This window comes from Teredinibacter waterburyi (genome assembly GCF_001922985.1).
In the GTDB taxonomy this organism is placed as follows: domain Bacteria; phylum Pseudomonadota; class Gammaproteobacteria; order Pseudomonadales; family Cellvibrionaceae; genus Teredinibacter; species Teredinibacter waterburyi.
On sequence record NZ_MRUH01000169.1, the window covers coordinates 1 to 57671 of the forward strand.

The 57671-nt window shown below is 49.4% G+C and carries 49 protein-coding genes (1 of these 49 running past the window's edge); 27 read left to right on the forward strand and 22 right to left on the reverse strand.

Features of this window, described 5'->3' with window-relative positions; translation table 11 throughout:
- Nucleotides 1-694: FHA domain-containing protein (locus IDZ20_RS15495; protein ID WP_188152366.1), on the reverse strand; the 694-nt coding region annotated here is incomplete at its 3' end.
- Between the two features lie 240 nt (nucleotides 695-934).
- Here IDZ20_RS15495 and IDZ20_RS15500 point away from each other — a divergent pair.
- Nucleotides 935-3511, forward strand: a complete 2577-nt coding sequence (locus IDZ20_RS15500; protein ID WP_188152367.1) for an efflux RND transporter permease subunit — start codon at nucleotides 935-937, stop codon at nucleotides 3509-3511.
- On the opposite strand, the gene IDZ20_RS15505 is transcribed toward IDZ20_RS15500, so the two are convergent.
- From IDZ20_RS15505 to IDZ20_RS15535, 7 genes are all read right to left on the reverse strand, one after another.
- Nucleotides 3498-3890, reverse strand: coding sequence for a VanZ family protein (locus IDZ20_RS15505; RefSeq protein ID WP_188152368.1), 393 nt, complete (start codon nucleotides 3888-3890; stop codon nucleotides 3498-3500). The two genes, IDZ20_RS15500 and IDZ20_RS15505, sit on opposite strands and share 14 nt — an antisense overlap.
- A gap of 41 nt (nucleotides 3891-3931) precedes the next feature.
- Nucleotides 3932-5344 carry an ATP-binding protein gene (locus IDZ20_RS15510; protein ID WP_188152369.1) on the reverse strand — a complete coding sequence of 471 codons (1413 nt, stop codon included), beginning with the start codon at nucleotides 5342-5344 and terminating at the stop codon, nucleotides 3932-3934.
- A gap of 75 nt (nucleotides 5345-5419) precedes the next feature.
- Nucleotides 5420-6499 carry a hybrid sensor histidine kinase/response regulator gene (locus IDZ20_RS15515; RefSeq protein WP_188152370.1) on the reverse strand — a complete coding sequence of 360 codons (1080 nt, stop codon included), beginning with the start codon at nucleotides 6497-6499 and terminating at the stop codon, nucleotides 5420-5422.
- Between the two features lie 18 nt (nucleotides 6500-6517).
- Nucleotides 6518-6934: a response regulator gene (locus tag IDZ20_RS15520; protein WP_188152371.1), complete on the reverse strand. Its 417-nt coding sequence runs from the start codon at nucleotides 6932-6934 to the stop codon at nucleotides 6518-6520.
- Between the two features lie 6 nt (nucleotides 6935-6940).
- On the reverse strand, nucleotides 6941-9121 hold the full coding sequence (locus IDZ20_RS15525; protein ID WP_188152372.1) for an ATP-binding protein: 2181 nt from the start codon (nucleotides 9119-9121) through the stop codon (nucleotides 6941-6943).
- Nucleotides 9122-9197: 76 nt separating this feature from the next.
- The gene (locus IDZ20_RS15530; protein WP_188152373.1) at nucleotides 9198-9890 is read right to left on the reverse strand and encodes a response regulator transcription factor; all 693 of its coding nucleotides are present in this window, start codon (nucleotides 9888-9890) and stop codon (nucleotides 9198-9200) included.
- A 3-nt stretch (nucleotides 9891-9893) separates the two neighbouring features.
- Nucleotides 9894-10223: a PepSY domain-containing protein gene (locus tag IDZ20_RS15535; RefSeq protein WP_245792364.1), complete on the reverse strand. Its 330-nt coding sequence runs from the start codon at nucleotides 10221-10223 to the stop codon at nucleotides 9894-9896.
- 438 nt (nucleotides 10224-10661) lie between these two features.
- On the opposite strand from IDZ20_RS15535, the gene IDZ20_RS15540 reads away from it, so the two are divergent.
- The gene (locus IDZ20_RS15540; RefSeq protein ID WP_188152374.1) at nucleotides 10662-13514 is read left to right on the forward strand and encodes an ExeM/NucH family extracellular endonuclease; all 2853 of its coding nucleotides are present in this window, start codon (nucleotides 10662-10664) and stop codon (nucleotides 13512-13514) included.
- Nucleotides 13515-13617: 103 nt separating this feature from the next.
- Here the strand turns inward: IDZ20_RS15540 and IDZ20_RS15545 are convergent, their stop codons facing one another.
- Nucleotides 13618-14283, reverse strand: a complete 666-nt coding sequence (locus tag IDZ20_RS15545) for an HAD family hydrolase (RefSeq protein WP_188152375.1) — start codon at nucleotides 14281-14283, stop codon at nucleotides 13618-13620.
- A 176-nt stretch (nucleotides 14284-14459) separates the two neighbouring features.
- On the opposite strand from IDZ20_RS15545, the gene IDZ20_RS15550 reads away from it, so the two are divergent.
- From IDZ20_RS15550 to IDZ20_RS15625, 16 genes are all read left to right on the forward strand, one after another.
- On the forward strand, nucleotides 14460-15329 hold the full coding sequence (locus tag IDZ20_RS15550) for an ATP-dependent zinc protease family protein (RefSeq protein WP_223144991.1): 870 nt from the start codon (nucleotides 14460-14462) through the stop codon (nucleotides 15327-15329).
- Between the two features lie 187 nt (nucleotides 15330-15516).
- Nucleotides 15517-17055 (forward strand): inactive transglutaminase family protein, encoded by a 1539-nt coding sequence (locus IDZ20_RS15555; RefSeq protein ID WP_245792365.1) that lies wholly within the window; start codon nucleotides 15517-15519, stop codon nucleotides 17053-17055.
- A 61-nt stretch (nucleotides 17056-17116) separates the two neighbouring features.
- On the forward strand, nucleotides 17117-18121 hold the full coding sequence (locus IDZ20_RS15560; protein ID WP_281250583.1) for an alpha-L-glutamate ligase-like protein: 1005 nt from the start codon (nucleotides 17117-17119) through the stop codon (nucleotides 18119-18121).
- Nucleotides 18122-18187: 66 nt separating this feature from the next.
- Nucleotides 18188-19486, forward strand: coding sequence for a glutamate-5-semialdehyde dehydrogenase (locus IDZ20_RS15565; RefSeq protein ID WP_188152376.1), 1299 nt, complete (start codon nucleotides 18188-18190; stop codon nucleotides 19484-19486).
- Nucleotides 19464-20243, forward strand: coding sequence for a nicotinate-nucleotide adenylyltransferase (gene nadD, locus IDZ20_RS15570; protein WP_188152377.1), 780 nt, complete (start codon nucleotides 19464-19466; stop codon nucleotides 20241-20243). The genes IDZ20_RS15565 and nadD overlap by 23 nt, the downstream gene beginning before the upstream one ends.
- 34 nt (nucleotides 20244-20277) lie before the next feature.
- A complete protein-coding gene (rsfS, locus tag IDZ20_RS15575) occupies nucleotides 20278-20622 on the forward strand; it encodes a ribosome silencing factor (protein ID WP_188152378.1) in 345 nt (114 codons plus the stop codon).
- 79 nt (nucleotides 20623-20701) lie between these two features.
- On the forward strand, nucleotides 20702-21178 hold the full coding sequence (gene rlmH / locus IDZ20_RS15580) for a 23S rRNA (pseudouridine(1915)-N(3))-methyltransferase RlmH (protein WP_188152379.1): 477 nt from the start codon (nucleotides 20702-20704) through the stop codon (nucleotides 21176-21178).
- 46 nt (nucleotides 21179-21224) lie between these two features.
- Entirely contained in the window at nucleotides 21225-23090 is a 1866-nt protein-coding gene (gene mrdA / locus IDZ20_RS15585) for a penicillin-binding protein 2 (protein ID WP_188152380.1), read from the forward strand.
- Nucleotides 23087-24241: a rod shape-determining protein RodA gene (gene rodA, locus IDZ20_RS15590; RefSeq protein ID WP_188152381.1), complete on the forward strand. Its 1155-nt coding sequence runs from the start codon at nucleotides 23087-23089 to the stop codon at nucleotides 24239-24241. The genes mrdA and rodA overlap by 4 nt, the downstream gene beginning before the upstream one ends.
- Before the next feature lie 42 nt (nucleotides 24242-24283).
- Complete coding sequence (gene mltB, locus IDZ20_RS15595) at nucleotides 24284-25390, forward strand: lytic murein transglycosylase B (protein ID WP_188152382.1); 1107 nt, start codon at nucleotides 24284-24286, stop codon at nucleotides 25388-25390.
- A gap of 24 nt (nucleotides 25391-25414) precedes the next feature.
- Nucleotides 25415-26347 (forward strand): septal ring lytic transglycosylase RlpA family protein, encoded by a 933-nt coding sequence (locus IDZ20_RS15600; protein ID WP_245792366.1) that lies wholly within the window; start codon nucleotides 25415-25417, stop codon nucleotides 26345-26347.
- Between the two features lie 109 nt (nucleotides 26348-26456).
- Nucleotides 26457-27665, forward strand: a complete 1209-nt coding sequence (locus IDZ20_RS15605) for a D-alanyl-D-alanine carboxypeptidase family protein (RefSeq protein ID WP_188152383.1) — start codon at nucleotides 26457-26459, stop codon at nucleotides 27663-27665.
- A 50-nt stretch (nucleotides 27666-27715) separates the two neighbouring features.
- Complete coding sequence (locus IDZ20_RS15610; RefSeq protein ID WP_188152384.1) at nucleotides 27716-27991, forward strand: YbeD family protein; 276 nt, start codon at nucleotides 27716-27718, stop codon at nucleotides 27989-27991.
- 72 nt (nucleotides 27992-28063) lie between these two features.
- Nucleotides 28064-28714, forward strand: coding sequence for a lipoyl(octanoyl) transferase LipB (gene lipB, locus IDZ20_RS15615; RefSeq protein ID WP_188152488.1), 651 nt, complete (start codon nucleotides 28064-28066; stop codon nucleotides 28712-28714).
- A 16-nt stretch (nucleotides 28715-28730) separates the two neighbouring features.
- Nucleotides 28731-29708: a lipoyl synthase gene (lipA, locus tag IDZ20_RS15620; RefSeq protein WP_188152385.1), complete on the forward strand. Its 978-nt coding sequence runs from the start codon at nucleotides 28731-28733 to the stop codon at nucleotides 29706-29708.
- Nucleotides 29709-29715: 7 nt separating this feature from the next.
- On the forward strand, nucleotides 29716-30228 hold the full coding sequence (locus IDZ20_RS15625) for a GNAT family N-acetyltransferase (protein ID WP_188152386.1): 513 nt from the start codon (nucleotides 29716-29718) through the stop codon (nucleotides 30226-30228).
- Between the two features lie 111 nt (nucleotides 30229-30339).
- On the opposite strand, the gene IDZ20_RS15630 is transcribed toward IDZ20_RS15625, so the two are convergent.
- Nucleotides 30340-31017 (reverse strand): class I SAM-dependent methyltransferase, encoded by a 678-nt coding sequence (locus IDZ20_RS15630; protein ID WP_245792367.1) that lies wholly within the window; start codon nucleotides 31015-31017, stop codon nucleotides 30340-30342.
- 227 nt (nucleotides 31018-31244) lie between these two features.
- Between IDZ20_RS15630 and rimO the strand changes: the two genes are divergently transcribed.
- From rimO to IDZ20_RS15660, 6 genes are all read left to right on the forward strand, one after another.
- Nucleotides 31245-32567 (forward strand): 30S ribosomal protein S12 methylthiotransferase RimO, encoded by a 1323-nt coding sequence (gene rimO / locus IDZ20_RS15635; protein ID WP_188152387.1) that lies wholly within the window; start codon nucleotides 31245-31247, stop codon nucleotides 32565-32567.
- Nucleotides 32568-32705: 138 nt separating this feature from the next.
- The gene (locus IDZ20_RS15640; protein ID WP_188152388.1) at nucleotides 32706-34544 is read left to right on the forward strand and encodes a putative bifunctional diguanylate cyclase/phosphodiesterase; all 1839 of its coding nucleotides are present in this window, start codon (nucleotides 32706-32708) and stop codon (nucleotides 34542-34544) included.
- Between the two features lie 205 nt (nucleotides 34545-34749).
- A complete protein-coding gene (gene pfkA, locus IDZ20_RS15645; RefSeq protein WP_188152389.1) occupies nucleotides 34750-35712 on the forward strand; it encodes a 6-phosphofructokinase in 963 nt (320 codons plus the stop codon).
- Between the two features lie 27 nt (nucleotides 35713-35739).
- Nucleotides 35740-36828: a zinc transporter ZntB gene (locus IDZ20_RS15650; RefSeq protein WP_188152390.1), complete on the forward strand. Its 1089-nt coding sequence runs from the start codon at nucleotides 35740-35742 to the stop codon at nucleotides 36826-36828.
- Between the two features lie 2 nt (nucleotides 36829-36830).
- Nucleotides 36831-37235: a DUF6488 family protein gene (locus IDZ20_RS15655; protein ID WP_188152391.1), complete on the forward strand. Its 405-nt coding sequence runs from the start codon at nucleotides 36831-36833 to the stop codon at nucleotides 37233-37235.
- Complete coding sequence (locus tag IDZ20_RS15660) at nucleotides 37228-37623, forward strand: nucleotide pyrophosphohydrolase (protein WP_188152392.1); 396 nt, start codon at nucleotides 37228-37230, stop codon at nucleotides 37621-37623. The genes IDZ20_RS15655 and IDZ20_RS15660 overlap by 8 nt, the downstream gene beginning before the upstream one ends.
- A gap of 28 nt (nucleotides 37624-37651) precedes the next feature.
- Here IDZ20_RS15660 and IDZ20_RS15665 read toward each other — a convergent pair whose 3' ends face one another.
- Both IDZ20_RS15665 and IDZ20_RS15670 read right to left on the reverse strand, forming a co-directional pair.
- Nucleotides 37652-38485, reverse strand: a complete 834-nt coding sequence (locus tag IDZ20_RS15665; protein WP_188152393.1) for a 23S rRNA (adenine(2030)-N(6))-methyltransferase RlmJ — start codon at nucleotides 38483-38485, stop codon at nucleotides 37652-37654.
- Between the two features lie 61 nt (nucleotides 38486-38546).
- Nucleotides 38547-39512 (reverse strand): substrate-binding periplasmic protein, encoded by a 966-nt coding sequence (locus IDZ20_RS15670; RefSeq protein WP_188152394.1) that lies wholly within the window; start codon nucleotides 39510-39512, stop codon nucleotides 38547-38549.
- 222 nt (nucleotides 39513-39734) lie between these two features.
- Between IDZ20_RS15670 and IDZ20_RS15675 the strand changes: the two genes are divergently transcribed.
- On the forward strand, nucleotides 39735-40613 hold the full coding sequence (locus tag IDZ20_RS15675; protein WP_223144992.1) for a TolB family protein: 879 nt from the start codon (nucleotides 39735-39737) through the stop codon (nucleotides 40611-40613).
- A 56-nt stretch (nucleotides 40614-40669) separates the two neighbouring features.
- Here IDZ20_RS15675 and IDZ20_RS15680 read toward each other — a convergent pair whose 3' ends face one another.
- From IDZ20_RS15680 to IDZ20_RS15705, 6 genes are all read right to left on the reverse strand, one after another.
- A complete protein-coding gene (locus tag IDZ20_RS15680; RefSeq protein ID WP_188152396.1) occupies nucleotides 40670-41959 on the reverse strand; it encodes a GGDEF domain-containing protein in 1290 nt (429 codons plus the stop codon).
- Between the two features lie 65 nt (nucleotides 41960-42024).
- Nucleotides 42025-43326 carry a GGDEF domain-containing protein gene (locus IDZ20_RS15685; protein ID WP_188152397.1) on the reverse strand — a complete coding sequence of 434 codons (1302 nt, stop codon included), beginning with the start codon at nucleotides 43324-43326 and terminating at the stop codon, nucleotides 42025-42027.
- Nucleotides 43327-43775: 449 nt separating this feature from the next.
- The gene (locus tag IDZ20_RS15690) at nucleotides 43776-44171 is read right to left on the reverse strand and encodes a hypothetical protein (RefSeq protein WP_188152398.1); all 396 of its coding nucleotides are present in this window, start codon (nucleotides 44169-44171) and stop codon (nucleotides 43776-43778) included.
- Between the two features lie 107 nt (nucleotides 44172-44278).
- Nucleotides 44279-44425 (reverse strand): hypothetical protein, encoded by a 147-nt coding sequence (locus IDZ20_RS15695; protein ID WP_188152399.1) that lies wholly within the window; start codon nucleotides 44423-44425, stop codon nucleotides 44279-44281.
- Entirely contained in the window at nucleotides 44412-45830 is a 1419-nt protein-coding gene (locus IDZ20_RS15700; protein ID WP_223144993.1) for a sigma-54-dependent transcriptional regulator, read from the reverse strand. The genes IDZ20_RS15695 and IDZ20_RS15700 overlap by 14 nt, the downstream gene beginning before the upstream one ends.
- Before the next feature lie 393 nt (nucleotides 45831-46223).
- Nucleotides 46224-49289, reverse strand: a complete 3066-nt coding sequence (locus tag IDZ20_RS15705; RefSeq protein ID WP_188152401.1) for a PAS domain S-box protein — start codon at nucleotides 49287-49289, stop codon at nucleotides 46224-46226.
- 293 nt (nucleotides 49290-49582) lie between these two features.
- On the opposite strand from IDZ20_RS15705, the gene IDZ20_RS15710 reads away from it, so the two are divergent.
- Nucleotides 49583-50407, forward strand: coding sequence for a mechanosensitive ion channel family protein (locus IDZ20_RS15710; protein WP_188152402.1), 825 nt, complete (start codon nucleotides 49583-49585; stop codon nucleotides 50405-50407).
- Between the two features lie 31 nt (nucleotides 50408-50438).
- Here IDZ20_RS15710 and IDZ20_RS15715 read toward each other — a convergent pair whose 3' ends face one another.
- The gene (locus tag IDZ20_RS15715; RefSeq protein ID WP_188152403.1) at nucleotides 50439-52274 is read right to left on the reverse strand and encodes a putative bifunctional diguanylate cyclase/phosphodiesterase; all 1836 of its coding nucleotides are present in this window, start codon (nucleotides 52272-52274) and stop codon (nucleotides 50439-50441) included.
- Between the two features lie 127 nt (nucleotides 52275-52401).
- Between IDZ20_RS15715 and IDZ20_RS15720 the strand changes: the two genes are divergently transcribed.
- The gene (locus IDZ20_RS15720; protein ID WP_188152404.1) at nucleotides 52402-54525 is read left to right on the forward strand and encodes an alpha/beta hydrolase family protein; all 2124 of its coding nucleotides are present in this window, start codon (nucleotides 52402-52404) and stop codon (nucleotides 54523-54525) included.
- Nucleotides 54526-54555: 30 nt separating this feature from the next.
- On the opposite strand, the gene IDZ20_RS15725 is transcribed toward IDZ20_RS15720, so the two are convergent.
- The 3 genes in view from IDZ20_RS15725 to IDZ20_RS15735 are tightly spaced (at most 11 nt apart) and all read right to left on the reverse strand, a layout consistent with a single transcriptional unit that may run on beyond the window.
- A complete protein-coding gene (locus IDZ20_RS15725) occupies nucleotides 54556-55509 on the reverse strand; it encodes a GGDEF domain-containing response regulator (RefSeq protein WP_188152405.1) in 954 nt (317 codons plus the stop codon).
- An 11-nt stretch (nucleotides 55510-55520) separates the two neighbouring features.
- Complete coding sequence (locus IDZ20_RS15730; protein ID WP_188152406.1) at nucleotides 55521-55967, reverse strand: response regulator; 447 nt, start codon at nucleotides 55965-55967, stop codon at nucleotides 55521-55523.
- 3 nt (nucleotides 55968-55970) lie between these two features.
- A protein-coding gene (locus IDZ20_RS15735; protein WP_188152407.1) for a PAS domain S-box protein crosses the window boundary here: on the reverse strand, nucleotides 55971-57671 show its 3' portion. The gene runs 969 nt beyond the window's last position; the window shows 1701 of its 2670 coding nt (coding positions 970-2670); its start codon lies off the right edge, out of view — the gene reads right to left on this strand; its stop codon occupies nucleotides 55971-55973.

Genomic DNA, 57671 nt, shown 5'->3' on the forward strand with positions numbered 1-57671 from the left:
CAACTTCAGCGCTCGCGTTGTAGTTGGACTGGGCCTCGGCAGTGGGCACCGCCTTTGGGTGTTTACTGGAGCCGTTTGGCAGTTTTATACCTGGCCCAAAAATACGGAAACTGTAAACATCCAGACGAATGCGATCACCAGCAACGACTTCCGCGCGACTGATGCGCTCGTCGTTTACAAAAGTACCGTTCGCGGACTTACAATCTTCCAGTATCAGTAGATCGCCCTGTAGGCTCAAGGTCGCATGTTCACGCGAGAGGTGGGTGCCGGGGAAAACAATATCGCACTGTTTGCCGCGGCCAATGCTTAATGTGCTGTTATTATCGAAGATTAATGGAAATTCTTGCCCTGTTAACCAACTTGAATCGGCGATAAGTGCCCAGTATTGATTGTTGTCGGTTTGCGTCTCAGCAATGGGGTCAACTATTTCAAGCTCTACCGAGCCCAAGCGAATATGATCGCCGTAGGAAATTTGTTTGCTGGTAATGCGCTGATTATTGATATAACTGCCGCTCTCAGAACCGAGATCGCGCAGATGGTAATTGTCGCCGTCGCGGAAGATCTTGGCATGATGAGGCGCAATGTCGGGCTCGTCGAGCACTAGATGATTATCGCTCGCCTGTCCAATGGCGTAGGCGCGCTCCATAATCCAAAACGGATCTTTGCGCGGATGCTTGTAACGAATTTTTAACATATTGCTATTATGAGGCTCGCAAAGTCGCCAGTATAATGCGCGGGCACCAAAATCGTAATACGACAAGTGGCTAAAAGTGTGGCATGGAGCCGAAATTCGGCAATCTTTATTGAATTTGCTGCTGCAATTAGCAAAGGCCTCATTCTAAGGTCTTAGTGTAAGGCCCGAGCAGTTAATCTTACTGCTTAGGTTTTACGGCTTACCAGATATGTATACTCTTCTAAGGACGACTACCAGATTATGTTCAGCCGACTGTTTGATTCCTACCTCTCCCTCATAACGCGTTACCCCAAAAGCACCCTTATATTTCTCGGGCTTATTACCGCAGTTTTAGCTGCGGGCTTACCCAACTTTAAGCTGGATGCCTCTGCCGATTCGCTTACCTTGGAAAACGATACCGATTTAGACTTTTTTCGAGAAGTCACCAAGGAGTTCCAAAGTGGCGATTTTCTGGTTGTAACCTTTAAGCCGAGCGGAGAGTTATTTAGCGACGAGTCACTAATATTGTTAGATCAGTTGCGCGGAGAACTAGCGGCTGTGGAAGGTGTAGTGGGGGTCAACAGCATCTTGGATGTGCCCTTGATTTACAGCCCGTTACAGTCACTAACGGAAATGGTCAAAGAGCCGCGTAACTTGCGAACTCTTGGGGTTGATTACCAGCTTGCGCGCAAAGAGTTCTTAACCAGTCCAGTGTACAAGGACTTTATCCTCAGTCCCGACGGTCAGGTCACTGCACTGCAGTTAAACCTTGCCGTAGACGAAACGTTTTTAGCCTTGGTTAAACAGCGCGATGAGCTGCGGGAACGGTATAAAACAGGCGAGTTAAGTGAGGCGCAGGCCACTGAGTTAGAACGCGTATCAGCTGAATTGCTTAGCCATCGCACGGCTGCCGATGAGCGATCACGAGCGCGCGTTGCAAAGATACGTACGATTGTTGCCAGCTATAAAGATCGCGCAGAAATATTTGTAGGCGGTTTGACAATGATTACCGCAGACATGATCAGCTTTATTAAAAGTGATCTGGTGGTGTTTGGCTCCGCCGTAGTGCTGTTCATGATCTTGGTGCTGGCAATCATTTTCCGTTCGATAAAGTTTGTTGTTATTCCTATGCTTTGCTGTGTAATGGCTGTGGTCATGATGTTGGGTTACGTAAGCTGGGTGGATTGGCGGTTAACCGTTATCTCGTCAAATTTCGTCGCTTTGCTATTAATTATTTCACTGGCGATCATTATTCATTTGGTTGTGCGTTACCGAGAGTTCGTCGAGCAGCAGCCGAACTGGACTCAGCGCGAGTTGGTCATAGCGACTGCTCAGTTTATGGCTCGCCCCTGTCTCTACACCGTGCTTACCTCGGTCGTCGCCTTTGCCTCGCTGGTAGTGAGTGATATTCGCCCGGTAATCGACTTTGGTTGGTTAATGACCGCGGGCTTACTGTTGGCATTATTTTTAGCCTTCACCATCCTGCCCGCCGCGTTGATGTTGTTTAAGCGCGATGTTATTAGTGCATCCGTAGTGACGCATGCAAATGGCGCTAGCCGCCACCCGCTAACCTATTACTTCTCTCGCTTTGTCGAGCGTCGCGGTAGTCTCGTGCTGATTGTGGCTTTAATTATCGCCTTAGCTAGCGCTTGGGGTATTACGCGGTTGCAAGTTGAAAACCGATTTATCGACTACTTCCACAAGGATACGGAAATCTATCAGGGCTTAGCTGTTATCGATTCCGACCTTGGTGGTACCACCTCAATGGATATTATTATCGATCCGCCCAAGGTAAATAAGCCGGCCGTTGCAAATAATCCAGAGGTGAAGTTTAGCGATGACGAATTTGGCGGTGACCCCTTCGCCGCTGCGGCGTCTGCAGCTGACGATGAGTTTTCCGGTGAGTTCGGTGATGACTTTGATGCAGGCTTTGGCGATGCGGGCACGAAAGCGCAGCAATCGAAAGGCAGCTACTGGATGACGGTAAGTGGTCTGCGACAAATTGAGGCGGTACATGATTATTTAGATTCACTGCCGGAAGTCGGCAAGGTGCAATCCTTGGCGATCTTGTACAAGGTTGGTAAGGATATCAACGGCAGCCTAAATGACTTCGAGCTGGCGATTATGCAGCGAGCGTTACCAGACGTGGTGAAGTCGGCTTTGGTAAGCCCTTATCTTTCTGAACAGAATGATCGCGCGCGAATTAGTTTAAGAATTCACGATGGCTACCCAGGTTTACAGCGTGCCGAATTGGTGAGGCGTATTCAAAAGCATCTTCAGGACGAGTCACTACTCGCCCCTGACAGCTACCGTTTTTCGGGCCTGTTAATACTCTATAACAACATGCTGCAAAGTTTGTTTAATTCACAGATTGTAACTTTAGGCACAGTGCTAATCGGCATTTTGATTATGTTTATGGTGCTGTTTCAGTCGATCAAACTTGCCTTTGTAGCGATTATCCCCACGGTTGTTGCGGCCAGTTCGATTTTGGGCTTTATGGGAATCTTTGGTTTACCACTCGATATGATGACTATTACGGTAGCAGCCATTACGGTTGGTATAGGTGTCGATAACACCATTCACTATGTGCATCGTTTCCGTCGGGAAATGGAACAGGATAAGGACTATATTGCGAGTATGTATCGCGCTCATGAATCTATAGGTCGCGCGATGTTCTATACATCCGTAATTATTATTTTTGGCTTCGCGATAATGGTGTTGTCGGCGTTTATTCCCACCATCTATTTTGGTTTGTTAACCGGCTTGGCGATGTTTACGGCATTGCTGGGTGCGCTGTTACTGTTACCGAAATTGCTGCTCTGGTTTAAGCCTTTTTAAATACGCTTGGCAGCAGGCGTTGTACGCCGCTGCATAATAGCCAGCCGAATAGTATTCCGGTTACATTGGTGGCGGCGTCGAATAAGTTCGGGTCGCGACCGACAATAAAACCTTGCGCAGCTTCAATGCTAAGCGAAAAGCATAGCGCCACTATGAACAGCACCTTCGGTTTTAAATAATCGTAAAAAGCAAACCACAGCGAACTAAACAATAAAATATTTCCGACAAAATGCAGTATCACCGCGGAGATGTGAAACTGCATTGCGTCTGGATTAGGGCTTAGCGCCTCGTGAATAAAAATGCCAATAGCGAGTAAACATTGGCTACGCCGAAGCAGTACTACGGGCACGCTGTGCCAAAGGTTAAGGGCTTGTATCATTGCGGGTGAATAGTCTCAGTAAATAGATAGGACGAGTTAAATTAAATGGGAATGGAGATGCAAAATTTTGCGCCGCCCAAACCGCTGTCGAGCACTTCTAACGAACCGCCATAGCTGGCAAGCATGTCTAATGTTATTGCCAAACCAATGCCTTGCCCTTGAGTACTGGTGTCCGCACGGGCGCCGCGCGTTAGTATTTCTTTCTTTTCGAGGCTGCCAATTCCCGAGCCGTTATCTTCCACGAAAATCATCAACGCGTCGCTGGTTTTGTAGGCGCTAATACCAATTGTGTTGCGGCCGTATTTAAACGCATTTTCGATAATGTTGCCGAGCATCTCAAGTGCGTCGCCTTCATCTCCGGGAAACATTAACTGTTCACTAATATCAACATCGACGGTAAATTGCTTTTCTCTATATACCTTTGTTAGTGCTGATGTTAAACGCCGAACCACCTCCTGCAGCGATACCGATGTCAGCGAAGTGTGAGTGGTTCGCAGCGTGGCGCGTTGTAATTGATGCTGAATAATGGAAGACATGCGAGAAATTTGTTCATCGATTAATCGGTCTCGCTCATGCGTTGTGGCCCTGCTGGTCGTTGCGGGATCGCTGTGCTCGCGATTGGCTAGGGTTGCGCGCATAACGGCTAGAGGTGTCTTTAAACTGTGGGCGAGATCAGCCATGGTGTTTTTGTAACGCTCGCGCTGAGCTTGTTCACTTTCGAGAAGGCTGTTTAGATTGTGAGTGACGGGCGAAATCTCGGAAGGGTAGTTTCCGTCTAGACGTTTTTTATTGCCCTGTTGGAAAATACTAAGATCTGTAGCAAGACGTTTAAGTGGGTATAGCCCCCAAAATGTAATGAGTAACTGCGCAAGAATAAGTAATAGCGCGAGGCCGCCAAGCCAAAATGCTAAAGCTTTCCGATAAGCTAAGAGTTCCGTTTCGGTCTCACTGGCGTCGTGGAAGATTACAAAGCGAAATGCCTGATCGCCAGTTTCTAGTTCCCATACAGAATCAAATCTGAGTTGGTAAAATCGGTTTTTTTCGAGCGCTACCTCGGTGAATAATTCTGGTTCATTTTGTGGTTCTAAACTCGCTAGTAGAGCTGCGTCGCTAATCGAACTTTGCGTGCGTATTTGGTTTAGCTGGCTGGGACTGGAATCACTATGCCACACGATGTTGTGGTCGGCGTCCGCTACAAAAGCGAACAACCCAGACTGTGGAGTATTGAATCGAGGCTCGGGCAGTGCTGATGGCAGTGTTAATTCGTTGCCTTGCGGTTCTGAAGCGCCGAGTAAAAGGTATAGTTGTCCTCGCAAGCTTTGTTGTTCGGCTTTCTCCAAACTAAACAGGTACGCCTTGTCCAGCGAGTAGGCGCTGAAGCCTAATAGTAGTGGTAAAACAATTAACGACAAGAGGGTAATGCGAGCCGTAAGCGAATTTAGCGACTTGGCCATAATAATAGACAACCTATTGATTGTGGCGTGGAGCGAACGGTGGCTGGCGGTTCGATGAATACTTTTGGCGTATCACTAATTTAAACTCCCTGCTTGGCTAGATAGTGTAAATATAAATCGTGTCCCCTCACCCTCAGTGCTTTGCACGTCAATTTTTCCGCCGTGGTTAGCGACTATGCGTTTCGCAGTGCTTAGGCCAAGCCCCGATCCCTTGTATTCTTTTTCTGTATGTAAACGCTGAAAGGGTAAAAATATTTTTTGTAAGTATTCTTGGTCAATACCAATGCCGTTGTCACTGATGGTGATTTGGAAAGCATCGTCGATTTCTTCACAGTCGATATCAATTCGTGGATTGTTGTTGTTGTACTTTACGCCATTTTCAATAATGTTCTGAAATAAGATGAACAGCTGGGCGCGATCGCCGTACACGGTTGGTAGAGTCCCGCTGTGAACAGTAACGGTTTTGCTGTTATCGAACTGTAACTGCTTTACGACATCAGTGCTGAGCTGATTGAGATCGACGCTACTTTTAGTAGCGGTGGTCATATCTGCGCGCAGGTGTTCGTATAGTCCGTCTATCAATTGTTCGATAACAATATGCTTAGCGTCGATTAGCCTAAAGATATTAAGTTCGGATTCGTTAAGCTCTAGGTGATCAGTCAGTTCGGATTTTAATAATTCTATTAGATGTTTTAGATTTCTTAACGGGCTTTTAAAGTCGTGGGATAGGCTTCTACAAAATGCTTCTAGGTCGTCGTTCTTTACTTCCATTTGCACTTGGTTTTTTTTGCGTTCAATAGCGTAGGTGCAGACGCGGTTCAGAAATGCCGGTGTTAGTTCATCTTTAGGTAGATAATCCTGCATACCTTTGTGAATTAAACTGCGCGCAAGGTCTTCATCACCGAGCGAGGTTAGCACCACAATTGGTGTGTCGGTTATTAGCGCTTCAAGTTTAGATATGGTGTCAGCGATAGGTGAATCGGGTAACTGTAAGTCGCATAACGCAATATCAAAGTGGTGTTTTTGAAGGTTAGTTATTCCGTCGTGTAATAGTGTTGAGTGGGTGATAGTGTAGCCTGTTTCAAAACCTTGCTGACACAGGTCTTGAATTAGTTCAGCGTGATCGAGGTTGTCCTCTACGAGAAGTATATTCATGATTGGGTTCTGATTTCCTTACCAGGGGGAGAGTGATAGCGAACACAAGTAGGATGCCATTGTTGTCGAATCAATTGGTTTGGTTATGAATTGTGTGGCTCCTAGCGCTAAACAGACCCGCTTTTCATAGTCGGTGCAGGACGTCGTTAGTATCATCACCGGAACATGTTGTAATGAAGGGCTAGATTTTAATTTTTTTAAAGTATTAACGCCATTCAGTCTCGGCATTTTCAAGTCCAACAGAATTAAGTCGGGGAGATCTTGCGGGTCGGCATCGCTTAATTTTTCGAGTAAGGCCGCGCCGTCAATTAAGTGGGTGATTTTGTGTTGGGGGCTGCAATCGTATAACGCATCGGCAATAAGTTCGGCGTGATCGAGGTTGTCTTCGGCGATCATTATTGAGAGGCTGTCTGTAGGCTTTAGATTGGTTTGCATGGGCTATTAGTCTGTTTCGTTAGCGTTGATACTGCCGAGTTTTTTAGTTGTGGCCTCAGGGAAATATAAGGTAAAAACACTTCCCTCGTCTAGTTTTGAGGATAGGGTTACCTTCCCTTGGTGTTTATCCATAATGGTTTTAACAATGGCTAGACCTACTCCGGAGCCACCGCTGTGCTCTAGTTTTTCAAATAATTTAAAGATTGTTTCGTGATTCTGTTTGTCGATTCCCTTGCCGTTGTCTTGCACCTGAATACAGGTGTAACCCTGGGTAAGCTGGTAGCTGATATTGATGATCGGTTGGCGATCATCTGCACGGTAATGAATGGCGTTGCTAATGAGGTTTTGTAAGCATTGTTGTAGTAGGGTTTCATTGCTGTGAACCGAGCAGGTGCCATTGGTCAATTGAATCTTAGCAGCGCTCATATTTATATCGCTTTCGATGGATCGCAACACCTTGTTAACGCTGCTTTGCAAATCACATTTGGCGTATTGAATATCGCTGCGGGCTATTCTAGATAGTCGCAGAAGCTCCTCCAGCAACTTATTCATCTGATCGACATTAGAGATTATTCGATTCAGCCGGTGGCGACTCTTTTCGCTCACGTTATCTTTTTCTTCTTCCTCTAAGCGTAATGAAAACCCCTTAATCGTAACGAGCGGCGCTTTTAAATCGTGCGAAATAGTGTAGATAAACTGTTCTAACTCGCGGTTTTTTGAGGTTAGCTGTTTGTTAAGATTTAACATGGCTTTGTGCAGTCGTTGCTGATCGCTAATATCACGAACAATTGCGGCAACGCCGGCGAGATTATCGTTGCCTAGTAATATGGGGGATAGGGTCACCGAGATAAAAGGAGCGTTGTCGTTAATGCGGCGTGCGTTTATTTCAAATTGTGGTTTTGTATGTTCTGTTAACACTGACTTGAAGTATTGCATTGCCGTAGGCTGGTAGCTGTCCTCAAATATTGTTGTTAATAGTGGCTTGCCGAGCGCATAGGTTTTGTCTTGCCCGAACAGTTTTTCAGCATGGGGGTTCCAGTCGGTAATTGTGCCGTCTCGATCGGTCGTGATAATTGCATCGCCAGAACCTTGGATCAGCGCCTGTAGGTCGCCTTTCAGGCGTTGTTCAATAAGTGTTTTATTACTTAAAAGCCAGCTTAGGGTAAGTAATAGGAAGCAGACAATATAAGAGATGATTGCAATTGACGCCGCCGATAGCTGGCGGTTAAATATTGTTGAGTTTATATCGGCGATATCTTTGGTAGTGACAAGATGAAAAAATCGTTGTTGAGTTCCGCTGCCGGATGGGATTTTATTCATCGCAAACAAAAAGTGTTGTTTCGTTTTGGCGTCGATAAAAATATGATTACTGGTTGGTGTGCTGTTTTCGTTGCTGCTAGGTTGCCAGCGAGAAATATCGCCGTACTCGAATTTAAACGGCAGTTTTGGGTCTGGATGAATAAGATATCGACCAGCTTGATCGCTAAGAATGAGCGAGGTACTTTTTTCTAAATTTGAGTTCAGGCTGTCGAGTAACGCTTTTGCGTTGAAGTTAATAATAATAATTCCGAAGGGTTGTCGTTCGCTCTCATAAATGGCAGTTGCGACTCGGTAAGTTGGCCATGGTGGTTGCTCGATTTCGCCGAACTCTCGATTAAGATTAATATCAGAAACGTATACTTGCTGTTCGCCTAGCGCTAGGGTTTCGCGTATATAGGGGCGGCTCCCTTTTTCTTGTAGTTCCGCCGCGGGTACTATCACAATATTGGCGGCCTCGCGTTGCACGCGTATCAGCTCGAGACCGTCATTGGCAGCGGCTATATATCGAATTTGAGCGATGGCGGGGTTGGCGAGCAGGTAGGCCTTGAAGATAACTTGGAGTCGCTCCAGCCATTGGGCCCTGCTTGTCCCGTCGTAGGGGTCGACGCCGTTGTTTTTAGTTGCTCTTACAATGCCCTGTATCGGGGGGGTCGCCGCTAAAAAGCGCACGTGATGTTCGCTGGAGCTGAGTTCGCGTTTTAATATATCGCTACGCAACTGCGCTTGGTTGGCGAGCAGTGAATTGTTTTCCGCGTAGACATTTTTTTCGATTTGCCAATTTAACGCCAATTGTGCCGCGCCAACGCCAATTGTAAGCGCGAGCAGCAATATAAAATAAGCGCGTTTACTTATGAAGAATGTTGGCATTATCGACTTCGCTCCTTGCGAAAGGCCGGTTAGTGAGTGGCACTTGTGTTACCAATCCCGCATTAAAGATTGTGCGTTAGCTGGGTAGTGTTTCATTGACCGTAAGGGCAAACCTATAGCCCAGCCCGCGCACTGTGCGAATTGGACTAAGGCTCCCGTCTGGGTCTAGCTTTTTGCGCAGCCTGCCGATAAAAACTTCAATGACATTGCTGTCGCGTTCATAGTCCTGATTGTAGAGGTGTTCGGTAAGGACAGTTTTGGATATAGCCTCGCCGGCATGGAGTACGAGGTACTCCAAGGTGTTGTACTCAAAGCTAGTTAACTCTACTTCCGTATCGTTTAGTGATACCCGCTTGCTACTGGTATCAATTGCGATTGGTCCGAATCGTAGTTGTGGCGTTGAGTGACCGGCCGAGCGTCGAATGAGGGCGTTTACGCGCGCGCGCAGTTCTTCGCTGTGAAAAGGTTTGACTAGATAGTCGTCGGCACCCGCTTCGAGGCCGTTGACCTTATCTTGCCAGTGTCCGCGTGCGGTAAGGACGAGCACCGGATATTTTCGATTGGCGGCTCTCAGCCGTTTAATCACTTCGATACCGTCAATGCCGGGTAGGCCGATATCGATAATCGCAAGATCATAATCGAATTCGGTTGCGTAATAACTGCCCTCTATACCGTCGGCGGCACTGTCGAGAACAAATTTTTGAGCGCTAAAAAAATCGATTAGTTGCTGGCGAATGGCGGTTTCATCTTCAACGATTAATAGTTTCACGGCTTAACCTCCTGCAGATCTAGCCGACGCCGCCGGTATTTTTACAATCTTCACCTTGCCCGATTGCTGTAAAAGCTTAACCCGATAAACACCACCAGCTTCGCTCACATTAAGCACCTTGCCGCCATACTTTTGTTGTGCAATGGCTGCTGCGCGCGCTTTGCTTGTAGCGCCACTATCGTTTTGCGCTAGCTGCATCACGGCTTGTGAGGCGGCAGCGGTTACAGGTGCAACGACACTTATGCCCACAAAGGCAAGGCAAATGAATAGGGGGAGGTGTGCAAATGTTTTTAAATTCATGGTCATAATCAATTCGCAGTTTGAGTTCGCCATTCTAATCGGAACCGGACGCTTGCGGTATCGGTTAACCTTCCCCGGCATTGCAAGGTGTGTGGCCCCTTTGTCAGTTGGTGTTCTGAGGGTTTAGATACTGAGCGTTCGCGGCAATATCGAACTTAGTGTGTGTTGATGCGCTAAAGAATACAACGGCTTGGCTGAACGGCATCTGAATTATAGCTTTAATGCAGTGGTTGAGCCGGAATTAGGATTAAGCCATTACGGCGAACTAGCTTAGTAAACACTGGGAGTATGCTGCCTATCGCGATTTAATGACATCTAGATGAATTATTTAGGTGACTTTTATGTCGCTTTTTTTAAATTTGATGGCATTAACGAGAACGTCTTATTAGTGTCAAACTCTATCCCTAGGCTCTCGCCACAGGAGTTGTTCTCAGTCCGAATGGCGATAATTAGATAATTGGAGAGCCTTAGATGTTCAAATTACTGTCTGCGCGCTACCTGCTGGCCGCGTTATGCACAACCGTCACACCCTTCAGCCTGTTAGCTGCAGCGCAGGCGGATATTAGTATTAGCGAGATTCACTACGATAACGATGGCACTGATACCGGCGAGGCTATAGAGCTAAGTGGGCCAGTCGGCGCAGAACTAAGCGGTTGGAGCTTGGTGCTCTATAACGGCTCTGCTAGCCAGCGTGCGCCCTACAATACCTTTGCGATAAGTGGTGAACTCAGCGCGGTTGAGGGCTGTGAGCGTGGCTATTTTACACTTAGCTTGCCTGCGAACGGTTTGCAAAATGGCGCGCCAGACGGTATTGCATTACTGGACGACAGTGCAAATGTAGTTCAGTTTTTAAGTTATGAGGGTGCCTTTGAGGCGCTGGATGGCCCCGCTGTTGGTTTGCTGAGTGAAGACATTGGTGTGTCGGAAAGCAGTACTACGCCGGTTGGCTATTCATTGCAGTTTGATTATTTAAATCAGGTTTGGCTGCCGCCGGCTGAAAGTAATTTTGGTCGTTGTGAGGCTGGTGTCATTCTTGAGCCGACACCAACTCTGACACCCAGGCCCAGTACCGAGCCAAGTCCAGAGCCAGCACCTGAACGGGTAAAGATTCATCAGATCCAAGGCGCTGGCGCGGAAGTAACACGCAGCGATGAAGTGATTGTTGAGGCGATTGTGGTTGGCGTCTACCAAGGTAGCGATCAATTGCGCGGCTTCTTTATTCAGGAGGAGGATGCCGATAGCGATAGCAATGCTCAGACCTCCGAAGGTATTTTCGTGTACTGCGGCAGTTGCACGGTCGCGGTCAGTGTTGGCGATCAGGTTCGTGTTACTGGTGCGGCGTCGGACTACTACGGCATGAGCCAATTGAATCCGGCCAGCGCGGATGCGGTTGTGATTCTCAGTTCCAACAATCCACTACCTAGTCCGGCGCAAATTAGCTTGCCGGTGGCGGTAACCTCCCAGAGCTTAGATCAGGCTCAAGCAGAAATTGATTCCTTCTACGAAGCTTATGAAGGTATGTTGGTTAGCATAAGCAGTGAGCTGTTTGCGACTGAGTACTACCAGTTGGGTCGCTACGGCGAAGTCGTTTTGGCCGCGGGTGACCGTTTTCGTCAGTTTACCGATGTGGCGGAGCCAGATGCCGACGCTTGGATCGCGCATCAAATTCAGATGGCGACGGCGAGAATAGTACTCGATGACGGCAGTAGCACTCAGAATCCGATACAGGTCCTCAACCCTTTGCCAGGGTTGAGCGGTGAGAACGGCCTGCGCGGTGGGGCTTCGGTGGTTGGTCTTACCGGGCCTTTGCATTACGCCTACGATAAGTGGCGTATTCAGCCGGTCCCAGGTGTGTACGACTACCGTTTTAATGACAACAACCCTCGTACAGAAGCGCCATTGCAAGGTTTGGGGAACTTGCGCATTGCCAGTTTTAATGTACTGAACTATTTCACCACCTTGGATGATGGTGTTGCGCAATGCGGGCCAGAGGCCAATATGGATTGTCGCGGCGCGAATTCAGTTGCTGAGTTGCAGCGTCAGCAGGATAAGATTGTTGCGGCACTGTGTGCGTTAGATGCGGATGTTGTCGGTCTGATGGAACTGGAAAACCCTGCTTTGGGCGCCGAAGTAACGCCGGTAGAGACCTTAGTTGATGCGCTTAACCGCGGTTGTACAACATCTAGTTCCGATGCTTACCAAGCGCTGGTCACCGGTAGCCTTGGCAGCGATGCGATCAGCGTCGGGATTATCTATCGCCCAACGACGGTTGCCAAAATAGGGACTACTGCTGTTCTCGATGACTTAGAATTTACTGACCCTCTGTCTAGTGGCGAAGCTAAAAATCGTGCGGCGTTGGCGCAAAGTTTTCAACATCTAGCGAGCGGGGAAAACTTTACTGTGGCAGTAAACCATCTTAAGTCTAAGGGTTCTTCCTGCGGCACTGGAGATGATGATGTGAGCACGGGTCAAGGGAATTGTAACTCTACACGTACCGCCGCTGCCGAGCGTGAAGTGGCGTGGCTGGCCAGTCATCCAACCGCTATCGATACACCTTATCAATTGGTTATTGGCGATCTAAACGCCTACCGTAAAGAAGCCCCAATTAACGCCTTCAAGAACGCGGGTTACCGGGATTTAATTGATCAGTTTATCGGTGCCGAAGCCTACGGTTATGTGTTCGATGGTCAGCTCGGCTATCTCGATCACGCGCTGGCGAGCGAGGCCTTGGCGGGGCGTGTGGTCGCGGTTGCCGACTGGCATATCAATGCTGATGAGATCAATTTACTCGACTACAACAGCGAATATAAGCCGGATAATTATCTTTCAGATCCTGCTAGCTCTACCGATCTCTATAAGGCCGATGCTTATCGTTCGTCTGATCACGACCCTGTCATTATTGCGCTAGATTTTTCTGCGGTCGTTGGCGTACCTAGCTGCATGGGCCGTGAGGCCACTATTTATGTAGAGGCAGAAAATGGTCATATTGTAGGTGGTCCGCTGAACGGACAGCTATACCGTGGCACCTTGATCGGCAGCCAGCATGACGATGTTATGGTTGGCACTCCCGCTAGGGATCTGATTGTTAGCCTCGCTGGCGATGATTTAGTTTGTGCCGGTGCGGGCAGGGATGTGCTGTTGGGTGGTAATGGACGTGATCAACTCAATGGCGGCGACGGACGTGATCGTTTGTTCGGTGGTCGTGGGAAGGATATTTGCGTAGCGGGGGAGCAGTTATTTGGATGTGAAGCTGATGTTTGGCCGGATAGGCATGAGAAACCGCGTCATTCGCAGCCTAGCAAACATAGCAAGGGTGAATCCTAACGGTTATAAATACCCAGTCGACGGATAATGGCCAGCTGGGTCTGCGCCGACTGGGTATCGCCCATTCTGGTCTAAATTGCTTCACCAAAGGGCCGCTGCGAGTTTAGTCGTAGGGCCCTTTTTTTGTGAGGGCTATAACCACCGCTTCACGTAAGCTACTTGCGGAGTATGTGGCGCGAGAAAGATCTTGCAGCGCAGAAAAGTCATTTGCGATCACGATGACTTCCATGCCTGCGGCGAGCGCTGATTCGACGCCGGTGCGACTGTCTTCAATCGCGATGCAATCTTTGGCTTTGAGTTTAAGCATTTGCGCGCACTGCAAATAGACATCGGGCGCTGGTTTGCCGGATTTGACGTCATCGCGAGTCGAGATTGCGCCGAAATAGGATCGCAATTGATGGCTGTCGAGCGAGGAATCAATCTCTACGCGGCCTGCGCCAGTGGCGATTCCCATTTTCATGCCGGCGGAGTAGCTTAGCGCTACTGCTTCATGAGTGTCGGGGTAGAGCGGAAAGGCGGTATTATCCAGATGGGCGCGGGCAGCGGCTAATTTGGTGGCGGTTAGCTCGGCGGCGGATATCGCAAGATCAAAGTCCTTTACCATGCGTTCGGCATTTTTATCTGTAGGTACACCGGCGTGATGGCGAATATAATCATCGCGATTGAGTTCTGTGGAATAAGAGCGTAAAACATCGCGCCAGATCTCAAAGTGAACGCGTTCTGAGTCGACTAGCGTGCCATCGTGGTCAAATATAATGCCCTTAATCACAGGTAACTCCTTCCGCGTGTGGTTTTACTCATTAATTGTTAACTAGCTTGGTATCATAGCGCGCCTTAAGCCGCGCCATTATTAGGGATGCCGCACCTAAGTGATATGTAAATTAACGGCAGAGTTGAAGCAGAATTAACGTTATTAAACCGAAGGGTAACAGAACGGACGGGAATATGGGGTCAAGGTTCGATTGGGGTGGTAGTACAGAGGTGTACAGATATTTTTGTTTGAAGGTTGTGTTGATTTGTGGGTTGCTGGTGGCCAGTGGCTGTACTTTTAGCAACCAAAAAAATACCGATGCGGCGCTACAGGAAAAAGCCGAGCAGTTAGCTCGTCACAGCGATCTTTTGCTCGAACAGGCCGAGCAGCTAGACTCTCTACAGTTTTCCCAGCAAGCGCTCACGGAGCAGTTAGAGTTAATGCAGCTTCAAATTCAAGATGTCCATGAAGTGGTTACAGGCGAATCAGCACCGGTAACGGCTAGCGTGCCAGTGGGCTCGCCAGCGGCAATTCCCGTTGACAATACTAGTGATGTGCAGCCTAAAACAACCGACAAATTGGTTTTAGGGCGGGTTGAATGGGTGTGGTTACCTGTCGCTCAGCAACGCTACAAGGCCCGCATAGATACGGGCGCGGCGACTTCGTCGATTAGCGCGGTTGATGTGCAGAGGTTCGAGCGTGACGGCAAGCGCTGGGTGCGTTTTACGGTGCCAGGCGAAGGCGGTAGTCAAGCCTTCGAAACACCTTTACTGCACCATAAAAAAATTCGCCAGGCATCGCTCGAAGAGTTGGAGCGGCGCCCAGTTGTTGAGTTGTTGGTACAGGTTGGCGACAAGGTTGAGGGCGTCGAGTTTACCCTTACTGATCGCAATAAAATGCTTTATCCGGTACTGCTCGGCCGTAATTTTTTACAGGACTTTGCCATGGTAGATGTTTCGCTTAAATTTACGCAGTCGCGTAAGCTGCGCGATTCGCTAGCCGAGAAGGCGCAGACCACAGCGCAAAAGAAAGCACCGCAAAAAGCAGCACAAGAACCCAAGTAGCTGAATTTTCAAGTTCTTGGGTTTTCGGTTTCGGGCTTTTTCAAATTGGAATTTACTCAAATGAGGGCGTAGCCGGCAGGCTTTTCAGTGTCGCGCCCAAGTTTCCAGCGGCGCTTACTAAGTCAAAATTGCCAAGCTAATTCTTAATTCTATTCAACCGTCTATTACATCCAAAACAGGTTCAGCTGTGAGATTGTCCAAATCAAGAGCGCCCTTTTATACCTTCGTTGCCTTATTGTTAATAGCGGGTTTTGGACTCGCAGCCTACCGTCACATTGCCTTTGATGTACCTTGGCTGCCGGGTGAGAAACGTCAAATCTGGTCAATTGAGGCGAAAATTGAATACTTGGCAAAGGGCGAGCCGGTAAAGCTTTCGCTTGCAATCCCCGATACCCAAATGGGCTTCGAGCGTTTGGGGGAGCACACCGCCAGCCCTGGCTATGGGTTGGCCTTTACCGATGCCGCCGCAGATGGTTCCAGCGGTCGACGAGCGGAGTGGTCGGCGCGTTCGGTGTGGGGTAAGCAAACACTTTATTACCGTGTCGATATGTTGGTCGACCCAAATCAGCGCGTGGACCTGTCATCACCTTCTATCGCCCCGCCTAAGATGCTGCAGGGCGATGGCCCGCAAGTTACCGCCGCTTTGCAATTACTTGAAAACGCGCTCGCTCGCTCGGCCGATAACTTCACGCTCACCCGTGAGTTGATTCGCGAGTTCCGTACCGAGGCTCAAAGTGCCCAGCTGTTAGGGCAGGCCCAAACCCGCATCGATTGGCTGGTCGATTTGTTGCACCATGCGGGAGTGCCAGCGCGCAAGGTGCTGCTGCTGAACCTCGAAGATGGCCGTCGCCGGCAGTCGCTAGCGCCGGTATTGCAAGTGTTTGAAGGGGATGGCTATCAACTATTTGATCCTGCGACTGGCAAGCAGGGTCGCAAACCAAATCAAATATTGTGGGAATATCACTCCGCCGCCTTGCTGGATTTAATTGGCGGCAATCAATCGACGGTACATTTTTCGGTTATCGAACAAGAGGTTCCGGTAAATCAGGTGATCGAACGTGAAAGTGTGCGCCGTAGCAGCCTGCTGGATTTTTCAATTCACAGCCTGCCCTTGGAAGAACAAGCACTGTTTAAGGGTATTTTGTTAATTCCCGTCGGTGTGCTCGTGGTTGTTATGCTGCGAATCCTCGTCGGCTTGCGTACCTCTGGCACCTTTATGCCGGTGCTTATTGCCATGGCATTTATTCAAACTAGCCTGTTGACGGGCGTAGTCGGCTTTCTGCTTATTGTGGGGGTAGGGCTGATGATTCGCAGCTACCTTTCGCAGTTAAACCTGCTGCTTATCGCACGTATATCGGCAGTGATTATTTCGGTGATTGTATTGATCGCTGTGTTTGCAGTACTGGCTTATCAGCTGGGCTTGAGTGAAGGATTAAAAATCACCTTCTTCCCGATGATTATTCTTAGCTGGACTATAGAGCGCATGTCAATCCTGTGGGAAGAGGAAGGCCCAAAACAGGTGTTGGTACAGGGCGGCGGTTCTCTCGTAGTAGCCATGCTGGCTTATGTGGTGATGACCAACGACATAGTGCGTCACCTCACCTTTAACTTTTTGAGCTTGCAGCTGATCTTTATGGCGTTGGTATTAATGCTGGGCAGCTACAAAGGTTACCGTCTTTCCGAGATTCGTCGTTTCAAAGAGTTGTTGCCGAAGGATGGAAACTAGAGATGTTAGCTAGCAAAGCTTGCGGCCGGTGCTGGCTGGCGATGGCGAAAGGGGCTTAAGCGTGTTTAATTTTTGGCGAACACGAATAAAACCGCTTTATAGCATGGGTATTCTGGGAATGAACCGGCGTAATATTTCCTATATTAGCGCCTACAACCCACGCTATTTAATGCCTTTGGTCGACGATAAATTAAAAACCAAACAGTTGGCGCTGGAGCATGATGTACCGGTACCAGAAATGATCGGTGTGGTGGATAGCCAGCCGGCCATTAAAAATGTGGAGTTATTGCTACGCGGTCAGAAGAGTTTTTGTATAAAGCCGGCCAAGGGTTCCGGTGGCAAGGGAATTCTGGTCATTATCAGGGTCGAAGAAGGCCGCTACTATCGCAGTAATGGCCAGCCAATTGAGTTGCCCGATATTCAGCGCCATCTCTCCAATATTCTCGCGGGCTTGTTTTCCTTGGGCGGCGCGATGGATGTCGCGATTGTGGAAGGTTTGATCGTTGTCGATCCGTTTCTTGCCGAGTACTCCTACGAGGGGGTGCCCGATATACGTTTAATTGTGTTTCGCGGCGTGCCGGTGATGTCGATGATGCGGCTTTCCTGTGCTGTCTCTCAAGGTAAGGCAAATCTTCATCAGGGGGCCGTGGGTGTCGGCATCGATGTGGGGTCTGGGCGCGCGGTAAATGCGGTGCAGCGCGATCATAGGGTCAGTCATCACCCCGATACCGGTTGTGATTTGATGCGTTTAGCCGTACCTCGTTGGCAGGAATTGCTAGAGCTGGGCTGCGCCTGTTCCGATATGACAGGCCTCGGCTATCTCGGCGTCGACCTAGTGTTGGATGCCAATCAGGGCCCTGTGCTGCTGGAGCTTAACGCGCGCCCAGGCCTGTCGATTCAAATCGCTAATCATGCCGGTTTGCTGCCGCGCCTGCGCGAAATCGAAAAACTGAAAAACCCCGCTCGGATGTCGGTGCGACAACGCATCGATTTTGCTCGTCGCCACTTCTCTGCCGAACCCCTTGCTCCTGTTGCGCCGTCGGAAATAATTCCCGTTTCTACCTGACCCTGACGGGGTGGGGCGTTATAATGCCCGCAGTTTCCTTTGAATGACCCGAATTAGCAGACGAATATGCAACAGACCACAGACAATCAAGACCACGCCGCCGTCGAACTCTCTGTACATGACTACATGGTAGGGCTCGGCCGCAATGCGCGCGCGGCGTCACGTATTATGATGGCGGCGACAACCCAGCAAAAAAACGATGCGCTACTCGCTATTGGCGATGTGCTTAATGAGCAGCGTGAGGCGATTGCGATCGCCAACGCCATAGACGTTGCTAAGGGGGAGGCCAACGGGCTTGATCCGGCATTATTGGATCGTTTGGCGCTTACGCCGGAGCGTATCGACAGCATGATCGAAGGCCTGCTGCAGGTTGCGGCTTTGCGTGACCCCTGCGGTGAAATTACCGATCTGAGCTATCGACCCTCGGGCATTCAGATTGGCAAAATGCGCGTGCCCCTTGGTGTGGTAGGCATTATTTATGAGTCGCGACCCAACGTTACTATCGACGCGGCGAGCCTTTGTTTGAAATCGGGCAACGCGACGATTTTACGCGGCGGCAGCGAAGCGATTAACTCCAATCGTGCAATTGCTAAATGCATCAGCGCTGGACTTGCTAAGGCCGGATTACCCGCCACATCTGTACAGGTTGTCGAGACAACTGATCGCGCCGCTGTCGGCGAATTAATCACCATGCCGGCCTATGTCGACGTAATTGTGCCACGCGGCGGTCGCAGCTTGATTGAGCGTATCGCCAACGAGTCGAGGGTTAGCGTGATTAAACACCTAGACGGTATTTGCCACGTTTATATCGATGACAATGCTGATACCGATAAGGCCTTCGATATTGCGCTTAACAGTAAAACCCATCGCTATGGTGTTTGTAACGCAATGGAAACCTTGCTGGTAGCGGAAGCGGTTGCCGCTCAAGTGCTGCCGCCTCTGGCTGCGGCCTATGCCGAAAAAGGCGTAGAGTTGCGCGGCTGCAGTGCCACCCAAGCGCTGCTACCCGGTATAAACGCCGCCACCGAAAGTGATTGGGATACGGAGTATCTGGCACCTGTATTGTCGATAAAAATCGTTGCGGGTATGGACGAAGCTATCGATCACATCGCAGCGCACAGTTCGGGTCATACCGAATGTATTGTTACCGAAAACTACAGTAAAGCGCGCCAGTTTTTGGCTCGCGTCGATTCGAGTTCGGTAATGGTGAATGCGTCTACGCGCTTTGCCGATGGCTTTCAGTATGGCTTGGGTGCCGAAATCGGCATTTCCACAGATAAGATCCATGCGCGCGGCCCGGTCGGTTTAGAAGGGCTAACCTCGCAAAAGTGGATTGTATTGGGTGACGGACATATCCTCGCCTAAATCCGCGCCTGCTAAGGGCCAAGCCTCAGTCTCGGAGATGGCGCGGCGTCATTCGTCTGACACAAAAACACTGGTATTGTTTGGCGGCAGCTTCGACCCAGTGCACAATGGTCACCTAAGTGCTGCGCTGGATGCTCGCGCGCAGTTAAAGGCGGCTTCCGTAAGCTTGTTGCCCTGCCATTTGCCGCCGCACAAAGCGACGCTACAGGCCACTGGCGAACAGCGCTTGCAGATGCTGCGTTTGGCTATCGCAGGTACCCCTGAGCTAGTTGTAGACCCTTGGGAACTGGAGCAGGACAGTCCGTCCTACACTTTCGCGACCTTAACTCATTATCGACAGGTGTACGGTCCTGAGGCGTGTCTGATTTTTTTAATGGGTTGGGATTCATTGCAAACCATTATGAGCTGGTATCGCTGGCAGGAGCTTGAGCGCTTGGCGAACTTCGCGGTTTGGCCTCGTCCGGGCTACAGCTGTTTAAGCGGTGAAGTACAGGCATGGGTCGATCAGCGTCAAGTTGCCGCTGGCGAGTTGCAGCAGTATTGCGCGGGCAAACTTGCCTTTTTGCAGACGGCGCCAGTGGCTATTTCGTCGAGCGCGATACGTGATGGGATAGCTGTGGGTAGCGCGATAGAAAATGCCGAACTCGACGCTAATACTAGCCGTGGAGACGAAAATAATGCGCGGCTGAAGACTCTCATCCCCGCAGCGGTTTGGGACTATATTAAGCTCAACCAACTGTATTTAAACACTTTATAGTTAAACTGCCCAATAGGGCAAAATAGGTAAAACAATGACAGAAAAAACGCTTGCTGACGTCGTAAATGGTGCTTTAGAAGACCTAAAAGGACACGATATTCATGTGCTCGACGTCACCACCCTAAGTAACGTGATGGACCAGCTGGTGATCGCTACCGGTACCTCGAATCGCCATGTTAAGTCGTTGGCCAATAATGTTGTGGTCGATGCAAAAGAATCGGGGTTTCAGCCCATCGGGGTTGAAGGTATGGAAACCGGAGAATGGGTATTGGTAGATTTCGGTGATACGGTTGTTCACGTAATGTTGAAAGAGACTCGTGATTTCTACGAGTTGGAAAAGCTTTGGTCTACCGCCCCTGCTAGTCGCAGTGCAACTTGATCGTAGCGTTCTGTATTCGCTTCTATAGCCGGCCTAGTGTCGGTTAGTTCCCGCCTCGTTAGCCCGCGTCTGTTAATTCATGAAAATAGATCTTATTGCCGTTGGAACCAAGATGCCGTCCTGGGTGCAGGAGGGGTATCAAGAGTACGCCAAACGCCTACCTCGGGATTTAAGCCTAAACTTAGTGGAACTTCCGCTGGCAAATCGTTCTAAAAATACGAATGTAGATCAGGTAAAAGCTGCCGAAGGCGAGCAGATTTTATCTGTAATTGGCAGTCCGTCCGGCAATCACCGCGTTATTGCGCTCGACGTATTGGGTAAAAAGCTGAGTACCGAGTTGCTTGCCGAGAAAATGGCGAGCTGGCGCATGGACGGTGTGAACGTTAGTTTGTTGATCGGTGGGCCCGACGGTTTATCACCTAAATGCCTGAATCGCGCCGATGAAAAATGGTCGTTGTCTGGGCTTACGCTGCCGCACCCTTTGGTGCGTATTGTGTTGGCGGAGCAGCTCTACCGAGCTTGGACTATATTGCAGAATCATCCTTATCATAAATAAGAAACAACTGAATCAATCGTCAAGAAAGTGAGTCTAACCACGCAGCATGAACTGGGCCGGCAAGGATTTCCACGAGTTTAAAGACCATCACCAGGAAGCGCGAGTTTTTGGTTATAGAGTGGCGCTCGCATTTTTGTTGGTTTTAGTGATGTTCGGCTTGCTGGTAGCGCGTTACTACAAGTTGCAGGTTGTTGATCATCAAGATTACGTGACTCGCTCTGATAACAATCGGATTCAGTTGCGGCCCATCCCCCCCAACCGCGGCTTGATCTACGACAACCACGGTGAGCTGTTAGCGGACAACCGTCCTAGCTTTACTTTGTCGGTAGTAAAAGAGCGGGCGGGCGACCTCGAGAAAACTATTGCCCAGTTAAGTGAGTTGGTGAGTATTGATGAGCGCGACGTCGAAAATTTCTACAAGCGTTTACATCAACGCCGTCGTCCCTTCGAAGCCGTGCCGCTGCGCTACCGTTTGAGCGAAGAGGAAATCTCGCGCTTTTCGGTGAATGAATTTCAATTTGAAGGTGTGGAGATTGAAGCGCAGTTGATGCGTTATTACCCGCAGGCAGCATTATTCGCTCATACATTAGGCTATGTGGGTCGCATCAATGAGCATGAACTCAGCTCTTTTGACGAGGATACCTACCGCCGTTACAGCGGCACGCACAGTATTGGCAAGATCGGTTTAGAGAAGTTTTACGAGTCTATTTTGTTAGGCGAAGTGGGCAGTGAAAATATTGAAACCAATGCGCACGGTCGCGTATTGCGCACACTTAATACACGCGACCCTGAACCCGGTGCCGATCTACATCTATTTCTTGATGTGCGATTACAGCAAGTCGCTGTGAAGGAGCTTGACGGTCGTCGCGGAGCGGTGGTCGCTATTGATGTAAATACCGGTGGCGTGCTGGCGATGGTGAGCGCGCCAAGTTACGACCCGAATTTATTTGTGAGTGGAATTTCCTACGCGGATTACCGTGCGCTGAATGAGTCGCGCGATTTACCCTTGTTCAATCGTGCTATCCAGGGCCAGTATCCGCCGGGCTCGACTATTAAACCGGTGTTAGGACTGGCGGGCCTTGCGAATGGCGTGGTGAATTTTCAAACGCGAATTTCTGACCCAGGCTACTACCAGCTCGAAACCGATGAGCGTTTCTACCGAGATTGGAAAAAGGGCGGTCACGGCACCCGTGTGAATTTGCGGCAAGCTCTTATGGAATCCTGCGATGTGTATTTTTACGATATGGCCTTCCGCATGGGGGTAGATCGAATGCACGCATTTGGAATTCAGTTTGGTCTTGGCAGTAAGACGGCTATCGATATTCCAAGTGAGCGCAGTGGCATCTGGCCGTCGCGGGAATGGAAGCGCAAGACTCGCGGCATGCACTGGTTTCCCGGCGACAGTATCAATGTCAGTATTGGTCAGGGTGATGTTCTCACCACGCCGCTACAGTTGGCGGTAATGACCGCAACTATCGCTTCGCGCGGTCGTCACCTCGCCCCGCGGCTAGTGCGAAGTATTGGTGATACCGAGACAGAATTGCAGGTGGTGGACGAGGTTCAAGTTAACGACATCTATTGGGATTATGTTATCAGCGCGATGGAAGGCACTGTTCACGACCCGCGTGGAACAGCCTATCGAGTTGGCCGTGGTGCAAAGTATCGCAGCGCGGGCAAGACCGGCACCGCTCAAGTGGTGGGCATCGCGCAAGATGCTGAGTACGATTCGGACACTATGGACGAGCGCCATTGGGATCACGCCCTTTATATTGGCTTTGCACCGGTTGAAAATCCGCAAATTGCGCTCGCGGTTATCGTTGAAAATGGTGAACATGGTGGCAGCGCCGCAGGGCCTATTGCACGCAAAATGTTTGATGAATATTTAGCTCCGCCAAGTGAGGCTGTGCAATGAAAATTACCAGCCAAGACTTTGTCCGTAGATTACCAGACTCGAACGTGCAATTTGCGCGTGGCCCTGCTTGGTCGCATCGTTTGCGCGTAGATCCAATCTTGCTGCTGCTTCTTTTGGTGATCACCTGTTTTGGACTTGCCGTGCTTTATAGCGCTAGCGGGCAGAATGAGTTGATGCTGCGCCGCCAAGGGATATTTTTCATTATCGCTTACAGCGCTATGTTTATTACCGCACAGCTCGATTTGCAAATGTTGCGGCGCTGGTCGGTTTGGCTCTATTTAGTTGGCATTATCCTGCTCATTGCTGTGTTGCTTATTGGCGTTGGCGCGAAGGGCGCGAAGCGTTGGGTCAGCCTAGGTTTTATTCGTTTTCAACCCTCAGAAATTCTGAAAATAGCGGTACCGGTAATGATGGCCGCTTATTTTTCCGCGCGTCGTTTGCCGCCCTCGCTGGCGGATGTGCTGATGAGTTTGGTGATAGTGTTGACCCCTGGTGTGCTCATTTTTTTACAGCCAGACTTAGGCACGGCGATTCTAATCTCAACCTCCGGTTTGATCGTTCTGTTTATGGCGGGCTTACAGTGGCGTTACATTTTTGGCAGCTTGGCAATGGTTGGGGCGAGTATTTGGCCAATGTGGCATTTCATCATGAAGGACTACCAAAAGCAGCGGGTGTTGACGCTTTTGGACCCTGAGGCCGATAAGCTGGGTGCCGGTTGGAATATTATTCAATCGAAGACAGCGATTGGTTCTGGGGGCTTACCCGGGAAAGGGCTGTTTAACGGAACCCAATCACAATTAGATTTTCTGCCCGAGAGCCATACAGATTTCATTATTGCAGTGATGGCCGAAGAGTTGGGCTTGTACGGTGTGCTTATGTTGTTGGCGCTTTATCTATTAGTTGTCGCGCGAGGTCTTATTATTGCTTTTGCGGCACGCAATATGTTCAATCGATTGTTAGCGGCGAGTATTACGCTCACGTTTTTTGTTTATGTTTTTGTTAACGTAGGAATGGTTGCTGGAATGTTACCCGTGGTTGGAGTACCGCTTCCCTTAGTCAGTTTAGGGGGAACTTCAATTGTAACCTTGTTGACGGGGTTCGGGCTGCTAATGGCGATTGCTACAGATCCGAAAAATACCTCGGTTTCTTAGTGCGCCGTAAGTGTCGAACGTTTTCGCTACGAATGATAAATAATGACTGTTTTCCACTCGTATAAAACGAGTCTCAACGTCTTAAGTGAGGTTAGTGTGTTGTACAAAGTTGTAGAGTTCAAACGCAATAAAATAAGTGGAAGCTATTGGAAAGTCGCTATCGCGGCAGCGGCTTTGCTGGCGTCTGCCAGTGTTCGCGCTGACTATGCGAGTCATCCGGCGGCACCGGCTTTTATCGATAAGCTGGTAGCGGAACATAAGTTTAACGCCGATGAGGTGCGAGCGGCTCTTGCTGGTGCCGAGAAGAAACAATCAATTCTCGATGCCATTGCGCGTCCAGCGGAAAAGACCAAACCCTGGTTTGAGTATCGCAAAATATTTTTGGGTGCCGATCGCGTTGCTCAGGGGGTAGAGTTTTGGAATACCCACCAAGCCACCCTCGCTCGGGCCAGCAAAGAAATGGGTGTAGAAGAAGAGGTGGTCGTCGCCATTATCGGTGTGGAAACCCGTTATGGCCGTTACATGGGCAGCTATCGTGTACTCGATGCGCTGGCGACGCTGGGTTTTGACTACTCCCCGCGGGCCAAATTCTTTAGCTCAGAGCTCGAGAACTTTTTCCTGTTGGCGCGCGAGCAAAAACAAAATATCGGTGATTTAAAAGGCTCCTATGCTGGGGCAATGGGCTACGGTCAGTTTATTCCGAGCAGCTATCGCGCTTACGCGGTGGATTTTGACGGTAACGGCGTGTCGGATATTTGGAATGACCCCGTCGATGCCATCGGTAGCGTTGCAAACTATTTCAAACGCCATGGTTGGAAAAAAGGCGAGCCGGTTTTTAGCCGTGCGCTTATAGCGAAAGACTACGATCAATCCGTTTTAAACGCACGAGTTAGGCCGCACCTTACGTTGCAAGAAGCCGCTGCGATGGGGTTTACGCCTGCGGAAGGCCGTTTCAATCGTGACGAAAAGGTTGTGCCTCTGGAATATGAGGGCGAGCTTGGCAAGGAGTTCTGGTTAGGCTTTTCGAACTTCTATACTATTACTCGCTACAATCGCAGCCAGATGTATGCGCTAGCGGTGTGGCAGCTCAGCCAAGAAATTCGTTACGCATACGAGCAGCAAGCAGCGGCGGCCACAACTTCCGATTAACCCTAGGCGGGTGTTTAGTTTACGGTGAAAAAGTTCGTTACCTTGATGTATAGCTCTTTGTTTTCTGAGCGTTCGCCGCTGTTCTTTGCGGTAATTCGCGCGGCACGCTTCAGTTTGGGTGTGCTGGGTGTATGCTTGCTGGTTAGTGCCTGCGCCTCGCAAAAGCGCGTTTACAAAATGAAACACGACGCCTACCCCACGAAAGCGGTAAGCGTCGACCATATTCCCGATGCGGTACCGCGAGTCGAGCCACGAACGATTGCCGGTAATAAAAACCCCTATAAAGTCGCGGGTAAAACTTATCGAATTTTGAATAACCCCGAGGGGTATAAGAAAAAGGGCGTCGCGTCTTGGTATGGCCGAAAATTCCACGGCGAGCGCACCTCCAATGGCGAAATTTACGATATGTACGCCATGACGGCTGCCCACACCACACTGCCAATCCCAAGCTATGTCCGGGTAACAAATCTCGATAATGATCGGTCAGTGATTGTGCGAATTAATGATCGCGGGCCGTTTCACGACAATCGCCTAATCGACTTGTCCTATTCGGCGGCAAAAAAGCTCGGTTACGTTAATCACGGCACGGCGCGGGTTATGGTCGAATATATCGATCCGCATGATTATCGGGCGACGGCTACAGAGTCATCTCGCCAGACGTCTGTATCTGACGAGCCGCTCGCACCTAGTCCCGCCCATGCGGGAGGATATAGTTTACCGGCCAATACCTTTCTACAGGTTGGCGCGTTTGGTCAGCGTACCAGTGCAGAGGCACTACAGCGTCGTCTTTCGGCTCTCACCTCGTTTCCGGTGAATGTGCTCAGCCCCAAACAAGTTGGTAAGGGAAAGTGGTATCGCGTCCATATTGGGCCAATTTCCGACAACTTGGATGTGTTGTTACTGCGCGAAACCTTAGCCGCAGAGAACTTGCCCGAGCCTCATGTTGTCTACCTCTAAATCCTAGCGTCTATTCTGGCTGGCAACTCGGGTTTTAGCCTGAAAACTGCTACAATGGCCGCCTTTTGACGCGCTGGTCTTTTCTCAAAATCACAGGTTTCTGTTCTCAATGAATGTGTCTTTGTTTCAACTTTCGTTTGCTCTTCGTAAATTCTCGCGCTGTTTGGTTGCTGTTGTGGCGCTGCCATTGTTAATAGTGACGAGCATGTCGTCCTTGGCTGCGCCGGTGATTATCCCCGCTCCACCGCAGCTGGCGGCTAGCGCTTATCTGTTGATTGATGCCGACACCGGTAAGGTTTTGATCGAGCATAACGCCGATCAATCGCTACCGCCCGCTAGCCTTACTAAAATGATGACCAGCTATATAGTGTCTGAAGAGATTGATGCTGGGCGCTTAACTGAAAGCGAGTTGGTGCGGGTTAGCGACGACGCGTGGAAGCGCGGTGGTTCGGCCAGTGGTAGTTCGACCATGTTTTTGGAGGCGCGATCGGAGGTGCCGGCAATCGATATGCTGCGCGGTGTGATCGTACAGTCTGGCAACGATGCGTCTATTGCCCTGGCACAACATATTGCTGGGGGGGAAAAAGCCTTTGCCGATATTATGAATCAGCAGGCGCAGTTACTTGGCATGACCAGCACGCATTTTGTCAATGCCACCGGCTGGCCGGCGGAAGGTCACGTTACTACGGCGCGAGATTTGGCGCGTTTAGCCCGAGCAGTGATCAATGACCACCCCGAGCATTACAATATTTATTCTGAAAAATATTTTAAACACAACGGTATTAGTCAGCCAAATCGCAACAAACTTTTGTTCACCGACAGCTCTGTTGACGGGCTTAAAACAGGTCATACTGAAGCGGCTGGCTATTGTTTGGTGGCGTCTGCTAAAAAGCAGGGTATGCGATTGATTTCCGTAGTAATGGGCGCCCGTTCAGAATCATCCCGTGCGGCTGAGTCGCAAAAACTATTGTCCTACGGGTTTCGCTACTATCAAACCGTAAAACTATACAGTGCAGGAGACGAGTTAAGTCGTGTGCGTGTGTGGGGCGGTGAACCGAAGGATGTTGGCTTAACCTTGGCAGAAGACATCTGGGTTACGATTCCGCGCGGTTCTGAAGGTGATGTAGCTGCAGTGACCGAAATTGACCTAGTTATCGAGGCTCCTGTTGTGAAGGGTAAGGTACTCGGACAATTGCGTGTTAGTCAGGCTGATGAAACACTTGCCAGTGCAGACTTAATTGCGGCTGCGGACGTAGCACAAGCTGGTGTGGTGACCCGCTTTATGGATTGGATACAACAAAAGTTCGCAGCTGAATAAGCTGCTTTACGGTCTTTTAGTCTAATCTGTGTTTTCTAGAGGTATTCTGCGTGAACAATGATAACCCGCCGCCTAAAATCGAATTCCCTTGTCCCGATTACCCGATAAAGGTGTTGGGGGAGGCCACTGAGCGTTATCGCGAGATTGTGCTCAGTGTGATGGAGATTCACGCCCCGGATTTCGATATCGAAAAAATCACCATACGCGATAGCCGCAATGGAACATTTCAGTCGGTTACCGTGTTTATTACCGCTACTGGTGTTGACCAGTTGCAGGCCATCTTTGACGATTTGAAAAAGCTACCTGAAACGCGGATGGTTCTTTAACTCGTGCCGCAAGCGGATATCGAGTTGGGCAGCGTCTCGTCAGACGACACTCTAAGCATTCCTCCAGCGCCCATGAACTTACGCGTGCGCGTCTTGGGGCGGCGCAGTTACCAAACTGTTTGGCAGGAAATGCGAGACTTTACCGATCAGCGCACGGCGGCTAGCGAAGATGAGTTGTGGCTGGTCGAGCATGAGCCTGTCTATACTCAGGGGCAGGCGGGGAAACCCGAACATCTGTTAAACCCAACGAATATTCCTGTTGTTAAGTCTGACCGCGGTGGTCAAATTACCTACCACGGCCCAGGCCAGCTGGTCGCCTATCCCTTGCTGAGCTTAAAGCGACTTAAGCTCGGAGTGCGAGACTTGGTGACTTTAATCGAGGAGTCTGTGGTCATGCTATTAGCGGATTATGGCATAGCGGCAGCGGCCCGTGCGGACGCGCCCGGTGTTTATGTTCAGGATAAGAAGATTGCCTCTTTGGGGTTGCGGGTACGTAAAAGTTGTAGCTACCACGGTGTGGCGATCAATGTGGATATGGATTTAACCCCGTTTTTGGGGATTAACCCCTGTGGTTATGAAGATTTGGTGATGACGCAAATAGCCGACTATGTGGCGGAGCCGCCATTGCTAAGTGCGGTGCAACAGGCCTATGCGAAAGTGTTGGCCGATAAACTCGGTTTGCAGCTGCAAATGTGCGGCGCAAAGGTATCGACAGAGCGTTAACTGTGAGCGAAAAAAAATGACAGAAGAAGTAACCCCCGTAAAACGCACTCGCCGCATTAAGCAGGGCGAGAAATTGCGAGATGCCGATAAGGTTGAGCGTATTCCGGTAAAGGTGATCGCCACCGACGCGCTGTTGCGCAAGCCGGATTGGATCCGAATTAAAGTTACCGCTTCGCCGGAAGTCGATCGCATTAAAAAGTTATTGCGAAAGAATAAGCTATCGACCGTATGTGAAGAGGCCAACTGCCCAAACCTGAGCGAGTGTTTTAGCGGCGGCACCGCGACTTTTATGATCATGGGTGATATTTGTACGCGACGCTGTCCGTTCTGCGATGTTGGTCATGGTAAGCCCAACCCACTGGATGAACACGAAGCCAAGAACCTAGCTGGTGCTATCGCGGATATGGGTCTTAAATATGTTGTTATCACCTCGGTAGATCGTGACGACCTGCGTGACGGCGGTGCCCAACACTTTGCCGATTGTATTCGCGAATCACGTGCGCTCTCGCCAAATTTACAGGTAGAAGTCCTGACCCCAGACTTTCGCGGCCGTATGGATATTGCGCTCGATATTCTTGAGAAGGAAGCGCCCGATGTCTTCAACCATAACCTAGAAACCGTACCGCGTTTGTATCGCGAGGCGCGCCCCGGGGCAAACTACAAGTGGTCGCTAGAATTACTCAAGCAATACAAACAGCGCCGCCCCGACGTTCTGACGAAATCCGGTTTGATGGTGGGCTTGGGTGAAACCAAAGAAGAAATCTTTGCCGTGCTTAAAGATATGCGAGAGCACAATATTGATATGCTCACCATTGGCCAATATCTACAGCCATCGCGCGATCACTTACCGGTAAAACGCTATGTGGAGCCGAGTGAGTTTGACGAATACACCGAAGTCGCAAAACAGCTGGGCTTTGTGCATGCCGCCTGTGGGCCGTTGGTAAGATCGTCTTACCATGCCGATAAGCAGGCGCACGGCGAAGTGGTTAAATAACACCTCTATGAGCGCTATTGAAATACACGATTTGCGGGACTTCCCGCAGTGGCTGTCGGCAGTTGCCGAATGGCATCATCATGAATGGCTGCAAGGTTGCGGGGGGCGAGCGATTGACAGCGCCGGCGCGCTAGCCAAGCGGATCAAATTGCTACAAGAGCACACCGACGATCAACTCATTCCGCGAACCTTTCTCGCCATTGCTAAGACCGATGACGGCGAGAAGCTGCCGGTAGGTTCGGTGAGTATTGTTTACTATCATTTCACCAGTCAGAGCACTCCCGGCGAGTGGCTGACGAATCTTTATGTCGATGAACACTATCGCTGCGCGGGGGTTGGGCAGCAGTTGCTAATCCATGCAGAACAGTTTGCGGCTACGGCTGGGATCGGTTTGTTGCGCTTATACACGCGCGATCAGGATAGCTTTTATAGTAAGCGCAATTGGCGGTTCTCCCATCAGGGGAGAGTGCAGGGTTCGGTAGTTTCGGTATTTGATAAGCGCTTGGGCGGCGTTGGCTAGGCTGGTTTGGCGTTGGCTAGGCTGGTTTAAAGTACAGTACTAACTTGCCGATTGAATAAGTTGTCGCCCCAGTAGGCTGTTGCTTGTGGGGCTAGGCAGAAACGTTTTAAATCAGGCCGCCGTAGATTGTCGCGAGTAGCTTAGCACTTGCCCTTTAAACGGCTTGGTTAGATAGTCGGTGTGCTCTGGTTTTACTTGGCTATGGTCATAGCCGAGCTTAACCATGGCTTTGCTAAAACGTGCGTGGTGGCCGCGACCGGGGTCAACTAAAACCACCTCGCAGTTGGCGAGTGCATGTTGATCGATAAAGTTTGCCAACAGTTCGCTGTGCGCGCTTTCGTACAAAATATCGCTGCCAATGATTAAATCGAACTGACCCATCTTGGTAATATCGTCTTCCCACGCCGTTCGCGTAAATGGAATCGCTGGCCCGCCATTTAGCGTCACGTTGTGCGCCAAGAAGCCGGCCACTTCAGGGTGATAATCCGTAGCCGAAATATCGGCGCAGCGTTTATTCAAAACCAAGCTCGCCAAACCGATACCACAGCCCACCTCTAAGACACGCTTGCCCGCAATATCGAAATCTAGCATTAAATGCGCGAGTACTGAGCTTGAATCCCAGACAATTCCAAAGAGTGGCCAGGCGGCGTCGGAAATACCCAGGCGATCTGCTTCTCCATCCGCATCTGCAAATTGTTGGTTATCGCGCAGGGTGCGGACATGAATGTCCATGCCGGTAAATTCAATAGTCGAATAGCGGGTACGAATACCGTCGATAGGGGTGAACATAGAAAACCTTTGCTGTCTCTGGTGGACGCAGCAGGTAGGAGGGTGGAGTGGCCACGCGGGAGGCCGTATATTACAGGCTTCTTGCTTAAAAAGCGAACAGACAAGGGCGTTGGTCAAGCTGTGCAGAAGTGTGCCAAGTCGAGTGACTTGCACTGACAGGGCCATTGCAAAAGAGTAGAATCGCCCCCTTATTTGTGCCCCCCCTGTTTTATTGTTGAGATGCCATCATGACCCAGCCCAAAGTCGGCTTTGTATCCCTCGGTTGCCCGAAAGCCTTGGTAGATTCCGAACGTATCCTTACTCAGTTAAAAATTGATGGTTACCAAGTGGTACCCACTTATCACGAAGCCGATATGGTGGTTGTGAATACCTGCGGCTTTATCGATAGCGCCAAGCAGGAGTCACTCGACGCGATTAGCGAAGCTATGGCTGAAAATGGCAAGGTTATCGTTACCGGTTGTATGGGAAAGGGCAAAGATGCCGAAGTGATCAAACAGGCCTTCCCTAACGTGCTGAGCGTTACTGGCCCAGCGGCCTACGAAGAGGTGATGGGCGCTGTGCACAGCTATATTCCGCCGTCGCAGCAACACAACCCACTGATTGATTTAGTGCCGCCACAAGGCGTTAAGCTAACACCGCGCCACTACGCCTACCTGAAGATTTCGGAAGGTTGTAATCATCGCTGCTCGTTTTGCATTATTCCGGATATGCGTGGTGATCTTGTCAGTCGTCCAATTGGCAGCGTGATGGATGAAGCCAAGCGGCTTGTGGATGCCGGTACTCAAGAGCTTTTGGTGATATCCCAAGATACCAGCGCCTATGGTGTAGACGTTAAATATCAAACCGGATTTTGGCAGGGCCGCCCGCTTAAAACTCGGATGTTGGAACTCTGCGAGGCGTTGGGTGAGCTGGGAGTATGGGTTCGATTGCACTATGTATACCCCTACCCCCACGTGGATAACGTCATACCGCTAATGGCCGAAGGCAAAATCTTGCCTTATCTCGATATTCCCTTTCAGCACTCTAGTCCGCGTATTCTAAAGGCGATGCGGCGCCCGGCTCACCAAGAGAAAACCTTGGAGCGTATTCATAAGTGGCGCGAAAATTGCCCTGACCTTACCTTGAGATCGACATTTATTGTCGGTTTCCCAGGTGAGACAGATGACGATTTTGAGCACCTGTTGCAGTGGTTGCAGGAAGCCCAGCTAGATCGCGTTGGTTGCTTCCAGTATTCGCCAGTCGACGGCGCAAAAGCGAACGATTTACCCGACCATGTGCCGGAAATTGTCAAAAAAGAACGCTGGGAGCGCTTTATGGAGGCTCAGCAAGCCATTTCTGCCGCGCGATTACAGCGAAAAGTGGGGCGTGAACTGGAGGTGTTAGTCGATAGCTCTGAAGGCGAAAATGCGCTGGGTCGCAGCTACGCAGATGCTCCAGAGATTGACGGCGTGGTGATTATTGAGGGCGCTGCGGGCTTGGCACCGGGTAGCCGAGTTAAGGTGAATGTAACCGCCGCCGATGAATACGATCTTTGGGCTGAGCTGAAGTAGACGCCTTAGTCTATTCTTAGTAAAGCACGGATGGAGCGTAAAGGTATGAGCTAGAGGGCTTGCTGTTCGTGGGTGGCTGTAAACCTTGATCGTTGATCTGCCTAATATTGTTATAAGCTCAGAGAGTAGCGCTAAAGAATGAAAGATGAAGAATCGTCCAAAGCCCTCGACAACACTCTGATTACTCAGGCCTGTGCTTGGGTAAATAACGATAGCGATGCGCGCGTCTACATGGGGCTCTTACTTGAGCACATCCCGGTATTGGTGTCTGCAATCGCCGCAGATGGCAGTGTGGTATTTGCGAGTCGTCACCACTCTTTGCTTGCTGGCGTGCCGGCTGAAATTCATAACGCCCAGACCGAGCCAGATCTTTATCCCGCCTTTGTACAAACACGTTTAGCCGAGTTGCAAGATCAAGACTTAAACGGCGATGGCGAGCAGGTTTGGGAGTTAAGTGCTAAGCACAAAGATGGCACTATGCACCTGTATCGTATGCGCCGCGTGTTTATTAGCCACTATAGTGACGGTCGCGCCGAACTTAGCTCTGCATCGGCCTGTATCAATTGCGTCACATTCACCATTGGTATCGACGTTACTGAACACAAAGAGGCCGAAAATGCGCTACGTGATCACCAATCTCATATCAACTATGTAACCTTTCACGACCCACTTACCGGCCTTGCCAATCGCTCGCTGTTTTACGACAGAATGAAAAAAAGCATTTCCCGCGCGCGCCGCAGTGATACCGGCTTAGCCATTATGCTGCTGGATTTGGATCGATTTAAAAATATTAACGATAGCCTCGGCCACGACGCCGGGGATGCTTTCCTAAAGCATATCGCACGTAGTTTGACCGAAGAGTTGCGCGATACCGACACGGTTGCGCGTTTGGGCGGTGATGAATTTGTTATCGCCTTGGAAAATATCACCGAAATTGAGTCGGTACAGAAGATAGCCGAAAAACTATTGGCGAGTTTATCGCAACCGGTGAATATGCGTGGACATGAAATTGTCACCACCGCCAGTATTGGTGTGAGCGTATTTCCTGCCGATGGGGATTCCGTCGACCAGCTCCTAAAGCATGCAGATACCGCGATGTACCGCGCCAAGGCCGCGGGCAAAAATCGTTTTCAGTTTTTTGTTCAGGCCATGTCCGATAACGCGGTAAATTTTCTGTTGTTAGAAAACGACCTGCGTCGCGCCATAGAGCAAGATGAGTTGCTGCTTTTTTATCAGCCACAAATCGATCTTAACAACGGCCAAATAATTGGTGTTGAGGCGCTTGTGCGCTGGCAGCATCGCGTGCGCGGTTTGGTCTCTCCGGTTCACTTTATTCCTCTAGCGGAAGAAACTGGCCTGATAGAGCCGCTTGGGGACTGGGTGCTGCGGCATGCTTGTGAGCGTTTTCAGGCTTGGCTGGACGCGGGGCTTAACCTGGGCAAAATTTCGGTCAACCTTTCTACTCGCCAGTTCCGCCAGGAGAGTTTTGAGACCACAGTTCAGAAAATTCTCACCGAAACGGGATTGCCAGCAGAATACCTAGAGCTGGAAATAACCGAAACATCGGCAATGGAAAATGCCGCATCATCGATTGAAACCTTGAAATGTCTCAGTGATATGGGGCTTTCCTTAGCCATTGACGACTTCGGCACTGGCTATTCATCGCTCTCCTACTTGCAACGATTCCCAATTCAAAAGCTGAAAATCGATCGCAGCTTTATTGTCGATGTCGACAACGATATGCAAGAAGCGGCCATTGCTAAGTCGATTATCGACCTGGCCCACAATATGTGTTTGCAGGTTATCGCTGAGGGCGTGGAGCGGCCGTCTCAGTCAAAGTGGCTAATTGCCCGCGGTTGTGATCAAGTGCAGGGCTTTTACTACAGTAGGCCGCTCAGCGAAGAGGCGCTACTCGAGTTTGTAAACGATCCGGTTCGAGCGACTCGTTACCACGACTGTGTGCGTCTGCGATTATAAAACTTCCATAAACGCGCGCTATTCCGTGTTTTCTTTTTTTTATGGCGCTTTCCTTGGGGTAATGGCGGGGATTTTGTCTCGAAATCCTGTAAAATCAGATCCTTAAATCTTTGTTCAAAGTCTGCGCGCTAGATTCTGCCAGTAGTTGGGTTTCGTTGCTTTTGCGTATTCTCTTTTTTTATCACTTCTTCACAGGTAGTTCAAAATGATACAGCGAATAGGGGTCTTAACCAGTGGTGGTGACGCGCCAGGTATGAACGCGGCCGTGCGATCTGTTGTGCGTACTGCATTGCACCACGATATGGAAGTGTTTGGGATCTATAACGGATATCAAGGCCTCTATAACGGCGAGATTAAACTGCTGGATCGACGCTCAGTTGCGGACATGATTAATCGTGGCGGTACCTTCTTGGGTTCGGCGCGCTTCCCCGAGTTTCGCAACGAAGAGATTCGTAAAGAAGCGATTAAAAACCTACACGAGCACGGCATTGAAGCGCTTGTCGTTATCGGTGGTGACGGCTCCTATATGGGTGCTAAAAAATTAACTGAGATGGGATTTCCCTGTATCGGTCTGCCCGGCACAATCGACAATGATGTAGCGGGCACCGACTATACCATTGGCTTCTTTACCGCTTTGAATACGGTGTTGGATGCGCTCGATCGTTTGCGCGACACCTCAAGTTCACACAAACGAATTTCCGTGGTAGAGATTATGGGCCGCCATTGCGGTGACCTAACGGTCGCTTCGGCGATTGGTTGCGGGGCCGAATTTGCCATAGTGCCCGAAGAACCCTTTGATGAAGCCGTTTTTCTCGATCAGTTGCGAGACCATGTTGCACACGGTAAAAATCACGCAATAGTGTGTATTACCGAAAAAATTACCGATGTCTATAAATTGGCCGAACGTATTGAAGCGGCAACTAAGTTAGAGACGCGTGCGACGGTTCTTGGTCATATTCAGCGCGGTGGTGCTCCTACCGCCTTCGATCGCCTATTGGCAAGCCGCATGGGCGCCTATGCTGTGCGTCTATTGCGTGAAGGGCTTGGCGGCCGCTGTGTGGGGATTCAAGCGAACGAGCTAGTACACCACGATATTATCGATGCACTGGAAAATATGACACGCCCTTATAATCCTCGCCTAGTCGAGCTTTGTCACAAGCTGGCATAACGCAATTGATAGGCCGAGGAAATGGTTATGGCGTTAGGCTCGGCGGATAAGAGCGAGGCTGCGACGGGGCTTTCGCCAGTGGATTCAGCTGTGAGTTCAACAAGCTCTGCCGTCGCGCTACCGGCCCCAAGTTTGCTGTACGGTTTAATCTTGTCCGGCCCCAAGCGCGGTTCCACTATCGAGTGGTCGACCTTACAGAGCCATATCTTTGGCGATCCAAATTCCACTCTAGAGCTAGATCGTGAAACGATCTGGCTCCACATCGACTACACCCATCCAGATGCCAAGCAATGGCTAAACCGGCAGCATTGTGTAAGCCCCTTAGTGGCCGAAGCCTTGTTGCGCGAAGAGGCGCGTCCGCGAATTAGTGTTCTTGGTAATTCGCTACTGGCGTCGCTGCGCAGTATTAACTTCAGCGCAGAAGCCAACCCCGAAGACATGGTGGCACTGCGCCTATGGACTGACGCGCGCTTGATTATTACTTCGCGCCGTCGTCACGTACTTGCCGCTCAGGAAATGGCCGAGCGCATCCAGTCGGGTGAAGGGCCGGAAACGGCGTCAGGGTTTTTGGTGGCGCTGTGTGAAACTCTCATGCTGCATATGCAGGAGACGATTTCTGATATTGAAGATTATCTCGGCGATATTGAAGAGCAGGTGCTACTAAGCCCCGGCTTACAATTGCGTACCGAAGTGGCAAAGTTACGGCGTCAGGCGATTGCCTTAAGGCGTTACCTTGCACCCCAGCGCGATGCCATGCTGCAGCTGCAAAATGACAAAATAAGTTGGCTCAATAACGACGATCGCTCGCGCCTACGTGAGACTACTGATCACTTGCACCGCTATATTGAAGATCTTGATTCGGTCCGCGACCGCGCCGCCGTTACCCAGGAAGAGCTCGCGAACCGTCTCGCCGAACAACTGAACAATCGCATGTATGTGCTGTCATTAGTTGCAGCGATTTTTCTACCGCTCGGGTTTTTTACCGGTTTACTAGGTATTAATGTCGGCGGTATTCCGTTGGCAAATTCAAGTATTGGCTTTGTTGTGGTGCTGGGCCTTTTGGTCGTTGTTGTGTCGCTACAACTTTGGTTACTAAAAATAAAAAAATGGTTTTAATTATGAATACTTATCGCAACTCATTTCTGTTCACGTTGGCTCAAAGCTTTGTTGTCTGTTTTTCCGTGCTGCTGTTTGCCAATGCCGGTTATGCCCATGAAAACCACAACAAAATGCCGGTGTCTATAAAAAAGGCATTGGACATAGGTTTGTCGACAGCGCACCAATACAGCCGTGAAGATTCGCCATTCGCGCTAAAAAAGCTGCCTGTAAGTTGGGCTGCGCTGGATCAATCTGCCGTTAAAATCCATAAAAATGGCCGCGGCTACTATATTGTCTCGGTGGAAAACAAAGCCGAAGCTAAAACCTTATATGTTTTGATCGCACTTGCCGGTGACGTATTCGATGCAAACTTCAGCGGCGAATTTAAGTTGTTCCCCAAGCCTGGTTATATTCCCCATGACTGATCGGCTTGAATCTAGCAAGGATCGGCTGGCACCAGGGGAATCGATAGCAAGCGTGCAGGCCTATCTGCGCGACTTCGCCAGGCAGCGTGATTGGCAGCAATACCACAACCCTAAAAATTTGGTTATGGCGCTCAGCGTAGAGGCGTCGGAGCTACTAGAAATTTTTCAGTGGCTTAGCCCTGAGCAGGCGGAAAATCTAAATCCTCAACAGCGTGAAGCTGCCAGCCATGAAATGGCCGATGTCTTTCTGTACCTGTTGCGTTTAGCCGATCAACTGGATATCGACCTGTGGGACGCGGTCGCGCTCAAAACAAAGCTAAATGAAGCGCGCTATCCTGCCGATAAAGTTCGCGGTAGCGCGAAAAAATATTCGGATTATACCGATTAGGCCAAGTGCATGGCGCTGTTATAGCGCCTTACAGTGTATCGAGTGCACGCCAGTGACTGCCGCCGTCAGTCGCCACTAGAGGCGCTGCAAATTCTAAGAACTCGGTTACTTCTGCGGTTAACGACCAAGGCGGATTAATCACAATCATACCGCTACCTCGCATCCCTTTTGCCGCTTCATCCGCCGTTACCGAGAGCTCGTAGCATGCAATTTTCTCATGTTGTTGCTTGCGCACTGCACGGTGTAAGCGCGCCACCTGATCTGAATTTACAATCGGATACCAAATTGCGTAAACACCCGTCGAAAACTTACGTGTTAGTACCTGCAGATGATCCGCCACTTTGCTGTAGTCCTGCTTAAGCTCGTAGGAGGGGTCGATAAACACTACACCGCGTCGTTCGACAGGAGGCAGAAGTGATGCGCTTTTTTGGAAGCCATCAACGTCATAGCAGTGAGAATTCTTAAAAGCGGACATGGTTTTTTCGAGTCGAGGAAAGTCTTGTGGGTGTAGTTCACAAAGCTCCAAACGGTCGTAGGGGCGCAGTAGCTGTGCCGCCAGCCACGGCGAACCCGGGTAGCTGTAGCTATTGTTTGAACCGCATTTGGCAACTAAGTTGAGGTAGTCTTTAACTAATGCGGGTGTTTTCGGTGCATTGCGAATACGGCCAATACCGTCGTTGTATTCCTGAAGCTTCTGCGCCTCCGATGTATTTAAATCGTAGCGTCCTGCACCTGCGTGGGTATCGATATAACGCAGAGGTTTATCTTTTTGAGTGAGGTAGGACAATATTCTACACAGTGTGTAGTGCTTTAATATGTCGGCGTGGTTACCTGCATGGTAAAGGTGGCGATAGCTGAGCATTATTGATTGGTATCCTGATTGATTGGTGCGCTAGGGGTACGCGCGCGAAGATAGTGACTGTTTAATTAGCGGTGCTGGGATTTAGTGTTTGCAGGTCGTTAATGTTGAGCCATAGTTGGTTGTTCGCAAGTGGGGTTTGTTCGGAGAGCAGGGGATTGGTCAGCTTAAGCACTTTGCGCTCATGCAGTTTTGCGCGGCGAATATCGCTGCCAAAGCGATCGTAGAAAATCTCGTCGAACGAACCGTTGTTAATGGCTTTTAATAATCCCTGCTCAATAATATCTGCGAGCGCTTGATTATCTTTTGCGACAAAAAAATAGTAGGCGGCGGGGTAGTGCAGCGCTAAATGATTTTCCACCACGAGGTCGGATTCGCTGAATTGTTGCTGCTCGTTCCACACTTCTACTAAGGACCGTGGAAAATAGTCGATACGGCCGACGTCGAGCATTTTGAATAAGCCACGGCTATAGGACGAGAGTTCTAGTGCAAAATTGTTTTTATCGAGGATTTCGGCATCGGGCCAGTCGTGACCTTGCCCAGCTACCATTTTCTGCAGCCCCGCTGTTGTCTCAATAGCGGCAAAGTGAGCTTGGTTTCTGGTGTGAATAAAGAGCAGGCGCCAGCCGATTAGGCCCTTATAGATGGGGACTCGAATAGGGCGCAACATAGATTCGTGTCGCTGGTTGGTCATTAGCCAGTGTACGTCGTAGCGGCCATCAATAAGATTGCGGCTGCTGCGGCTTTCCAGAACCCAAGATGAGTTAACAGGTTGCAGCTTTAAAGGTTGGTTCATTTCCGCAAAGGCGAGCTCTAGGAGCTTAAGCTTGTAAAGGTCGTTCGGGTTGATCTCGCCAGATTCGAGCCCTGGGTAACGTACCAGCCAGCTTTGCGGTGGGACGGTACTGTTGGTTTCGATGGCTGGCTGGATACCATGCGGAACAGTGGTGGGCGTAGGCGACCCCGCCGCTAATACTGGCGCAATCAGGCTGATCGAAAATAGAAAAACAACGAATTTTACCGAGAGCATGACCTAGCGCTATGTATTATGACGGGTTGTGTTCACTAGTATGTTACTAATCGAGCGGAGTATCCATTTAAAAAGGGCTCGAGAATTGTCCATTAAACTAATTTTAGTGTGTAACTTAAATTTAACAATTCACTTTTTAGAATGCTTGTTGCGCGTGGAGGGCCGGGTGCTCCTGATCCCTACCTATCGCGTTTATGGGCCACAATAGGAGTAGCAATTGCGATGAGTAAGGCAACGACAGTAGCGCCGGTGTTGGTTGTTAGTCAGTTGGAAATTCTCGATATAGCGTCCAAATCACGCGATGTTATTCACGTTGGAGCCGATGTATTTGAGGCGCCAAATTGGCATCCATACGATAATTATTTGATTATTAATCGCGCTGGATACTTGTATCGAGTGGACCTTGAAAGCCATGTGGTTAAACAGATCGATACCGACTTTGCGGTAAGGTGCAACAACGATCACGGCATCTCGGCTGACGGAAAATGGTTGGTGGTGAGTCATCATGATAGCGAAAGCGATGATAAATCAGTGCTATATATATTGCCGGTAGAGGGCGGGGTTCCGCGTAGGGTTACCGAGCATGCGCCATCCTATTGGCACGGTTGGTCACCGGACGGTAAAACCTTGGCCTATGTCGCTGGACGCACTGCCAGTAAAGACTATGACATCTACTCGATCTCTGTAGAAGGTGGCCCAGAAACCCGTTTAACCGCTACCCCAGGGCTTGATGACGGCCCAGATTACTCCCCCTGTGGACGCTATATTTATTACAACTCCTACCAAACTGGAATGATGCAAATATGGCGGATGGATGCCGACGGAGCTAACCCAGTACAGCTTGTCGAGTCGCCACATTCGGACTGGTTTCCGCACCCTTCACCCGATGGTAAATGGTTGGTGTTTATTCGCTATCTTGAAAATCAACAGGAAGCTCATCCGTTTGGACGGGATGTACAGCTTATGTTGTTAAACAATGACAGTGGTGAACTGCAGCCGTTAACTGATATTTTTTATGGTGGACAGGGGAGTTTGAATGTTCCGAGTTGGTCGCCGGACAGCAAGAAGCTGGCGTTCGTAAGCTATATTGATCAAGCCTGAGAGTAAGTGGCCTGTACGTTCTAAGGAATAATAAAGCCACTCATTAATCAATGGCTTTATCCCATGATCGTGCAGTTGCCGCCAATCGATTTCGCTTTGGCAATTGCCGTGTCGAGATCTTGAAATGCGGTGATGAAGCCGCCTTCCACGCCGAGCTCACAAATTGACGCACAGATGGTAACGCTGGATCGTTTGCTTTTTTCTTGAATCCAAGCGGATAAAATTTTACGAATATTTTCCACCATCACAAATGCGCTTGCGGTGTCGGTGTCGGGGCAGAGCATCACAAATTCGTCGCTGTCCCAACGCGCCAGAACATGGTCGGCACGAGCGTGAGACTGAATGACGTCGGTAATGTTTTGTAAGAAGTCATCTGTGTTAGCGAGGCCAAGATGTTCTTTGGCATTTTTAAATTGATCAATGCTAAAGAGTGCGAGTGACGCTGTTTTAGTGCTTGCCGTGCTATTTAGAAAGCGGTCGATTTCTGCGGTGAAACCTAAGCGGTTTAAGGTTCCTGTTAGCGGGTCCGACTTCGACAGGTTTTCCAACTCTGCGGAACGTGTTTTAAGCTTTTGGTTAAGTTCGTTCAACTCATCGATACGGTTAAGGTTCTCCTGACCGGCGCGGTATAATGCTAACCAGCGCATTAAGGCAACCGCAAATGCGCCAAGCAGCCAAAGCGTAATGATACCTAAATACCATTGTTCTGCGGAAATACGCTTCCCGACTAATTCAACATTAATAATACGAATTTCGTGATCGCCAAATGGGTAGGGGTTTGCAAAATCCAGCCCAATGTTGACGACGTTAGCGAACTCGGGTCTGGATTGTTCGCGGGTAAGTTCGTAGTGATCTATCCACCAGTCGGCAACGGTGAACTCATTTAACTCTATATTTATTGGCCGATTTAAGTCGGAGGTATTGAGTTGCACACTCATAAATTTGCCATCATAGCCGTCGAGTTTATCCGCCATTGTGGCGTCGTAGTCGCGCAGATAAAGGCGAATTTTTTTCGCAGGTCCGGTGTAGGTGATATGTAGGTTTAAAGAGTCGTATTGTGTTAAGTCTAAACCTTTACTGTGGCTCGTACCCGGTACTGCGGAAATACCGCAAAAAGGATATTGCAGCCCTTCGCGCAGTTTACAGGCCCACAACCCGTTGGTTTGATCTAGCCAGTAGGCTTCGCTTTCGCCACCGTCGCGGCTATCTGCGTAAAGAGAACGCCGTGAATCGGGCGAGCTCATTACCTGCAGGGTTCTGTCGGGGATGTGTTTGTATAGGGCTATTGCCGCAACGCTTAACAGCGGCGCTATAAGAATGTAGACAATCGATCGAGATTTAATCATTTGCAGACCTGAAAGCGTTGTAAATAGAAGGCATAACTGTGTTGTCCAATTTGGGATCGCCAGCGCTAGTCCGTGCTATTGGGTGTTGGCAGGTAAATAACACAGTTGCGACCGGAATCCTTTGCACGATAAAGCGCGTCGTCGGCACGTTTGAATGCGGTGGTAAACGTGTCCGATGAAGAGAACATTGTTGCGCCGATGCTGATGCTTACACTCAAGGGGTTATGTGCTTCAAATCGATAGGCCGCTACCGCACCGCGGAGTTTGTCGGCAAGTAGGCGCAGATACTCAGCGTTAATATCGGTGCAAACTAACAGGAATTCCTCCCCGCCCCAGCGTCCGAATACGTCTTTGTCGCGGGTATTTAGCGAGACCACGGCGGTTAAGCCCTGAAGAATTCTATCGCCAGCATCATGACCGCGACGATCATTGATACGTTTGAAATGGTCGACATCGATTACAAGTAAACCAATGTTGTCGCGAGTTCTATTTTTTTCTAGCAGTTCAAATATGAATTGCTCCATACCTCCGCGATTTAAAATGCCGGTAAGGGTATCGGTAGTCGATTTAACTTCGTATTCGTGCTTTTCAATTTCAAGCTTGTGGTAGCTAGAGGCGAGTTCAGTTAGGCGCTGTGTTTCGGCTTGTGATTTTTTGTTCAGTGTATAAAAGCGGCCGATACCTTCCCAGGCGAGCAGGCACATCCACAAAATAATAATCGCGAAGAATAAGTCTTCGCGCTCCAACCACTCGCCGACCATCTCAATCTTGTTGATGCGCAGCTTATGTGTACCTGGAGTGACGTAATCGATGCCGATGGTGACGACATTATCAAATTCAGTGCCTGCTAAGCGGCGAGGTAGGTCGAACTGGGTAAGCCACCAGTCGATAACCGTGAGCTCGTTAAAGTCAATAAAGACATCGCCATGAAGGTCTTGAGTGCGCAACATCAGCGACATAAATTTACTGGAGTTCTGATCCGCTTCTTTAGAGTAAGCAGGATTGAAGTTGCGAATAAATACACGGATACGTGAGGCATCACCCTCGTAGGTTAGGTTTAGTTTGAATCCTCGGTAAGCGGAAAAGTCTAAACCTTCGCCGGCGGGTAGGCCGAAGGAAATGGAATAGCCACAACCGCCGTGAGTCTCGCTTTCTCGGTATTCGCACAACCACTCAACATCCTCTTGGTTTACCCACTCAGCGGTGCTGGTGCCACCCCAGTCGGAGTCTGCATAGATTGAATGAACCATACCGCCGTTTGGGTGCAGCATAAGCTCGCGTTCTGGAATATAGCGGGCACAAAGCACTGCGATTAGCGTAATGAGAACGGCGCAAAGTCGTACGGCGTTGTAGAGAGTCGAACTCATGTAGCTTACCTTTGAGGCAACGGATGATATTGAAAGATGCTTAATGCCTAGCTTATGTACGCACTATTACCAATCTATGTGGCCACATGGTTGCCAGCATGATAATGGCGTGAATTGTGGCTTGGGTTTTAGTATGAGGGTCGCTTGATAGAGACCTAGATAGCAGCCTAGAACCGAGCTAGAAGCTAACTGAATTCTAAATAGTGGCGTGCATTTTCCTATCAGTATAGAGCAGATATTACGGGGCGGAGGTTTCTACTGAGGAATTTTAAGCTCGCAACTCTATTATTGCCGGGAGTTGATAGTTGGAAGTTGGAAGTTGGAAGTTGAGAGTAGGGAGTTGAGAGTAGGGAGTTGATTCGCGTGGTTCGATTCAGGGCCAGTAATCCGCGGTAATCGAGTCGAGGGGGCTAATTGCGGAGTAGAGGATGCAATTGCTCGATAGAGCACTAGTTAGTGCGATCCATCCAGCTCCACAGTGTGAGTGCCGCATCGCAGAGTGACGTTGCATTCTCTGCATGTGCGGGATCGAGATTTTCCATCATAGTCGAAACGGCAAAAATCATATGTTTAAAGCCCTGTTGTCGTTGGCTGTTGTTGCCGCTGCGTAGCTGTAAAACACAGCGCTGTAACAAATCGATAAGTTGTTGCAGGTTTAGGTCATTGCCACTGGAAAGGGTTAGCTGTAATCCGTAAAGATCGTCCCACACTTCATCGAGCGTATCGGCATCGATGGGGGTTTCGCCCAAGTGGGCTCGCAGGCGCGTCTTGAGCTTGTGCAGGGCGAGTAAACTCGACGTATTTGTATCGATAGGTTCGCTAGGCGGCGGGAATAAAGATGTCATGTTAACTAATTCTCCAGACGACAACTTACGTCAATTCAGTCGAATCTATAAGGCACTTTACGTGCCAGTGTTGTGAGGGTGTGTTTTTTAGTAGTGACTTCAACGGCTTAGCCGAGGTGCTGATGATGCTTAGGGATTGTGAGGGGGGCGACAAATGTTGCAGCAAGCAAAGTATGGCTGCCGAATGGCGTTACATATTGACGATTACTTGCTGCGTCTGAAGTGGTTTGCTGGACCATATCAGTTTTTTTCACGTGCACGCACCAGCCGCTTATTAAGTGCCTGCCGAGTTATCCCGAGCAGTGTTGCGGCGATACCTTGATTGCCCTCTGCCCGCGTTAGTGCCGCTTGAATCAATTGGTCTTCGGCTTCTTTAAGGGTTGGTAGGGGTTGGTCGTCGCCCCAGCCTGCGCCGCTCGCCATTTCAGCTGGCGCCAGTATTAGTTGCTCCGCACTGTTGTTGCCAATCGCTGTGTGAAAGCTCGCGAGGGACAGTGCCGTGCCTTGCTGTCTAGCCACAGCATCAAAAATCATTCCCTCTAGTTCGCGAATATTGCCGGGAAATGCGTATTGTTTTAACAGTGTGTAGAGCTCTACCGGCACGCTCGGTGGTGTACGTTCAAAGTCCTTGGCGGCCTTGGCGACCAAGTGTTCAATGAGTGCCGGAAGATCGCCAATCCGCTGCCTAAGCGATGGGATTTGAATGTGATGAGAGCGCAAGCGGTAGTAGAGATCGAGCCGAAATTTGCCGTCCTTTATCGCGCTGAGAAGGTCTACGTTGGTGGCGCAAACGACGCGGGCATTGGTATTTACTGGGTGATCTTCGCCGAGTGGGTAAAACTCTTTTTCCTGCAGTAGGCGCAAGAGTTTTACCTGTGAAGATTCTGATAAGTCACCGATCTCGTCGAGAAAAATTGTGCCGTTCTGAGCGGTTTTAATAAGCCCGTCACGTTTACTTTCGGCGCCGGTAAAGGCCCCGCGTTTATGACCAAACAAGGTGTCGGAGAAGGCAATATCGTCTAGCCCAGAGACACTTACCGCGACGAAGTTGCCGCTGCGCCCAGAGGCGTCGTGTAACGCTCGTGCAAATAGCTCCTTCCCTGTACCGGTTTCACCGGTTACGAGAACCGGCTGCGGAGTTCGCGCGACGGCTTCCATATAGCGAAACAGGGAGAGCATATCGTCATCTTCGGTTACGATCGGGGCGAAGGCGGCGGGGTTTTTGATGGTGTTATCGAGTAGCGTCGCGCGCAGGTTTTCAACTTCTTCGCGCAGCGAGCGCAGCTCTAAGGCTCGATTTACCGAGGTGATAAGGCGAGCTTTATCAACCGGTTTAACAAGGTAGTCGACAGCGCCGCGGCGCATGCAATCAACCGCGATTTCGAGCTCATTGGCGGCCGTCATCATGATTACGGGAATGTCTGGGTGACGTTCACACACCTCAGATAAGAGATCCACGCCGGAAATGTGAGGCATATTGAGGTCGAGTAATACAGCGTCAACTTTATTCTGTTCTAGGGTGGCTTGAAGTTCGCGGCCGTCCTCTAAGGTGATGACTGATTCAATGCCGGCGGTACGCAACACCACTGAGGCGCTGCGCAGTAGCTGCGGTTCGTCGTCAACCAATACCAATAACTGGGTGTTGGGTTGCTCTGCCACGTGGCTCTCCATTTTGTCACAACAAAACTCTAGCGGGCTAATGTTCGGTAATTCGACTTCGGGGGTGCTAGAGGGTGATGCTGTGTTATTTTTAGTATTTTGACGTCACAGCTAGCAATATTTATGCCGAATGTAACGATTATGGGTTGTTACATTTTAGCGGTTGGGCCGGTGGATACCTATGGAGAGAGCGCCGCCCGCTGTTAGTTGTAGTGCACGGGCTCTACTTTGCTCCGGTTGTTTTTTGTTTGGGGTGCGACAAAAGTTGACTCTGGGTGATGGTAAAATAAAAAAGGTATTACAAATCAATGGCCTGGGCTTGCAAACATTTGTCCTTCTGTCGCCTTTTGTCGTATGGGGGTTGCGTGAAGGCTTGAGCAATAGCACCTCTCTCTATTGGTGATCGCTTAGTAGTGGTAGATAGATAGTCATGAGCGTGCCTTCGCCTATCTGACTGGCCACTTCTATTGTGCCTTTATGATCTTTGATCATACGGTAGCAAATAGAAAGGCCGAGGCCGGTGCCGCCTTGGCCCTGGCGAGTGGTATAAAAGGGGTCAAATATCTGTTGTAGTTGGTCTTGCTGAATGCCACAGCCAGTATCTCTAATCTCAATAATGGCCTGATCTAAATGATTGGCTCTAGTGGAGATGCTGATGGACTGGTTATTGTCATCTAATGCTTGCAGGCCATTCACAATGAGATTCACCAATACCTGCTCGATATGTTGTGGGTTGCCGTTAATCATTAGGTTTTCGCTACAGAGTGAAACCGTAAAGTTGTCGCAGTGCTTTTTAATGATCGGCTGTAGGAATTTGACCGTGCGTTCAATCAGCGGGTTGATCGCTAGCTCACTAAACTCTAGGGTTTCGTCAGGGCGAGCAAAGTCTTTTAAGTCTTTAACAATGCGCGCGATACGTTGCGCGCCATAGCTAATATCTTCGGTGAGTGTCTCTAGGGTTGATCGCAGTTCATCGTAGGGAATGCCGCCAATCATGGGCTTATCGTCTTCGTCCTCTAGGTAGTCATCGATAAGATCGAGCATCTCTGGTTGAAAGTGCCGAAGTAGGTCGTTGTTCATTTGAATCAAATGGTTGGGATTATTCACTTCGTGAGCGACACCTGCCACTAATGTACCGATAGACGCGAGCTTGTTAGCTTGGATCAATTGCGATTCCTGGGTGTGGCTTTTTGCTTCTAGGGCGCGCAGTTCGGTGAGGTCTTTGATAATCGTTACAGCGCCGGGTACGCCGTCGAGCTGAATAGCCTGGGTAGACAGCAATACCGTTAATATCGAGCCATCGCTGTGGGTAAACTGTGCTTCGAAGTTATTAACCTTGCCATCGCGCTGTAACTGTTCAACCATTAAATTTCGCTGGCTTTGATCGCGCCATAAGCCAAACAGGGACGTTTCTTTGCCAAGCACTTGCGTACGTTTGTAGCCGGTAAGCTGCTCGAAGGCGGGGTTTACATCGAGGTAACAATAGCCCTCGCTGGTACTGCGATCTAAGAGAATGATCGCGTCGGGAGATGCGGTAAATATTTTTTCGAATCGTTCGCGCGAGGTTAGCAGTTCTAACTCGGTAAGCTTACGTCGAGTGATATCCATAGAGACACCAAACTTGCGCAGCGGCTCGCCTGTTTTGCTGAAGATGGTGTGGACCATACCCTGCATATAGCGCATCTCACCATCGGCACGCATGATGCGGTAATCCCGCATTTGGGGTTCAAGTGTGTTGGCTGAGAGTAGTTGACTGACCTCATCTCGGTCATCGATATGCACATGCTCAATAAAGCGCTTGATCGTGGGGGTGAAGGTTGGCGAGTCGTAGCCATAGATGCGGAAAAATTCGTCGCTCGCGGTCATTTCACGATTTTGGTAGCTGTAAACCCAGTGCCCCATCTGGGCGATTTTTTGTGCTTGCAGGAGTTGCAATTCACTTTCCCGCAGCGATTGCTCGCTTTGCTTGAGGTCGCTTTCTGATTGTCGAATGCGGCTAATATCCAATAAGATCCCAAAGATCTTGTTGTCTTGGCCGTCAAGGTCATACTCGCGCCGCGCGTTGGCTAAGACGTAGCGGGTATCGCCGTCAGGGGTGACAATACGATGCTCAATTTCTATGCGTTTACCTTTTGCCATGCGCAGCGCTTGAGCCACTTTATCGCGGTCGTCGGGATGAATTCGAGCGCGTAGTTGGCGCCATGATAATTGAGCGTCATGTTTGTCGAAACCGTAGATGCGGTAAAACTCGTCGCTGGCATCGATCGAATCGGTACTGCCGTCGTAGAACCAGTAACCCAGGTGGGCTATTGACTGGGCTTCTTCTAAGCGTGATTCACTGAGTAGCAGTCTGTCTTCGGCGAGCACCTTGTCCGTTATATCGCTACAAATACCCCAGAGTCTAACCAGCTGTTGGTTTTCTGAGATACCTAATAAATTTACGCTGAGAAAACGGGGCTCACTGCCGGCAACTTGTATTTTAAGGAAGCTATCGTGGACGCGATAATTTTGCTGGATAAGCTTTTTCAGTAGCGCGTTGCTAGCGAGGGGGAATGCGGAAAAAGATGTGTCGGAAATGGTTTGACCGGCAACTTCACGCATTGACTGGCCTATCGCATTGCATTCTTGAATGACGCCATTGGCACGCATTTGAGCAACCAGTTCTGCAGGGGCTTGGTTGAGATCAATTGCCGGTTCAAATTCGCAGCGCCAAATCGCTTCGGTATTGTTTTCAATTAGCGCGCGGTAACGCGATTCGCCCATTTTAACTTCTTCATAGGCCGTTTTTAGTTGGCTGTTCATAGTGTTGTACGCCGTAACGACATCATCGAACAAATCGTCAGCGTTACCGTCCCAGAAGCGGGTGCGTTTTAACTGGAGTGGCGCCGCATCTAGCAGGCTATTGCGATCACTAACGTAGTTGGCAATATGGCGCAGGTGCCGAAACACGATTTTGTCGAACAAAAATGTAATAAAGAGCGCGATTAGAATGGTTTTGATGGTGTTGAGTAACAAGGTCATGCCGAGGTGTTCGAGCAGTGCTTGGTAGACTGGCTTTAGGGCCGTATAGACATTGAGTTCACCCACTAAAATACGCCCGCGTTCGCGGCCTTCATACACCAAGGGGTAGTTTCGCGATATGTAGCTTTCGTGCGGGTCTAGAACGCCGCTTTTTGCATAAACCGCTTGATCGGTTATAACCTCGACGTAGGCAACGCCCGGTAGCTGCTGAATATTGTGTACTTCCGCCTGCGCTTGCTCCTGATAAAATGACCAAAGTGAAAATACTAGGCTGGCGGTTGCCGTTGTTTCTATGTGGTCCAGCTGTAATTCAATACGGTCAATTTCACGTTCGTATTCGAGATAAAGCTGTAAACCTGTGGTGACGACTGAGAGTGCCGAGGCGCAGATAAGCACGTACACAATAAACCGCGTGCTGATCGATCGTTGCTTATTCATAGAGTGAATACCCACATTCTTACTGACGACGCTTCAGAGAAAGATAGCCGTGCGTCCAGTTCATCCTTTCGAACAGATTATAGTTCGCACCGAGTGCGAGGCGTAGAATACCGAGCGAAGATCCACATTGCGCGTTGTTCGCACGGTAGTGCTGAGCTTTACTTTTGCGGCCGAGGCCTTCTAGGATAAAGATCCTGTCTTATCCATGCAGAATAACAGAATTAAAGTTTAGCGGCTTTATCTCTAAACACGGTCATTTTTGCTACAAATATTCGAAAACTAAGGGGAAAAATATGGAAAAATATATTCAAGAATTGATGCAAGACGCGCCGGAATTGATTACCACCTATGGTCTTAAGGTTATTCTGGCCATTGCAGTCTATATCGTAGGTAAATGGGTCGCGACGCTAATTGTTAAGGTATTGCTTAAAGGTATGAATGCTCGCAAGGTAGATCCAACCATTGCGGGTTTCGTTAAAAATATCGTCTACTACGTTATCTTGGTGATGGTGGTTATTGCCGCGCTTGGTCAGTTGGGCGTACAAACGGCATCGTTTGTTGCCATTATAGGTGCTGCGGGTTTAGCCATAGGTTTTGCTTTGCAGGGCGCGCTTTCTAATTTCGCTTCTGGGGTGCTGTTAATTGCGTTCCGTCCCTTTAAGGTCGGAGATTTTGTTGAGGCCGGTGGCGCCGCTGGTGTTATTAAAGAGCTCTCAATCTTTTCTACCATTATGACGACTGGCGATAACAAAACCATCATCATTGCTAACTCCTCGATTACGGGCGGAAATATTGTTAACTATTCGACTCAGGCAGAGCGCCGCGTTGATTTAACCGTTGGCGTAAGTTACGGCGCGGACCTATCGTTGGTGCGTAAAGAGTTAGAAACCTTAGCGGCGGCGGACGAGCGTGTTATTCAGGATAAAGGTATTACCATTGGTGTGGTTGCACTCGCTGATTCGTCGGTTAATTTTGTCTACCGTGTTTGGGTGAAAACCGCCGACTACTGGGGTGTTTATTTTGATATGAACGAACGTATTAAAAAGCGCTTTGACGAGGTCGGTATTGAAATTCCATTCCCACAAATGAATGTTCACGTAAATCAAGTTAAGAGTTAATTGATTCGTTGCTAAGCCAATAGTGTAGGGTCTATTGCTGAAATTTAGGCGGTAGATCCTGCAATTCCGACCAAGCGATTGGCCGAGAAAGCCAATAACCTTGGGTGTAATTACAATCTGTCGTTTGCAGGAAGCTAAGTTGCTCCGCTGTTTCCACTCCTTCCGCGGTTACCTCCATTTTATATAAGCTTGCCAGCGACATAACGAGTTTGACCATTCGAATTTCGTGATCGTCTTCGGCCGTTATATTCCAGATGAAAGAGCGATCAATTTTTAAGTTGTGTACGGGGTAACGACGCAACTGATTGAATGCGGTGTAGCCCATGCCAAAATCATCAAGTGCCAGCTTTATGCCTAATTTATTTAACGACTCCATTACCGCCATACAGCGCTCGTCGTGCGCTATTACGCTGGTTTCAGTGATTTCCAATTGAATTTTCGCGGCATCGACGTTGTAGCGCTTGAGCAATTCTTCCAGCTTTTTAGGGAACAGCACATTGTGTAATTCGAGTGCGGAAATATTAATCGAATAGACGATATCTCGCAGCGGGCTAGATGCTGGAAGGTTGTGAATCTTCTGCAAAATATCGCGAATAACCCAAAGGTCTATATCGCGAATGAGGCCGAGCGCTTCTGCCGCGGGGATAAATTTGTCTGGGTAAATGCCGCTAAGCACCGGTGCATCGCAGCGAATCAAAACCTCTACCCCTGCAACCGAAAGGCTGTGGCAGTGGTAAATAGGTTGGAACACCAAGTGGAACAAATCTTCTTCTATAGCTTTTCTAAGACCGTGCTCGATCTGGCGCTGCTCTTCCAGTTGCTGTGCGAGAGCATCGTCAAAAAAGCGAAAGCCGCTTTTACCCATGCGTTTAGCTTCGTTAAGTGCGGCATCGGTATTGGCGAGCAATGCTTCAAAATCGAAGTGTGCGCGGCTGGCAAAACCAATACCTATACTAATACTGATGCGGGTTTCGTTACCGTCGAGCATAAAAGGCTCGGCGGCTACATCGATAAGACGCATTGCTATGGTTTGCGCTACATCAGTTGAGCTGATATCGGGGATCGACAGTGCAAACTCATCGCCCGACAAGCGCGCAATATTGGTAATCTGATTATTTGCGCCCTGCCCACTTGCGTGCACTAAATCATGACTTCGCAGAGACTGGCAAATACGTGCGGCAAAAGCTTGTAGCAGTTTGTCGCCGGTGTTGTGGCCAAAGCTATCGTTTACATTTTTAAAGCCATCTAAGTCGATAAAAAATAGCGCAAGATCAAGGTTGTTTTTCTGTAGCTTGATGAGCGTGGCAATAAGCCAGGTTGAAAACCCTCTGCGGTTAGTGGTTCCGGTTAGGTAGTCGTAATTGGCGTCAAACAGAAGGGCATTTTGTTGTTTATCGACCACATAGGAAAACGCTGCGGAGAAAATAATCGTGGTGATTAACGCAATGGAGACGAGTAGGTGGAGGTGCGGCGCAACACTGTTGAGTGCGGCGGCGAGAGTGATAACCACAATCGCCAGCGAGGCGTAAAAGGCGCGGCGATAATCTAAAATATAAAATAACGCAGCGCACAATGGATATACCAGCGCCAAACCTGCAAGTCCAAACCGATAACTACTAAGGGTCAGGGCTGTAAAAAGTGCGCTAAAAAGGATGTAGTAGAGGCCGATAACGGACTTGCGTCTACATAAAGTTGTTAGGATGCAAATCAGGCTAATACTGGCCGTGCCGGTTGCAAATGCCAGCAACCACTGCTCGCACAGCAGCTGATATAGTGTATAGCCGCTGCAAATTAATAAAGCCGCAGAGTGCAGAGCGATAGACGTTACTGTAGATAGAGTCGAACTGGTCGACTGATTAATAGCCATTGAATTAACTTGATTACCTTGTCTAAACCATCTGCTTTATTCAATTCAACAAAAGTCGATGAATTTTGCTGCCACTGAACGGCTATGTTTTAAAGTCTAGACGGATATTTGGAAAAGAGTCGTGTAAATGCACATAGTTGGGCGTAAAAATAAGCCGTTGTTATTGGCCGAGCGAAAGTTTGGGGGAGGCTACCGCGCTGCGATGCCGCTGTGGGTGTATTTAGTGGTAGTGTTTATCCAGCTAGATTGTGCCGCGCTCGCCTATGCAGAATTAGATCCCCCCCATTCCATCGAGTCGGCCGCGGTATTATTCGGGGCTTTGGCACGTATCAGTGACCCTAAACTATCGCCAAGTGGGCGTTATATTGCTTACAAGTCTGCTGGCGCGGATGGCTTTGATTTGCGTGTGGTTCGGTTAGATTTGGATTCGGCTGCGCTAAGTATAGATGTGACACAACTGTTGTCGGAGCTGAATTCTGAGCCGGTTGGCGATGACACTGACAGCGATCAAAACACCATCGGGGATACTTTTACGCAGGCCGGTAATAGTGTGCGTTTTGAAGATGGACTGAAATTGCACTCATATGCCTGGGCAAACGACGAGCGCTTGGTGTTGCAGCTACGCAAGACCATTCGCAGCGCGACACGTGGCTGGGTAGATGTGCTGAAGCTTGCGAGCGTAGGTGTAACCGGCTCTGAACTGGTGGAGTTTGCGATGGATCGCAATGACCAAGGTGACTTTTTGCAGTTCCCTCAGGTGGTCTCGTGGCTGCCAAATGATCCAGACCATATTTTAGCCGCGCTCGACGATGAGCGCGGTATGTGGGCGAGGCCGATGATTCACCGCGTCAATATTGTTACCGGTGAGCGTGAACTGGCCGCTCGCAACCCTTTTGGTTTTAACCGCTGGTTGGCGGACACCTCGGGCGAACTGCGCATTGGTGTACGTCTCGGTACTGACCCTGCGCCACACCAGACCACCTACGCCTTTTTGTCGGGCCGATGGCAGCAAGTATTAGATCAACCCTATCTACAAGCGGAGCGCATAGATCCTGTCGCTATAGCCTCAGCAGAGGATTTGACCGCCCTGGGATTAGCAATTGAATCACCGGTCACACCACCCTATTTAATTGTAGAGCTAGGCAATGCTCCGCCAAATCAAACCGGTCGGCGTTATGTGTATGATCTTGAGCACAACACAATAATCGGCCCGCAGCCGCGTTCCGCCCAGCAGTATCTTGCAAAGCGTTTGTCGAGGCGTTTTCCCGGCGCCCGAGTTGAGGTTAGCTCGCAAACATCGGACAAGCGCTGGACGTTATTAGAGGTTGCTTCGGACAAGATGCCGCCACGATTGTATTTGTTGGATCAATCTGAAACGCGTAGCGTCAGCAGTAAAAAAGACAAGAAGCTACGCGTATTGACCTATGCCTACCCGGCCTTAAAAAACTATGACTTAGCGAGTATGCGAGCAGTAGCATACCAAGCACGCGATGGGCGTCGTATCCCCGCTTACCTTACTGTGCCAAAGCGAACCGCGCTAGATAGAGATGACGGTCGTGAAAAGTCTGCATTGTTGCCGCTGGTTGTATACCCGCACGGAGGCCCTTGGTCGCGAGATCAGTGGGGGTTTGATCCCTATGTGCAGTTTTTTGCGAGTGCGGGTTACGCGGTTTTACAGCCGCAGTATCGCGGTTCGACTGGCTTTGGGGCTGAGCATCTCGAGGCTGGGTATCAGCAGTGGGGGCAAGCGATTCAAGACGATATCAGCGATGGCGTTCAGTGGCTCGCAGCGCAAGGTATTGTTGATTCAGAAAGAGTGTGTATTGTTGGTGAGAGCTTTGGTGGCTATGCGGCGGCCATGGGGTTAATAAAAACCCCAGAGCTGTATCAATGCGCCGTCTCCATTAATGGTGTTATGGATTTGGATCAGCACAATAATGATCTTGGCCATTCACTTTTTCCGACGGTAGGAAAAAAAATGGCCAATGATGGCAACGCGATCATATCGTTTTCACCTTACCATCAAGTAAACAAAGTTCGTTTACCGCTTTTATTGATAGCGTCGAAAAAAGATACTGTGGTTCCGGTTGAACATTCGCGCAAAATGTACCGGCGTTTGCTCGGGCAGCGAAAACCGGTCAACTACCTCGAAATAAGCGATGGCGGCCACTGGCGTAATAACAGTGCGCACGAGACGGAAAAAATGCGAGTTGTAGGTGAATTTTTAGCGCGCTATTTAGATGCCGAGTAAGGAATCTAAGGCCGTTGCTTTTTACGAATTTTATTCGCGATAAAGTTTTACCCTTGAACAATTGTCCCGTTTGCCTTCTTTCTTGCTGGCATACATCGCATTGTCGGCGCGAAATAAAAGCTTGTTCGCGGTTAAGCCTTCCTCCCAAATGGCGATACCTGCACTAATGCAGATATCCAGTAGCTGCTGCGTACCGTCAACTGTGAGTTCAACAGGTACCGATATTTTATCTATTTTGGCCTGTACTACGTCGACAATCTCACGCTTATCTCTTAGGTGTGTATAAATCAAAACAAATTCGTCGCCGGCAAGCCGTGCGGCAATATCAGTTTTACGCAGTTCTGCGGAAAGCCGTTTAGCGACGCATTTAAGTAGATCGTCACCGGCTTGATGGCCAAAATTATCATTCACTGCTTTAAAATCATCGAGATCGAGCATTACCGCAGCGAAGGTTGTGTGCTTGCGTTCGGAAGAATCGATAATCTCTTGCATGCGTTGGAAGAGCGCCGCTCGGTTTGGCAATTCGGTGAGTGAATCGGTTAAAGCTTGATTGCGCAAGGTTTGAATTAAATGGTGACGTTCAATTGTGTAGACAATGGTTCGAGACAACAGCGAGGTATTCGCTTCACCTTTGGGGATATAGTCTGCGGCACCTTCAATAACGGCCTGCTCGCCCATTGCCTCGTCGTTACTGCCGGTTAAAATAATAACGGGCACATCAAAGCTAAATTTCTTCAGTTGTAGCAGCGTGTCGATACCTGTGGTTATGCCCAAGCCCAAATCGAGTAGAACGACATCAAAATTTTTTCGGTTTAATTCTTCGCACGCAGAAGACAGGTCCAAACAATGAGTTAGGGAGTATTCTCGACGGGTGTCTTTCTTTAGGAGCATGTTGAGACGATAGTAATCATCCTCATCGTCTTCAATAACGAGCATCGATATGCGGTCGTAGGCACTACCTGAATATTGTTTTATGGAGTCCATTAATTTCGACCTTAGCGCTTTCTCATAGACGTTAATAGGGATGTCTGAAACCAAAAATCACAGAAATGTTGCAGCATGGATATCATCTCTTGGTATGAGCCGGGTTTAATGCAATAAGCGTTCGCACCAATCTTATAGCATTCTTGTAATTCTTGGTTGGCATTGGATGTGGTGTAGATAACAACCGGAATCATTGAAAAGTGAGTCGAGCTTTTCAGCAGCTTTAATGTTTGTTTGCCGTCTAGTACGGGCATGTTCAAATCGAGCAATACAACATCAGGCATATTGTCGCCGTCTTCTTTGCGTTGTTCCAAAATTGCGATTAGGTCGGCTCCGTGTTCGGCGCAAATAAGTTCGGGGGCGCCTCGTACTTTTGCGAGCGCGCAGCGAACTAAATATTGATCATCGTAGTCGTCGTCACATAGCATCAATAGAGGCTTTTTCGTTAGTTTGGACACACGTTAGTCTCCATCGGCGAGCTCGATAATAAAAGTCGCCCCTTCGTTGGGTGAAGATTTTGCGAAAATTGTGCCGCCATGTGCGGCAACAATTTGTCTGCATAATGCTAACCCCATACCGTGGCCTTTGATATTTCTACCTACCAGTCGTTTGAAGGGTTCAAAAATAGCCTCGCTTAAGTCTTGACTAAATCCCACACCGTTATCGGATATTTCGACAATACTATTTCCACCATGACTTCGACCGCTAATCTTGATGATCGTATTTTTTTTGGAAAGATCTGCATAGCGAATACTGTTGGTAATTAAATTATGTAGCACTTGCAGGAAGCCGCTCTTGTCGACATATAGAATGGTGTCTTGAGTTAGCTCAATCTCTGCGCCGGATTCACTGATAAGTGCCGATAAATCATCGCGCGCGAGCTGTACTAAATCTGATAAGTTGTTGTCAGTTTTGTCGACTTTTTCGCGTGAATAGCGGGAAAGCTGTAACAGGCTGTCGATCATTTCGCGCATTCGAGTAGCGGCATTACTAATTCTATTCAGCTCATATCGAGCATCGGGGTCATCAATTTTTCCGCTCAGGCGCTGCTCTAAACTTTCTGAAAAGGTGGTGATCTTACGTAGTGGTTCCTGTAGGTCGTGGGATGCTGAGTAGGCAAAACGCTCCAGTGATGCGTTCGATTCGGCAAGTGCTTGCTCCACGGCTTTGCGGTCCGATATGTCTTCAAAAACGATTATAAAGTGACTGTTTTTACCGACATCATTGCGCGCGATAGAAACCGTGATATAGACCCAAAGCAATTCGCCATCGTATTTTATATAGCGTTTTTCCATCATGTATTGATCGGTATCGCCGTTGATTAGGGAGGCGATTAGGTCATCGTCTTTGTGTAGGTCTTCGGGGTAAACAATGTCGGCTAGCTCAAGTGTCATTAAATGAGCGTGGGGGTAGCCGAGTATATCGCAGAGGCGTTTGTTAATGCGCAACCAATTGCCATCTAACCCTAAGTGGGCAATACCTACGGCGGCTTGCTCGAAGGTTGTGTAGAAATCTAGCGCCAACTTTTTAATGCTTTCTTCGCGTTCTTTTAATGAGGTTATATCGACAAAGGCGCTAAGGAGTTCTAGAGGCTTATTGTCCTCGTCAAAGGAATAAACGGAATCGCGGCTATAGCACCAGATCCAGTGACCATGTTTATGGCGTAAGCGAAACTGCACGATCTCGCCTTCGGTATCACAGTTGTGAAAGATCTTGGCAACATGGCTGTTGAGCTGGGCTTGGTCATCTGGGTGAACTAAGTCAATAAGTTCAAGTTCGTACTCAATATTTTTCAGGTCGTCTAGACTGTAACCGGTGATGGTTGAAAACTGCTCGTTGATAAAAGTACTTTTACTGGAGCGCACATTTAAAATGTAAGTACCGCAAAGGGATTTATTCAGCACGGCATTTAAGAAATGTGATTTGTCGGCCAGCTTGTGCTCAAGCTCGGTCTTCTCGTTAATGTTGGCGAGTGTTCCAGACATGAGTAGCGGCTGATTGTGCGCATCAAACTGAGTGTTGCCGCGCGCGTGCATCCACTCATAATTGCCAGATTCAGCAATACCCCGATAGATTACGTCGTATTTCTCGCCGTTAAAATGGGCTTCTAACGCGTTGTTCACCCGCTCTCGGTGATCCGGATGTATGTGGTTTCGCCAGTG

Bases quoted from the DNA above. Each gene is read 5' to 3' on its own strand.
- IDZ20_RS15500 (WP_188152367.1), top strand. From the start codon at position 935: ATGTTCAGCCGACTGTTTGATTCCTACCTCTCCCTCATAACGCGTTAC.
- IDZ20_RS15505 (WP_188152368.1), bottom strand. From the start codon at position 3,890: ATGATACAAGCCCTTAACCTTTGGCACAGCGTGCCCGTAGTACTGCTT.
- IDZ20_RS15510 (WP_188152369.1), bottom strand. From the start codon at position 5,344: ATGGCCAAGTCGCTAAATTCGCTTACGGCTCGCATTACCCTCTTGTCG.
- IDZ20_RS15515 (WP_188152370.1), bottom strand. From the start codon at position 6,499: ATGAATATACTTCTCGTAGAGGACAACCTCGATCACGCTGAACTAATT.
- IDZ20_RS15520 (WP_188152371.1), bottom strand. From the start codon at position 6,934: ATGCAAACCAATCTAAAGCCTACAGACAGCCTCTCAATAATGATCGCC.
- IDZ20_RS15525 (WP_188152372.1), bottom strand. From the start codon at position 9,121: ATGCCAACATTCTTCATAAGTAAACGCGCTTATTTTATATTGCTGCTC.
- IDZ20_RS15535 (WP_245792364.1), bottom strand. From the start codon at position 10,223: ATGGCGAACTCAAACTGCGAATTGATTATGACCATGAATTTAAAAACA.
- IDZ20_RS15540 (WP_188152374.1), top strand. From the start codon at position 10,662: ATGTTCAAATTACTGTCTGCGCGCTACCTGCTGGCCGCGTTATGCACA.
- IDZ20_RS15550 (WP_223144991.1), top strand. From the start codon at position 14,460: ATGGGGTCAAGGTTCGATTGGGGTGGTAGTACAGAGGTGTACAGATAT.
- IDZ20_RS15565 (WP_188152376.1), top strand. From the start codon at position 18,188: ATGCAACAGACCACAGACAATCAAGACCACGCCGCCGTCGAACTCTCT.
- rsfS (WP_188152378.1), top strand. From the start codon at position 20,278: ATGACAGAAAAAACGCTTGCTGACGTCGTAAATGGTGCTTTAGAAGAC.
- rlmH (WP_188152379.1), top strand. From the start codon at position 20,702: ATGAAAATAGATCTTATTGCCGTTGGAACCAAGATGCCGTCCTGGGTG.
- mrdA (WP_188152380.1), top strand. From the start codon at position 21,225: ATGAACTGGGCCGGCAAGGATTTCCACGAGTTTAAAGACCATCACCAG.
- rodA (WP_188152381.1), top strand. From the start codon at position 23,087: ATGAAAATTACCAGCCAAGACTTTGTCCGTAGATTACCAGACTCGAAC.
- mltB (WP_188152382.1), top strand. From the start codon at position 24,284: ATGACTGTTTTCCACTCGTATAAAACGAGTCTCAACGTCTTAAGTGAG.
- IDZ20_RS15605 (WP_188152383.1), top strand. From the start codon at position 26,457: ATGAATGTGTCTTTGTTTCAACTTTCGTTTGCTCTTCGTAAATTCTCG.
- lipB (WP_188152488.1), top strand. From the start codon at position 28,064: ATGAACTTACGCGTGCGCGTCTTGGGGCGGCGCAGTTACCAAACTGTT.
- lipA (WP_188152385.1), top strand. From the start codon at position 28,731: ATGACAGAAGAAGTAACCCCCGTAAAACGCACTCGCCGCATTAAGCAG.
- IDZ20_RS15625 (WP_188152386.1), top strand. From the start codon at position 29,716: ATGAGCGCTATTGAAATACACGATTTGCGGGACTTCCCGCAGTGGCTG.
- IDZ20_RS15630 (WP_245792367.1), bottom strand. From the start codon at position 31,017: ATGTTCACCCCTATCGACGGTATTCGTACCCGCTATTCGACTATTGAA.
- rimO (WP_188152387.1), top strand. From the start codon at position 31,245: ATGACCCAGCCCAAAGTCGGCTTTGTATCCCTCGGTTGCCCGAAAGCC.
- IDZ20_RS15640 (WP_188152388.1), top strand. From the start codon at position 32,706: ATGAAAGATGAAGAATCGTCCAAAGCCCTCGACAACACTCTGATTACT.
- pfkA (WP_188152389.1), top strand. From the start codon at position 34,750: ATGATACAGCGAATAGGGGTCTTAACCAGTGGTGGTGACGCGCCAGGT.
- IDZ20_RS15650 (WP_188152390.1), top strand. From the start codon at position 35,740: ATGGCGTTAGGCTCGGCGGATAAGAGCGAGGCTGCGACGGGGCTTTCG.
- IDZ20_RS15655 (WP_188152391.1), top strand. From the start codon at position 36,831: ATGAATACTTATCGCAACTCATTTCTGTTCACGTTGGCTCAAAGCTTT.
- IDZ20_RS15660 (WP_188152392.1), top strand. From the start codon at position 37,228: ATGACTGATCGGCTTGAATCTAGCAAGGATCGGCTGGCACCAGGGGAA.
- IDZ20_RS15665 (WP_188152393.1), bottom strand. From the start codon at position 38,485: ATGCTCAGCTATCGCCACCTTTACCATGCAGGTAACCACGCCGACATA.
- IDZ20_RS15670 (WP_188152394.1), bottom strand. From the start codon at position 39,512: ATGCTCTCGGTAAAATTCGTTGTTTTTCTATTTTCGATCAGCCTGATT.
- IDZ20_RS15675 (WP_223144992.1), top strand. From the start codon at position 39,735: ATGAGTAAGGCAACGACAGTAGCGCCGGTGTTGGTTGTTAGTCAGTTG.
- IDZ20_RS15680 (WP_188152396.1), bottom strand. From the start codon at position 41,959: ATGATTAAATCTCGATCGATTGTCTACATTCTTATAGCGCCGCTGTTA.
- IDZ20_RS15685 (WP_188152397.1), bottom strand. From the start codon at position 43,326: ATGAGTTCGACTCTCTACAACGCCGTACGACTTTGCGCCGTTCTCATT.
- IDZ20_RS15690 (WP_188152398.1), bottom strand. From the start codon at position 44,171: ATGACATCTTTATTCCCGCCGCCTAGCGAACCTATCGATACAAATACG.
- IDZ20_RS15705 (WP_188152401.1), bottom strand. From the start codon at position 49,289: ATGAATAAGCAACGATCGATCAGCACGCGGTTTATTGTGTACGTGCTT.
- IDZ20_RS15710 (WP_188152402.1), top strand. From the start codon at position 49,583: ATGGAAAAATATATTCAAGAATTGATGCAAGACGCGCCGGAATTGATT.
- IDZ20_RS15715 (WP_188152403.1), bottom strand. From the start codon at position 52,274: ATGGCTATTAATCAGTCGACCAGTTCGACTCTATCTACAGTAACGTCT.
- IDZ20_RS15720 (WP_188152404.1), top strand. From the start codon at position 52,402: ATGCACATAGTTGGGCGTAAAAATAAGCCGTTGTTATTGGCCGAGCGA.
- IDZ20_RS15725 (WP_188152405.1), bottom strand. From the start codon at position 55,509: ATGGACTCCATAAAACAATATTCAGGTAGTGCCTACGACCGCATATCG.